This is a genomic window from Qipengyuania gaetbuli (assembly GCF_020524765.1).
Taxonomy (GTDB): domain Bacteria; phylum Pseudomonadota; class Alphaproteobacteria; order Sphingomonadales; family Sphingomonadaceae; genus Qipengyuania; species Qipengyuania gaetbuli_A.
In genome coordinates this window covers 443,187-497,798 of record NZ_JAIVLR010000002.1, presented here as the reverse complement: position 1 = coordinate 497,798, position 54,612 = coordinate 443,187, and the positions used below count along the sequence as shown (strand labels likewise).

The following is a 54,612-nucleotide window of genomic DNA, read 5'->3' as shown; positions in this document are numbered from 1 at the left end:
CTTCGTCAGTATCGGCGTCGTGATCATGCTGGTTGCCATGGCGGCCATCGGCGATGCCATCTGGTCGAGCAATGACGGCCCCTCGCCCGTCTCGGCGGCGCTTGTTGCCGGCACGGCCTGGATGCTGGCCGAATTCTTCACCGCCAAGCGCCGCATGGCGCTGCCCAGCATCATCCTGCTGCTGGCATTCGTGATGGGTACATTCCTCACCTTCGTCGGCCTGATCATCGCTACGCTGAACGATGTGGCGCCAAACGACACGCTCGGCATGCTGCTGCTCGCCGGTTCCGGCCTGCTCACGGCCGGTGCGGCCTGGCTGCACTGGAAACGGTTCATGGTGCCGATCACCATTGCTGCAGGCACCGCCGCACTGGCAGGTACGGCCATCGCGCTGATCGTCGCGGCGATCGGTCCGGACACGGCGAATATCGAGAACATCATCCTCGGTCTCGTGTTCGCGGTCGGGCTCGTCATCTTCGGCTTCGCCATGCGCTGGGACATGAGCGATCCCACCCGCGAGACGCGCCGCAGCGACGTCGCCTTCTGGCTGCACTTGCTTGCCGCGCCGATGATAGCCCACCCGATCTTCGCCATGATCGGCGTGACCGAGGGCGAAAATATCGGCGCCCTTGCCGCCGTGCTGGTGCTGATGGTCTATATCGGCTTCGGCCTCGTCGCCCTTGCCGTCGATCGCCGTGCGCTGCTCGTCTCGGCTCTCGCCTACGTGCTGATCGCCCTGACCTTCCTGTTCAGGGAATTCGGCGCGGTGGAGCTGAACTTCGCGCTAACGGCCCTTGTCATCGGGTCGGCGCTGCTGACTCTCTCGGCACTGTGGACCCCGATCCGCCGCGCCGTGGTGAAAGGCCTTCCGGCCGACCTCAAGACGAGGCTGCCTGCCACGGCCTGACCGGCCCGGTACTGGAAACACAAGGCCCGCGTTTCGACGCGGGCCTTTTTCCAATAGTGGAGGGCGAGCGAATGCATATCCTGTCGGCCGCAAGGGAAGGACCACTCCGCCTGCTCCAGAGCCTTGTGATCCTCGTGCTCGCCGGTCTGCTGATTTTCTATCACACGACGATGCTGGTCGATTTCAGCAACTCGCACGATCCGGCCAGCGGCCCGCTCTACAATGGCATACAAGGCGTGTTGCGGGCCGCGATCATCGTCAGCCTGTCCCTCGTCCTGCTCGGGAAGCGTTTCGCTCTCTGGATGATGTGGCTGAGCATCGGATGTCTGATCGCAACGCACTACTGGGCACATTTCGGCCCCGTCACCGCCGATTTCACCGTCGGGCGTCACCCGCTTTCCTATCTCAAGGGCCTGATCTTCCCTTCGATCATCACCACAGCGTTTCTCTATCGCAGGTGACGGTCCGCGCGCGGCGCCCCTAGTCGTCGACCGCTTTCAAAAGCCGCCGCTCGACCGGTGCCATGACCCCGGCCAACTCGTGGCCGCGCTTCAGGATCTGTCCGTGCTCGCCATAGAGCGTCCACATGCCCTGCTTGGCGCGCAGGGCAGGCCGTTTCTCGATCCGCGCCTGCGGGCGTTCGGCGGTCCTGCGAAAGGCTGCGAAACTCGCCATGTCGCGATTGAAATCCATCGCATAATCGCGCCACTGCCCGGCTGCGACCATGCGGCCATAGAGGTCGAGGATGCGGGTCAGTTCCTCGCGGGTGAACCCCACTTGCAGCGGCTTGCGGCCGGGAAAGGCGACGATCTTGTCACCGAGGAAATTCATCAATCGTCCGTCCCGCTCCGCTGTGCAGGTTCACGCTCGGCACGCAGGGCTGCGACTTCCTCGCGCAGGGTCTTGAGTTCGGCTTCCAGCTTCTCGAGGCAATCGCGGGCCGGACCGCTGGTTTCGGCGCATGGATCGTCGCAGGGCGTGCCGTAGGGGATGAATTCCTTCAGCCAGTCTTCTGCCGGAACCAGCGTACTGCGGGCCTTGAGGCCGATCATCGTGGCACCTTCGGGCACGTCGTCCGTGACCACGGCGTTCGCGCCGATGCGTGCACGCCGGCCTACGGTAATCGGGCCGATGACCTGCGCGCCAGAGCCGATGATGACGCCATCGGAAATGGTCGGGTGGCGCTTGCCACCCTTGCCGTTGGCCGGATTGGTACCGCCCAGCGTGACGCACTGATAAATCGTCACATCGTCGCCGATATGGGCCGTCTCGCCGATAACAGAGAAACCGTGATCGATGAAGAAATTGCGGCCGATCTTGGCGCCAGGATGGATATCGATCCCCGTCACCATCCGGCTGAAATGGTTCACCAGTCGCGCCAGGAAGAAAAGCTCTGCCTCGAACAGCCAGTGCGCAACGCGGTGATAGGCCAGCGCCCAGACTCCGGGATACAGCAGGACTTCCCACCGGCTCCGCGGTGCGGGATCGCGTGCTTTCACGCTGTCGAGATAGGCTATCAGCCGTTCCAGCATCGGGGTAATTCTCCCACCAAGGGCGGTTTAAAGCAAGCGGCCCTGCTCGGGGCCCTGCACGGCTTCCAGCGCATCGCGCCATATCGACATGGTAGCGGGCGCCATCCGTTCAAGGCTCAAACGGTCGATCTCGGCCACGATCCGCTCGATTGCCGCGTAAGACCGCTCCATGCGCGGGACGAGATAGGCGGGCGCGCCCTCGCCCAGCGAAAGGCCGCGCTGGGCGGCCTGGCTGAGGATGAGTTCGGCGGCCATTTCATCGTCCGGCGGGCCGATCTCGAGCTGCAGGGCTGCGCCCATGCGGCTGCGCAGGTCCGGCAAGGCAATGTTCCAACCGCCCTCGCCCACTGTCAGCAGCAGGGGATAGCCGTCCTCTTGCGCACGGTTCCAGGCATGAAATATCTCGGTCTCGTCGCGGCCCTGCGCATCGTCGATCGCCCCGCCGCCAGTGTGCGAGGCGAACCAACGGGCGAAAAGCGACTTGCCCGACCGGGGCGGCCCGGCAAGCACGGCGGTGCGGAAAGGCCAGTCCTCCGCCCTTGCAAGCGCCTCGGCAACCGAACGATTGCCGGCACCGATCACTATGCGTTCGGGCTCACCGGAACGGGGATGCAGGAGCGGAAGGGCGATTTGCGACTGGGCCATGCGAAAACCCGGTCCATCAACGGCTGATAAGCAGCGCGTTGCTCCCCTGTCGGACCGTGAAACCGCGGTCGCGAAGGGCCTGCGCCAGCTGGCCGATCGATCCGGCGTAGCTGACAGTGAGGACAGTGGTGCCGCCGATAGCGGTGCTGCGCACGCCGATAGCGCGAACGCCGTTGCCGCCGCGAATGCCCGCCATGGCATCGTCGAACGAAGGCGCATCGGGCGTGACCACCTGCACGGTATAGAGCGCGACCGAGCCTTCCGGCGGGGGCGTGTTGATAGGCGCGGCGGTGATGGTTCCGTCGCTTTCTTCCGTCGGAACCTCGCTTCGCTGTTCGGCTACGGCATCCTGCGCCTTCAGGCGCCGGCCGAGTTCGACGAGACGCGCGATGCGCGGATCGAGGTCGCCCATGCCGATATTGAGCGTCGGGTCGGGCTTCAGCGTGCCGTCGGCCAGGGCGCGGGCAAAGATTGCATCGAAGCGAGTAACCGCCTGCGCAAGCATCTGGGGCAGCTGTTCGGGACTGTCCGCGCGCAGCTCGAACGAAGCGAGGAATTCGCTGTCCGGGCCGTGCCGCGCCGTGAAGCGCCCTTCCACCGGCCCGCCGGGGAAGGTGTAATGAAGGTCCGCGATCGGAATCAGCACGTCGGCCGCCCCGAAATCGTCGAGGATGTCGCGCCACCACACGCGGCTGCGGCGGCCGGTCTGGCCATAGGTCAGCAGCAGCGAATCCCCGCCTGCGCCGGCGGGACGGACGTAGTTTATCCGGCTCGCCCCGGCCTGGTACTCGGCCCAGGCGCGCTGCCACGGATTGCGCTGTTCGTAGACCATGGCCGTACCGCCGGACATGGTGACCGGCAGCAGCAGCATCGGCGCACTGCGCTGGGCCTGCCCCTCTGTACCGAGGTAACGCGAAGCCCGGGCACGGTCGAAGACCACGCCTAGCGTCGCGATGTAGCGCTTGGGGCCGAGGCGTTCACGCTGGACCACGATGGCGGAGACGAGGCTTGCGATTTCCGAATCCGGCAGCTTGGGCCCGTCGATCTTTTCCCAGGCCTTCACCTGCGCCTCTACCCACGCCTTGTCGCGCGCTTCGAGGCCCGTATCGGCCTTCACATCGACCTCGATGCCAAGAACCTCTATGTCGCTGGAAGCAGCGATCGGCGCGATACCGCGCTCGCCGCCCACTTGGGCGAGCGCAAGCCAGCCGGCACCGCCAGCCATGGCCAGTCCGGATGCAACGAGCGCGAGGCGCTTGGGTCGGGAAAGGGAAAAAAGGTGCCGCATGGGGAAAACAGCGCGCCTTTTGCCCAATCGCTTCTGGAAATCCAAGCGCGAATGCGCAAGGGGGCAAACATGAGCAGCGACAACCAGTCCTATACCTACGAACAAGCCGGCGTTTCGATCGATGCGGGCAATGCGCTCGTCAAGGCGATCGGCCCGCTGGTCAAGGCGACCATGCGCCCCGGCACGGACGGCGAAATCGGCGGTTTCGGGGGCTTTTTCGACCCCAACGCGGCCGGATACAAGGACCCCTTGCTGGTCGCCGGCAATGACGGTGTGGGCACCAAGCTGAAGCTGGCGATCGACACGAACCGGCATGACACGGTCGGCATCGATCTCGTCGCAATGTGCGTGAACGATCTGATCGTTCAGGGCGCAGAGCCGCTGTTTTTCCTCGACTACTTCGCCACCGGCAAGCTGGAGAACGGCATCGCCGAACGCGTCATCGCGGGCATCGCCGAAGGCTGCAAGCAGGCCGGATGCGCGCTGATCGGCGGGGAAACTGCCGAAATGCCGGGTATGTATGCGGCAGGCGATTACGACCTTGCCGGTTTCTGTGTCGGTGCGGTGGAACGCGGCGAACAACTGACCGGTGAGCGCGTGGCGCCCGGCCACATCTTGCTCGGGCTTGCCAGTTCGGGTGTCCATTCGAACGGCTTCTCGCTGGTCCGCCGCCTTGCGGTCGACAAAGGCTGGAAGCTCGACCGACCTGCCCTGTTCGACCAGGACCGCCTTCTGGCCGAGACATTGCTCGAGCCGACCCGCATCTATGTGAAGACTCTGCTACCGATCGTGCGCGACGGGCTAGTCGACGCGATGGCGCACATCACCGGTGGCGGCCTGCTGGAAAATATCCCGCGCGTCCTGCCAGCAGGCGCTCATGCCGAAGTCGATGCCGATGGCTGGGAGCAGCCTGGGCTGATGGCGTTCCTGCAGGCACAGGGGAATATCGAGCCGGCCGAAATGGCGCGCACTTTCAACTGCGGTGTCGGCATGGTCCTGGCAGTCGATCCGGCCAATGTCGAAATCGTCCGTTCGCGCCTCGAAGAGGCCGGCGAAACCGTGCTCGCGGTTGGCCGCATCGTCGAAGGCCAGAAGGGCTGCACCGTGCGCGGGTCACAGGGCACCTGGTCCGGCAAGTCCGACTGGGAGGCCGTGCACCTTGGCTGACAAGGCGAAGGTCGCGATTTTCATCTCAGGGCGCGGCAGCAACATGGCCGCGTTGCTCTATGCGAGCCTTTTGCCGGACAGTGCTTACGAGGTCTGCCTCGTCGCAGCCAACGATCCCGATGCGGAAGGGCTTATGCTTGCCTCGGCCGAGGGCGTGCCGACCTTTGCCCTTTCCCACCGCGGCATGACGCGCGCGGACCACGATGCCGTCATGGAGAAAGCCGCGAAGGAGGCGGGCGCGCAATATATCGTTCTCGCCGGATACATGCGCATCCTCAGCCCTGAATTCGTGTGCCGCTGGCAGGGCCGGATGCTGAACATCCACCCTTCGCTGCTCCCGAAATATCCCGGTCTCGACACCCATGCGCGCGCAATCGAGGCCGGTGACAGCCATGGCGGCGTGTCGGTCCATCTGGTGACTGAGGAACTCGACGCAGGCGAGGTTCTGGGCAGCCTGTCCGTCGCGATCCGTGCTGGCGAGACTGCGGACAGCCTCGCGGAACGGGTCCGCTTCGCCGAGCACCAGCTCTACCCGCGCGTCTTGTCCGATTACGTCTCGCGCGGAAGCGATCCGCACTATCTGCTGGGAAAGGTCCGCGCCCTCGCTCTCTCCCTGCCCGAGGCACACGAGCGCGAAAGCCACGGATCACCCGGCTGGCGTGCGGGCAGCGAGAAGTCGGGCAAGTATTTCGCCTATTTCAACGACCAGCACCACGGTTCGGAACACATCGCGCTGCTGGTGAAAACGGGGAGCATGGACGAACTGCTCGATCTCGTCGAAGCCCAGCCCCATGCCTATTTCAAACCGGCTTACTACGGTGCCAGCGGCTGGATCGGCGTGATCCTCAACCGGCCGGGCATCGACTGGGACCACGTCGCCGAATGGCTCGAGCGCAGCTGGCGCAGCGTCGCCCCTGCGAGGCTGGCCAAGCTGATCAACGCGGCAGAGGATTTCTGATGCAGCGCATCACCCCTTATCTCTTCTTCATCCTCGCAGCGGCCGCACTGGTGATGATCGCGGTCAAGGGCGATGCAGGTTTCGAGGAAGAAGTGGACCCGCTGCAGGCAGTGCTGGTCGTCGCGGGCGCGTTCGCCGGCGCGCATGCGCTGAGGTTCCTGGTCGGGCGCTGGCTGGCCAAGCGCAGCGGGAACGACGTGAGCGAGTAATCAATAAGCCCGCGCGTGTTCGGGCGCCAGCATTCGCGCCAGCCTTCGCGCCTCGCCGTCGCAAAAGCTCTGCCATTCGCACACGAGACCTTCCCTGATCTTCGCTCGCCACAGGCGGTCCTTTGCCACGAGGGGATCCGTAGCTTTCGTAGTACCGCGCATCAGCACCTCGTCCTCCACGACCGAGGAAGACTCCAAGAGAATTTCGAACTCCGGCTCCATCTGCATGAATTGCAAGGTTGCGTTGCGGATCGCGTCATGCCCCTCAATGCAGCCGCCGGCACTGTCGATGAAGCGGCAATCAGGTGTGACAGAAGCGACCACGGCGGACGCGTCGTGCCGGTTGAAGGCATCGACCAGAGCCCTTGCGCTGCGCTTCTTGCGAATGGTCCCTAACACCTTTGCCCCCCGGCCGTTGTAATCTCAGGCGAAGCTGGTCGCCCGCTCTTCCCTCTTCCTGAACACTGATGCGAAACGCGGCAGGCTGATACCGTCGGCATTCCGCGTGATCTCGATCTGCGAGATCGAAGTCCCCTCGAAACTGACGCGCCACATGATGGTGCCGTTGACGCGGTGATCCCCGCCTTCGACATGGCCACGGACCAGGACCTCGTCCCGATTGGGCTCGACCGAATCCAGAATGATGGTCGGATACCCCGCCGCTTTCAGAAACGAATCCTGCATGGCGAGGTACCGCTCCCGCCCCTCGATCCGGTGTCCCGACTGGTCGCACACCACGATCCCCGGCGCCACATGGCTGCGCACGGCATCCATGTCTCGCCGGTTGAGGGCATCCCGAAAGCTTTGCACGGCGCGCACGTGACGCCTGCGCTCCCGGGTAGAGGGGAGAATCGCGGGAATCATAACGGGCGCAATCCTACCAGAGGATGCGCCCGTTACCTAACTCGTCAGAGTCCCCGGGGATGATCTCCCCGAAAGCCAACAAATGTTAGCCGACGATTTCGTCTTCGTTGAAGAAGAAGTCGATTTCGATCTTGGCGTTTTCGTCGCTGTCCGAACCGTGGACCGAGTTCGCTTCGATCGATTCGGCGTAGGTCTTGCGGATGGTGCCTTCGTCGGCATCGGCCGGGTTGGTGGCGCCCATCACGTCGCGGTTGCGCTTCACGGCGTCTTCGCCTTCGAGGACCTGCACGACGACCGGACCAGAGATCATGAAGTCGACCAGTTCACCGAAGAAGGGGCGTTCCTTGTGGACCGCGTAGAAGCCTTCGGCCTGTTCGCGGGTCATGTGGATGCGCTTGGAAGCAACGACGCGCAGGCCGGCGTCTTCCAGCATCTTGGTGACCGCGCCGGTCAGGTTGCGGCGGGTGGCATCGGGCTTGATGATCGAAAAGGTGCGGGTAACCGCCATGATGTGTGTTCCTTGCGAAGTGTCTTTTATGGGGGAGAGAGTTCTCGCGCGCGCCCCTAGCGCCGGGAGGGCGCGCGGGCAAGCTTGTTAGCCGATGCCCTGCCCGACGGTGATCTGCGCATCGGTCCCCGAATCCTGCGGCTTGGCCTGGAGCGTAAACGTCATGGCGCCTGCCGTTTTGCGGCCGGCGAGGATTGCGCCTGACTCGCCGGGAAGGTCGGACGTGAGATCGAAACCACTCGACTTCGCGAGTTTACGGTAGAAGTCCGTCAGTTCCGCCGCTTCCATGTCGCTGGTGAATTCGACGGTGACCAGCCTGCCCTCGCCCTGCTCGACGCGGGTTGCGCGAATGACCGTCGCACCGCGCGGCAGTGCGAAGGGTGCGGGAAGCCCCGGATCGACCCTTTCGCCTGCGGCAAGGGTCGTGGTCACACCCTGGGCATCGGTGTGCGTGGCGCGGACCTCGCCCGTCTCGCGGTCGACCGTGTAGCTGCCGCTGGCATCTGCCACAGCGGAAGGGTCTTCCTCTGTACGTGTCGCACCGTCTTCGCTCTCGCAAGCGGAGATCAGCATGGCAGCCATTGCCGCAGGTATCAGGAATCGCCCCATACACCTGATGACGGGCGTGGGGCGCTTGTGTTCCTGCGCGCCTCAGCGCCCCTCGCGCCAGCCGCCTTCGGGGGTCTGCTTGAAGATCCGGTTGTCGATATCCTCGCGCGGGGCAAGCTCGCGCCAAAGATTGCGCGCCGCTTCTGTCGCGGCCTCGTCGAACAGCAGCATGACGCGCGCGAAGGCACTCGCCTCTTCCCGCCAGACACCATCGGCAAGGATCGCCATGGAGGCTTCGTTCGGCGCAGCGCAGCCGTCGGACACGAGGATCGGCTGGCGCGCGGCATGGGGCGCATCGGCCGGGCCATTGGCGAAGAAAGTGCCGCCGCCCTTTGCCCACAAGGCGTTACCCAGCCTTTCGCGTAGCGCGGGATCCGCGGCGACTACCAGCAGCCGCTCGCCGGCCTGCATGACCTTGCCCGCCAGCTTGACCACGGTCACGTCGACGGGGTCACGGCTGAGCTGATAGAAATCCACCCGGGTCATGCGCTGGCCTTGCCCTTGCTGCGCCGGCACCGTTCCGAACAGTACCGGACATTGTCCCAGTCCCGTTCCCATTTCTTGCGCCAGGCGAAAGGGAGCCCGCAGGCCTCGCAGACCTTGGTCGGCAGGTCTCCCTTTCGGCGCATCTTGGGAATGAGATCGCCCTTTCGATCAGCCTTCGACGGTTTCAGACACCAGCCGGTCGATCAGGCGCACGCCGTAACCCGTTGCGCCCTTGCCCCAGGTCCGGCCCGGCTTGTCCGACCACGCCTTGCCGGCGATGTCGATGTGTGCCCAGGGCGTGTCGTCGGCGATGAAGCGCTGCAGGAACTGCGCTGCCGTGATCGAGCCTGCACCCTTGCCGCCGATGTTCTTCATGTCGGCGATCGGGCTGTCGATCAGCTTGTCGTAGGCCTTGCCAAGCGGCATCCGCCACATGGTGTCGCCGGTCGCCTCGCCCGCCTCGATGAGATCCTTGGCAAGGCTGTCATCGTTGGAGAACAGGCCGGCATATTCATTGCCGAGCGAGATGATGATCGCGCCGGTCAGCGTGGCGAAATCGACGATGCGGGTCGGCTCGAATTCCTGCTGCGTCCAGTGCAGCGCGTCGGCCAGCACCAGGCGGCCTTCGGCGTCGGTATTCAGCACTTCGATGGTCTGTCCGCTCATCGAAGTGACGACGTCGCCCGGGCGCTGCGCATTGCCGTCGGGCATGTTCTCGACGAGACCCATGACCCCCACGACATTGGCCTTGGCCTTGCGCTTGACGAGCGCGAGCATGCCGCCCGCAACCGCGCCGGCACCACCCATGTCCCACTTCATGTCTTCCATGCCCGGCCCCGGCTTGATCGAGATACCGCCGGTATCGAAGGTCACGCCCTTGCCGACGAAGGCCACCGGACGCTCGCCCGGCTCGCCGCCGTTCCAGCGGATGGCGAGGATGCGCGATTCGCGCACCGAGCCCTGGCCGACGCCGAGCAGCGAACCCATGCCGAGCTCTTCCATCTGCTTTTCGTCGAGCACGATCAGTTCCGCGCCCGTGCCCTCGAAGCGCTGCTTGCAACGTTCGACGAAGGTTTCGGGGTAGATGATGTTGGCCGGTTCGGTCACCAGCTCGCGCGTGAACTCGACACCTTCGGCAAGCGCCGTCAGCTCGTTCCATGCCGTGTCGGCATCGTCGGGTGCGCCGACGACGGTGACCTTCTTGAGAGTGACCTTCTGGTCGTCCTTCATCTTCGTGCGATAGATGTCGTAGCGCCAGTTGCGCAGGCGCAGGCCCAGCAGGACATGGCCGACTTCTTCGGCGGACAGGCGGTTCTCGGTCACGTCGAGGACCAGTTCCTCGTCGCCGCTGCACTGATACTTTGCCGCGAGCGCTGCGCCCGCCTTCTCGAGATTGGCGAGACGCGCATCGTCCGACGCCTCGCCCGAGCCGGCCAGCGCCAGCCGTGCAGCGCCATCTGCGGTTTCGATGAAACCATCGAAGGTCTGGCCGGTATTGCCCTTGAACCGCGCGGCGTCCGCGCCGGCTCGCATTGCAGCGGGAAGCGACGAGGGAAGCTTGCCCTTGTCGACGACATGCGCAATGAGGCGCGCCGCTTGCGGTAGGGTCTGGCTGAACTGGATGTGCATGGAAACTCCCGGAAATCTGTCTGAAGCGGCCCTTTCGCTCGCTGCCGGGCCGCCAAGGATGGCGATTGCGATTAGGCGTGGGCGGTGCGATAGGCAAGCCATGCGCCAGCACCCCCGGACTTCGCGCCCTGCCCTGTTGCACGCCCTGGGGACAGGTGCGGGCCTTGTTGCGCTCATGGCGGCAACGCCGCTGGCTGCGCAGGACGGAGCGGCGACCGGGACCGGCACGGTCGAGGAGCCGCAGGGCGACGCGCCGAGCGACCTGCCGCCCCCGCTCGATCGCGAGGTAGATCTGCTCGATCCGGCCAGCGAGCTCGACCCGCCGCCCGGCCCCGAATTCAACGAGGCAGGCGAACGGCAGATCGCCTTTGCTTCCGATATCCTGAGCTATGATGCCGACGCGGAAATCGTCACGGCCCAAGGCAATGTGGTGCTTCGCTCTGGCGAACGGTCGGTGCGCGCCGACAGCGTCAGCTGGAGCAGGCGCACCGGCGTCATCGTCGCCACCGGCAACGTCCGCTTCGTCGACGACAACGGCAACCAGCTCTTCGCCGACCAGGTCGAATTGACCGACGAATTCGAGGCCGGCGCGCTGGAGAACCTGCTCCTGGCCCTGCGCCAGGGCGGACGGCTTGCCGCCAATCGCGGGATTCGCGAGACCGACGGCACCATCTCGCTGGAACAGGCCGCCTATAGCGCCTGCGCAGTGGTATCGCCGGACGGCTGCCCGAAGGAGCCCAGCTGGCGCATCACCGCCGAGCGGGTGATCTACGACCCAGCCGATTCGCGCGTGCGTTTCCGGGGCGCCTACCTCGAACTGTTCGGTGCCCGGCTGCTGCCGCTTCCGGGCCTTGCCATCCGGACCGATGGCGGTGCGGTCAGCGGATTCCTGGTGCCCGACCTGCGGATTTCGGAAAGCAACGGCGTCGAGGTTTCGGGTAGCTATTACATCCGCTTCGACGACAGCAAGGACCTGACGGTTTCGGGCTATGTCTTCACCGAAGCGCCGCCCATGGTTTCCGCGCAATGGCGCCACCTGACCGACAAGGGCGCCTACCAGATCACCGGCTATGCCACGCACAGCCGCCGCCTGACCGCTGCCGGAAGCAATGAGTCCTTCGACAGCGAGGCGCGTGGTTACGTCTTTGCCAACGGCACATTCCAGTTCACCCCGGAATGGAGCCTGACGAGTTCGATCCGGCTCGCCAGCGACCGGACTTTCCTGCGCCGTTACGACATCAGCCGGGACGACCGCTTGCGGTCCATGGTCGAACTGGAACGGATCGACCGCAATTCCTATTTCTCGCTTGCCGGCTGGGCGACGCAGACGCTGCGGCTGAACCAGGACCAGGGGCAGGTGCCCATCGCCCTGCCCGTGCTCGATTACCGGCTCAAGCTCGACGATCCGGTGCTGGGCGGCAATGTCCTGCTGCAGGCCAATACGCTCGCCATCACGCGCGACATCGGACAGGACACGCAGCGCGCCTTTGCCAAGGCGCAATGGGACCTCAGGCGCGTAACCGGCATGGGACAGGTGGTGACGGTCACCGGCATGCTGCGCGGCGATGTCTACCATTCCGACCACAACGACCTGACCCAGACCGTCTCCTATCGCGGTGATACCGGCTGGCAGGCACGCGGAGTGGCGCTGGGCGCGATCGACGTGCAATGGCCTTTCGTCGGCGAACTTTTCGGCGGAACGCAGGTATTCACCCCGCGCGTCCAGCTGGTCGCCACGCCGCCGATCCGGAACCTTGCCATTCCGAACGAGGATGCGCGCGCGATCGACCTGGAAGATTCGAACCTCTTCGCGCTCAACCGCTTCCCCGGGTACGACCGGGTCGAGGACGGCGCGCGCGTGACCTATGGCTTCGACTGGGAGCTGCGCCGCCCTGGCTGGGAGATCAAGACGACCCTCGGCCAGTCCTATCGTCTCGATGCCGACCGCGAGATATTCCCCGACGGCACGGGCCTGTCCGAACGTGTCAGCGACATTGTGGGCCGCACGGAACTGCGCTTCCGCGACTTCGTGAAATTCACCCACCGGTTCCGGCTCGACAAGGACAACCTCGCCGTCCGCCGCAACGAACTCGATGCCACGTTCGGGTCGAGCAAGACCTACATGGAAGTCGGCTATCTGCGCCTCAACCGCGACATCACGACGGTGGAAGATCTCCAGGACCGCGAGGAATTGCGCGCGGCTGCCCGCGTCTCGATCGCCAATTACTGGTCGGTCTTCGGATCGGGCGTGTTCAACCTCACCAATCGCGAAGAGGACCCGACCCTATCGAGCGACGGTTTCCAGCCGATCCGCACGCGCCTCGGCGTCGCCTACCAGGACGATTGCCTCGAAATGGGCCTGACTTGGCGGCGCGATTACGTGTCCGCCGGCGACGCGGAACGCGGCGATACCTTCCAGCTCTATTTCAGCCTCAAGAACCTCGGCTTCAGATAGGCGGTGATCGCTGGGCCGGGCGTGGTTGGCAGCGCGGAGCAAACGCGCTATCCGCGCCCACCAATCAGCTACGGTTAAGCCGCTGTGCGGCAAAGGCCGGAACTACCCGGGCGCGCTGGCCGCGCCGCAACTGGATTTGAGACGCGTGAACGCAAAACTGCTTGCCAAATATTGCGGCGCTGCCGCACCGGTCGCCGCCGCACTTGCCTTCGCTGCCAGCCCGGCAGGACTGCTTGCGCAAGCCAGCGTGACCGCGAACACGCTCGACCTGCCGCAGCAGGTCACCATGCTGACCAATCCCGACCCCAACGTCCGCAAGGCGACCGCGGTGGTGAACGGCCACGTCATCACCGGTACCGATCTCGACCAGCGCGTGGCGCTGCTCGTCGATGCGAGCCGGGGCGAGATGTCGCCCGAGGAAATGCAGCGCGTGCGCGCTCAGGTCCTGCGCAATCTCATCGATGAAACTCTGCAGATCCAGGCTGCCGAAGCCGAGGACATCAAGATCGAGCAGGCCGAAATCGACCAGACCTACGCGCGTCTCGCCGCGCAGAACGAACGCCCGCTCGCGGAAATGGACAGCTACCTGCGCTCCATCGGCTCCGCGCCGGCCTCGCTCAAGCGCCAGATCCACGGCGAACTCGCCTGGCAGCGCCTGCTGCGCCAGAAGGTCGCTTTCTTCGTGAACGTGTCGGCCGAAGAAGTGAACGAGCTGATGCAGCGCCTCGAAGCCTCGAAGGGCACCGAGGAATACCGCCTTGGCGAAATCTACCTCTCGGCAACGCCTGAAAACCAGGCCGCAGTCGAAGCCAACGCGATGAAGATCGTGGAACAGCTTCGCCAGGGCGGCAGCTTCGTCGCCTATGCGCGCCAGTTCTCCGAAGCGTCCACCGCTGCCGTTGGCGGCGACCTTGGCTGGATCCGCCTGCCGCAGCTCAAGAACGCACAGCTCGAAGCCGTCGCGCGGGAAATGCAGCCCGGCCAGCTGGTCGGCCCGATCGCCATTCCGGGCGGCTATTCGATCCTCTACCTGATCGAGAAGCGCCAGGTGCTTACCGCCGATCCGCGCGATGCGATGCTGAGCCTGAAGCAGATCCAGATCCAGTTCGACCCGAACGCGACCCAGGCGCAGAACGAAGCCAAGCTGCAGGGCTTCCTGCAGGGCCTCGAAACCATGCGCGGTTGCGGCAGCGCGAACGAGATCGCGGATTCAATCGGTGCCAGCGTGGTCGACAACGACCAGCTGCGTGCCCGCGCGCTTCCCGAGCAGCTCCAGCAGCTGATCCTCAACCTCAACATCGGCGAAATGACCCCGCCCTTCGGCGATGCGAAGGATGGCGTGCGCGTGCTCATGTTGTGCGGCCGGGACGATCCCGAAGTGCAGGCCGGTCCGGACTTCGACACGCTGATGCAGCAGATCGAGGACGAGCGTATCAACCGCGCCGCGCAGCGTTACCTGCGCGACCTGCGCAACGACGCCTATATCGAATATAATTGACGCCCGCCCCGCTCCCCCTCGCCGTATCCTTGGGCGACCCTGCGGGGATCGGGCCGGAAATCATCGCCGCAGCCTGGTCTAACCGCCGGGCAGAAGGACTTGCGCCCTTCTTCGTTACGGGCGGCGCAGGCGTGCTTGGTGCCGCAGCGCATTCACGCGGCCTTTCGGTGCCGGTCGAGCGGATCGCGAGGCCGGAATATGCAGCACAGGTCTTCGACCGCGCGCTGCCTGTGCTCGGGCTGGAGGATGCGCCTTTTCGCGCAGGCCAGCCTGAAGAAGGCGGCGCGCGCCTTGCCCTGCATTCGCTGGAGCAGGCGACCGGGCTGGCTCTGCGCGGCGCGGCAGGCGCAGTCGTCACCGCGCCGATCGCCAAGGGTGAACTGGCGCGCGTGGGCTTCGACCATCCGGGCCAGACGGAATATCTTGCCGCCGCCTGCGGGCTCGACCAGCGCGATGCGGTGATGATGCTTGCGGGGCCGAGCCTGCGCGCCGTACCGCTGACCGTCCATTGCGCGCTGTCCGAAGTGCCGGGGAAGCTGAGCGAGGACCTCATCAGCCACCGCGCGCGCATCGTCCACGCTGCTCTCGAACGCGATTTCGGCATCGAAAACCCGAGGCTGGCGGTCTGCGGTCTCAACCCTCATGCGGGCGAGGACGGACGGTTCGGCGACGAGGAACAGCGGATCATTGTGCCTGCCGTCGCTCGCTTGCGCGCCGAAGGGCTCGAAGTGACCGGCCCACACCCCGGTGATGCGCTGTTCACGCCCCGCGCGCGCAAGTCCTATGACGCGGCGCTTGCCATGTATCACGACCAGGCGCTCATCCCGCTCAAGGCGCTCGATTTCGACGAGGGCGTCAATGTGACGCTCGGCCTGCCGATCGTGCGCACGAGCCCCGACCATGGCACCGCCTTCGACATCGCGGGCAAAGGCCTGGCCGATCCGGGTGCGATGATCGCGGCGCTGCGCATGGCGGGCGACATGGCACGCAGGCGCGCGGCGCATGGCTGACCTGCCCCCCTTGCGCGAAGTCATCGCGCGTCACGGCCTGTCCGCGTCGAAGGCGCTCGGCCAGAACTTCCTGTTCGACGAGCAATTGCTCGACCGGATCGCGGCTATCCCCGGCGACCTGTCCGGCAAGCAGGTCCTCGAAGTCGGCCCCGGTCCCGGAGGCCTGACCCGCGCCCTGCTGAGAGCCGGTGCGCGCGTCACTGCCATCGAGATGGACCGCCGGTGCCTTCCCGCGCTGGCCGAACTCGGTGAGGCGTTCCCCGGCCAGCTCCGCGTCATCGAAGGCGACGCGCTGAAAATCGACCATGCGGAGCTGATGGGCGGCGAGCCCTTCGCGGTCCTATCGAACCTGCCCTACAACGTCGGCACCGCGCTGTTCGTGCGCTGGCTCGGCGGCGAGGAATGGCCGCCGCTCTGGACCAGCCTGACGCTGATGTTCCAGCAGGAAGTGGCCCAGCGTATCGTCGGGCAGGCCGGCGGTTCGGCCTACGGCCGCCTTGCCGTGCTCGCGCAGTGGCGCGCGGAGGCGAAGATGGCGATGAAAGTGCACCGCAGCGCCTTTACCCCGCCGCCCAAGGTGATGAGCGCGATCGTCCATGTGGTGCCCGGCACCATGCCCGAGGGCGTCTCCGCTCGCGTGCTCGAACGGCTGACGGAAGCCGCCTTTGGCCAGCGCCGCAAGATGCTGCGCCAGAGCCTCAAGGGCGTGCCAGGCGCGGTGGAGGCGCTCGAGACGATCGGCATCGATCCCCAGCGCCGTGCGGAAACACTGTCGGTCGCGGAATTCGTCGAACTGGCGCGCGCCCTTACGAACTAATCCGCGTCGCGCACGGTGCGGCGGTAGAGGTGCCAGGTCGCGTGTCCGAAAACGGGCAGCAGGACCAACAGGCCCAGGAATGCCGGGATCATCGCAGCCATCAGCGCAATGGCGATGATCGCCGCCCAGATAACCAGCATCGGCCGGTTCGACCGGAACGCGGCAAGGCTGGTGATGATTGCCGTCAGGAAATCGACTTCCCGGTCGACCAGCATCGGCAGGCTCATCACCGTCACCGCGTAGAATGCCAGCGCCAGTATCGCGCCGACCAGCGTGCCGACCGCCAGCATCGCCATGCCGGCAGGCGTCGTGAACGCCTCCAGCGATTCCCCCACGCCCGATTCCGCCATGAAAATCGCGAAGATGCCGTGGGCGATGATCATCCAGAAGCTGAAGGCCACGAAGACGATGCCGCCCATCATGATGAGCTGTTCATCGCCCTTGCCCCGGATCGCGCCGAGGACAGCTCCCCATTTCACCGGTTCGCCCGCCTCGCGCCTGCGGCTGACCTCGTAGAGGCCGACCGCGGTGAATGGCGCCACCAGCGGAAATCCGGCAAAGGCGGGAATGAGCCACAGGGGCTCCCCCCATTGGAACAGGGCCACGGCGAGGAACAGGCCGGCGCCGACATAGATGGAGGCGAAAAAGAGCCCGTATTGCGGACAGGCGATGAAGTCCGCGAACCCGGCTTTCAGTGCCGCCACGAGATCCGAAAACCTCAGGTTCCTGGCCACCCTGACCGGCGCAATCGGCGCGTCCGTTGCTGCTTCCATGAAGCTCTCTCCCCGCGAACCCCGTTATGCAGGTAGTCTGCTACAGCTTCCCGCCAGCATCAAGTATCGCGCTGTTCGCGCAGCAGGTCCGCCCTTTTCACCATCAGGCGGAGCACTTTTGAATACTCTGCCAGCGCTTCGATAGTGGTGCTGTAGACCTGTATCTCGATGCCTTCGACACCTTCCATCCGCAAGCCGTAGTCGCCCTTGCCGAGCGTCCACGGGGCCGGTTCGACCGTCATTTTCGCAAACGGCAGGAACAGGTCGCGGCAGCCGTATTTGAAGGGCGGCATCACCGACAGCGAGAGACCCTCGGCATAGAGGTCGAAGGTCACAGGCGGGTAGACGCGCGACTTCAGATCGCCCGACAGGTGGCCGAAGCGGAACCCCGGCTGCGCGATACGGATCGCACCCGCCTTCTCGGTGAAGACCGGCTTGCCGGCATCACGCGCAGGATAGAGCGCCTCGAACTCCCGCCAGCGCGAGGTGGTCGCCCGCATTATGAGATAGAGAATGAAGAACATGCCGACGAGGCTGACCGTGCTCACCACGGTCATGTAGATGCTTTCGAGCATGTCCCCCACGGCGCCCCTCCTCTCAGGCGCCTGTTATCGCGCCTTTTTCTCCCGTCGCCAAGCATGGAGGAGCGGCTCGGTATAGCCGCTCGGCTGTTCGACACCCTTGAAGATGAGGTCCTTGGCCGCGCTGAAGGCCGGACCGTCCTCGTTCTGCAGCAGCGGCTCGTAGAACGGATCGCCTGCGTTCTGTTCGTCAACCTTGGCGGCCATGTGGCGCAGACTGTCCATCACCTGCGCTTCTGAGATGACTCCGTGAAGCAGCCAGTTGGCGATGTGCTGGCTGGAAATGCGCAGCGTTGCGCGGTCTTCCATCAGGCCAACGTCGTTGATGTCGGGCACCTTCGAACAGCCCACGCCCTGGTCGATCCAGCGCACCACGTAGCCGAGCAGGCCCTGGCAATTGTTGTCCAGTTCCTCGCGGATTTCAGCCTCGGACCAATTGCTACCCTCTGCCAGCGGAATGGTGAGCAAATCGTCGAGACCGGGCACATCGCCCAGCCCCTTCTGGATCGTGAACACGTCCTCTCGGTGGTAATGGATCGCGTGGAGCGTCGCCGCAGTCGGGCTCGGCACCCAGGCGGTGTTGGCACCGGCGCGCAGATGGCCGATCTTCTCGATCATCATCTGCCCCATGAGGTCGGGCGCGGCCCACATGCCCTTGCCGATCTGCGCGCGGCCCGACAGGCCGTGACGCAGGCCGATACCGACATTGCGCGCTTCATATGCCTTGAGCCAGGCGGAGGACTTCATCTCGCCCTTGCGCATCATAGGTCCGGCACGCATCGAGGTGTGGATCTCGTCGCCGGTGCGATCGAGGAAGCCGGTGTTGATGAATACGATGCGGTCTTTCACCGCATGGATGCAGGCGGCGAGGTTCGCCGAAGTGCGGCGTTCCTCGTCCATCACCCCGACCTTGATCGTGTGGCGCGGCAGGCCGAGCAGGTCCTCGACCGCGTCGAACAGGTCGTTGGTGAAACCGCATTCCTCCGGCCCGTGCATCTTGGGCTTCACGATGTAGATCGAGCCGCAGCGGCTGTTGCCATACTTGCCCAGCCCTTCGACATCGTGCGCGCCGATCGCGCTGGTGACGACGGCATCCATGATGCCTTCGGGGATTTCCATGCCGTCCCAGCGCATGGCGGGATTGGTCATCAAATGGCCCACGTTGCGCACGAACATGAGGCTGCGACCGGGCAGCTTGCGTTCCTCGCCATCCGGCCCGGTGTAGGTCTTGTCGCCAGCCAGCATGCGCGTGAGCGTCCGACCGCCCTTCTCGAAGCTTTCCGACAGGTCGCCGCGAATGATGCCGAGCCAGTTGGTATAGGCGATGAGCTTGTCCTCGGCATCGACCGCCGCGACCGAATCCTCGCAGTCCGCGATGGTGGTCAGCGCAGCTTCCAGGACAATGTCGGAAATGCCTGCCTTGTCGGTCCTGCCGACCGGGTGATCGCGGTCGAACTGGACCTCGATGTGGAGGCCGTTGCTGCGGAACAGCAGGCCCTTCCCGGTATGCCCGACCCACTGGGTCTCCTCCTTGAGCTTGCCGTCGTGCTCGTTGGCGAGGTCGACCCAGCTCTGGTCCACCAGCGGCAACGCCTCGTCGAGGAAGCTGCGTCCGGCAGCGATCACCGCCGCGCCGCGCTGCTCGTCATAGCCGCCGGGTTTGGCAGGCGGCGCGTCGAGCACATCGGTGCCGTAAAAGGCATCGTAGAGGCTGCCCCAGCGTGCATTGGCGGCGTTGAGCAGGAAGCGGGCGTTGAGGATCGGCACGACCAGCTGCGGCCCCGCCATGGTGGCGATTTCGGGATCGACGTTCTGCGTACCGATGGTGAACTCGCCCTGTTCGGGGACGAGGTAGCCGATCTCGCGCAGGAAGGCCTGGTATTCGCCCTGGTCGACCTTCTGGCCGGCACGGTCCGCGTGCCATGCATCGATCTTCGCCTGCAAATCGTCGCGCTTTGCCAGCAGCGCGCGGTTGCGCGGCGCGAATTCGCCGAGCAGCGCGGCAAAACCCTGCCAGAAAGCGCCTGCATCCCGCCCGAGCGGAGCAAGGACATCGGTTTCGATGAAGGTGGCCAGCGCCGGGTCGATTTCGATACCGGCGCGCGTCACGTATTCTGTCATGGAACTCCCTTGGGTATGCATAGCGGCAATGTGGACCCGGGGAGGAGCGAGCTGACCTATGCCGCCAGCGGTTGACGAATGCAAGCCACGGGGTGGACACTGGAAATAGCCCGACTAAGGACGTTGCCGATGAAACCGGATTTTGCCCCGCAAGCCCTTCTGGACGCCGTCGATGGCGACACCATGCTGCGCGAGGTGCAGGACTGGGCTGCGATCAATACCGGCACTGCCAATATCGCAGGTCTCGACCGGATGGCAGGCGTGCTCGCCGACGCTTTCAGCGTGCTGCCCGGAGAGGTGGAGCTGGTCGATCCGGCCCCGGTCACGGCGATCAGTGCCGAGGGGCGCGAATTCGAAAAACCGCATGGCCGCCACATGGTGCTGCGCGTACGGCCCGAGGCGGAGCGCCGTTTCGTGCTGACCGGCCACATGGACACTGTGTTTCCGGTCGACCATTCGTTCCAGGAAGTCCGCTGGCTCGACGACGATACGATCAACGGCCCCGGTACCGCCGACATGAAGGGCGGGCTCAACGTGATTCTCCACGCGCTGAAGCTCTTCGAGACGACCGAGGGGGCCGCACGCGTCGGCTACGACGTCATGATCAACTCGGACGAGGAAACCGGCAGCCTCGCCAGCCGCGGACTGATAGAGGAGCTGGCGCGGGGCAAATATGCCGCGCTGACCTACGAACCCTCCGCCCTGCCCGACGGCACTTTGGCCCATGCGCGCGGCGGCACGGGCAATTACTCGATTACCATTACCGGCCGCTCCGCCCACGCCGGGCGCAACCCGCACGAAGGACGCAATGCCATCGTCGCCGCGTCGGATCTCGTGCTGCGGATCAAGACGCTCGAGGCCGAGGACATCACCGTCAATCCGGCCAAGATCGAAGGTGGCAGCGCGAACAATGTCGTACCCGACCTTGCAGTCCTGCGCTTCAATATCCGGCCAAAGTCGACCGAAGCCATGAACCGCTTCGACGGCGAGCTGGGCGTGATCCTGCGCACGATCGAGGCCGATCACGAGGTCGGCGTGCATCGCCATGGCGGCGTCACCCGCCCGCCCAAGCCGGTCGACGCGAAGGCGCAAGCCCTGTTCGATCTAGTCAAGGAATGCGGGGCACAGCTCGGCCAGCAGATCGGCTGGCAGCCGAGCGGCGGCGTATGCGACGGAAACAATATCGCCGCCACCGGCGTGCCCGTGGTCGACACCATGGGCGTGCGCGGCGGCGCCATCCATTCACCGGACGAATACATGATCGTCCCCTCGCTGAGGGAGCGCGCGGCACTATCCGCCCTCGTTCTGGCGAAGCTTTCCACCGGAGACCATTTGTGACCTATCGCCTGCGCGCCGCGAAACCCGGCGACCTGGAGCATCTCTACGAGATGGCAAAGCTGACCGGTGGCGGTTTCACCAACCTGCCCGCCGATCGCTCGGCCCTGACACGCAAGCTGGAGCGGGCGCAGAAGGCTTTCGATCGCAAGGATGATGCGATCGGCGACGACCAGTTCGTGCTGATCCTCGAAAACACCGAGACCGGCGAAGTGCGCGGCACCTGCCAGTTGATGAGCATGGTCGGCCAGCAATGGCCGTTCTATTCCTATCGCTTGAACACGCTGACCCAGCACAGCCAGGAACTCGACCGGACGGTGCGGGCCGAACTCCTCAGCCTTGTGACCGACCTCGAAGGGTCTTCGGAAGTCGGCGGCCTGTTCCTCCACCCGGCAGCGCGCGCAGGCGGCCTCGGCCTGCTGCTGGCACGCAGCCGCTACCTTTTCGTCGCCATGCACCGCAAGCGCTTTGCCGACCGCATCCTTGCCGAACTGCGCGGCGTGATCGACGATCGCGGCGGCTCGCCCTTCTGGGACGGCGTCGCGGGCCGGTTCTTCGGGATGAACTTTCAGGAAGCGGACTATTTCAACGCGATCAACGGCAACCAGTTCATCGCGGACCTGATGCCCAAGCATCCGGTTTACGTCGCCATGCTCAACAGCGAGGCGCGCAAGGTCATCGGCGTGCCGCATCCCACCGGCCGCGCGGCCATGCGGATGCTGGAGAACGAAGGCTTCGCCGCGGAAGGCTACGTCGACATTTTCGACGGCGGCCCGACCATGACTGCCCGCACCGACCAGGTGAAGAGCATTCGCGAGGCCAAGGCTGCCAAGATCGCCGCAACCACGCTCGAAAAGGGCGAGAAGGCGCTCATTGCAACGGGCCGTCTCGACGCGTTCCGCTGCTGCTACGGCCTGCGCGAGTTCGGCGAGGACGGGAGCATCTCGATCGATGCAAACGCCGCCGAAACGCTCGGCGTCGGAAGCGGCGACGAAGTATGGAGCGTGGCGCGATGAGCCTGGTCGAGATCAATTTCGACGGCATCGTCGGCCCCTCGCACAATTACGCCGGCCTCAGCCTCGGCAATATCGCCAGCGCCAGCCATGGCGGGGACGTGTCCTATCCGCGCGCCGCGGCGCTGCAGGGTGTCGCCAAGATGCGCGGCAATATGGAGCGCGACCTTGCGCAGGGCTTCCTCCTGCCTCTGCCTCGCCCCAACTTCGGCCTCATCCGCGATCTCGCGATCGACGCATCGGCACCGCGCCAGTTGCTTGCTGCGGCCTGGTCGGCATCGAGCATGTGGACGGCCAATGCGGCGACTGTCAGCCCCGCACCCGACACGGCCGACGGACGCTGCCACCTGACGCCTGCCAATCTCGTGACCATGGCCCACCGCGCGCAAGAATGGCGCGACACCAAGGCCCAACTCGACATCGCCTTCGGCAACCGCGAGCATTTCGCGGTCCATGACGCGGTCCTGCCGACCTTCGGCGACGAGGGCGCGGCCAACCACATGCGCTTCTGCGAAGGGCACGGCAGCGAGGGCGTGGAGGTCTTCGTCTATGGCCGGCAGGGCGGCAAATTCCCGGCCCGCCAGCACGAACAAGCCAGCCGCGCGGTCGCACGCATCCACGGACTCGACCCGGCAAAATGTGTCTTCATCGAGCAGAACCCGGAAGCGATCGAAGCCGGTGCGTTCCATAATGACGTGGTCTCGGTCGCGAACGAGCGCGTGCTGTTCACGCACGAGCGCGCCTTTGCCGACCGCCAGGGCGCCTATGACGCCATCGCAGCCGCTTTCCCTGCGCTGCAGGTGGTGGAGGTGCCCGAAAGCGCCGTCAGCCTCGACGAAGCGATCCGCAGCTACCTCTTCAACGCCCAGCTTCTCACGCTGCCGACGGGCGAGATGGCGCTGGTCGTCCCGACCGAGTGCCGGGACAGCGCCAGCGTCTGGGACTGGTGCGAGCAGATGCTCGCTTCCAATGGCCCGATCCGCCAGGTCATTCCAGTCGATGTGAAACAGTCGATGGCAAACGGCGGCGGCCCGGCCTGCCTGCGCCTGCGCGTCGTGGCCGATCCGGCCACGGTCGATCCGCGCTTCATGCTCGACGAGATGAAGGCCGACAGGATCGAGGCGGTCATCGCCGAAACCTGGCCCGAACAGATCGATCCCGCCGATATCGGCACCGATGCGCTGGCGAAAACGGTTGTCGAGGCGCGTGAGGCATTGCTGACTGTCCTATCCTTGGACACTCTCGCATAAGCAGCCGCTACAGAGTTAACGCGCTGGACTCGCTTTGTCGGGCGGGCTTACACTCCTCGTTGCATTAACCATTGCATCCCGCAGGCCTGCGTCGCTGGCACAGGTTTTGCTGATCGAAAGGTTAAGCAAGAGGAGTAGACCGGCCCCATGTGGACCAAGTTCAAACGGCTGTTCGTGATCAAGACGCGCTTCGAAGCGTATCTGATCATCTATGGCCTTGCGCTTGGTGCCATGACGCGCGGTGCGCACTACACGCAGGAATATCCTGGCGTTGGCGGCTATCTCCTGTTCGCAGCAACCGCCGGTGCCGTCTTCCTTGGCGGGGCGAAGATCCTCGACGCTATCCGCTACGAAACGGAAGCGCGTGAGGCTGCGGAAGCTGCCGAAGACAGCGAATAATCCGATACATTTGAGCGAAGGTGGGGGTTTCTGTTGCTAGCTACCCCCGGAGCCCCGGAATCCGCTTCTGTTGCCCGGTGGGTCCAACCGCGCTTTAGCTTTGTAAGATCAGGCCGTTAGGCCGTCAGATTACGCTGCGAGAGCGAGTGCTTCGTTGTCGTTGGCACTTATGTGTTGTGAACAGTTTTACGGGTTACTCAGCCCGGGCAAAAACACCGTCTTTCAGCACACGTCGATCCTGGTTCGGCCCCGTCAGAAACCGCGTGTTTTCCGCGGGTTGTGGTGGAGCCGCCGGGTACTGCCCCCGGGTCCGTTGTACCTATTGCACGGCGCAGTTTATCGCCATAGCCGGCCGAAACCGGCAGGCCCTATATAGCGACGCGAGGCTTAATGTGAAGTGAGCGGCGGGACGAAATCGCTTCGCCCCGCCCCATTGCGTCAGCTGCGCTTCTTCAGTTCATCCCGGATTTCGGTGAGCAGTTCGATCTCGGTCGGGCCGGCAGGCGCTTCGTCCTGCTTTTCCTCGAATTCGGCCATCACCTTCTTGGCATAGCGCACCAGCAGGAAGATGATGAAAGACAGGATCAGGAAGTTGATGATCGCGGTAATGAAGCTGCCGTAACCGATCATGGCTGCACCCGCTTCCTTGAGGGCGGCATAGTCGGTCATCGAGCCTTCGTAGCCTTCCGGCGTGCTCAGCAGGATGAAGTAGTTCGAGAAGTCGGCTCCGCCGAAAATCGCGCCCACGAACGGCATGATGATGTCGTCGGTCAGCGAGGCGACGATCGTGCCGAAGGCCCCTGCGATAATGACCGCGACGGCCAAGTCGATCACATTGCCCTTGGCAATGAAGTCCTTGAAGTCCTTGAGCATGATTTACAGTCCCTCCCACGCTTAACCGCTGAAAACCGCAGTTTTCTGCCAGTTGCGCAGCCATGCGACAAGCCCCCGCAATCCTTGAATGCACAGCGCGGCGTGCTATCTATGTAAAACAGTCTTCAGAAGGGGATTCTTCGATGAAACGTCTTGCCGCTTTCCGTGTCGCCCTGGTGGCGGCCTTCGCGATGGCCGTGTCCGCTTGCGGGATCAATTCGGTGCCCACGGCGGAAGAAAACGCCAAGGCGCGCTGGGCCGACGTGCAGAGCGCCTACCAGCGCCGCGCCGACCTCGTCCCGAACCTGGTGTCGACCGTTCGCGCCGCAGCCAATTCGGAAGAGGAAATCCTCACCCAGGTGATCGAGGCCCGCGCGCAGGCCACCTCGACCACGATCAATGCCAACGAGCTCGGCGATGCGCAGAAGTTCCGCGCATTCGAACAGGCGCAGGGCAATCTCGGCAGCGCGCTGTCGCGCCTGATGGTCGTCGTCGAACGCTACCCCGAACTGCAGAGCCAGCAGCGTTTCGCCGACCTGATGGTCGCGCTGGAAGGCACGGAAAACCGGATCGACAACGCCCGCACCCGCTACAACGAAGCGGTGCAGGGGTATAACACGACGATCCGCACCTTCCCCGACATCATCGGTGCGAAGATCATCCACGGCGCCGAACCGATGGAAACCTTCCAGGCCGATGCTGCGGCGCAGAGCGCTCCCACGGTCGACTTCGGCGACATGGACCCGGCGAACAGCGAAAACTGATCGCTGCGGAGCCAAGCGTCATGCAACGCGTGATCCTCTTGCTTGCTCTGGTGCTGGCGGCGCTCGCGTCGCCTGCGCTGGCGCAGGATTTCCCGGCGAGGCCCGATGGCCCTGTTTACGATGCGGCCGACCTCCTGCCTGCAGCCGAGGAAGAGGCGCTGGCGGCACGGCTGACCGAATACAATCTCGCCACGGGCAATGCCGTGGTCGTCGCGACGGAACCGACGACCGGCGGGCGCGATATCGACCTCTATTCGCGCGATCTCGCCGAATACTGGGACATCGGCGGTGCGGAGACGGAAAAAGGCGTTCTCGTCTACATCGCGCGTGACGACCGCCAGATGGCGATCAAGACCGCGCGCGGTGTTCAAGGCGTGCTGACCGACATATCCGCGGGCCGGATCATCCGCGACACCATGCGCCCGGCTTTCCGCGAAGGCGATTTTCCTGGCGGGATCAACGGTGCGGTGGACCAGATCATCGAGCGCCTGGCCATCGACCCGGTCGACGCAGCCGCGATAGCGGAAGCGGAAGCCGCATCCGAAGCCCAGCGCGAAACCGAAGGCAGCTTCCCGCTGGGCGGGTTCATCTGGCTGGCCTTCATATTCTTCTTCTTCATCCTCCCCATGCTGCGGGGCGGTCGCAAGGCGCGCCGTTATAGCCGGGGCCCGTGGGGCGATACCGCCCGCGACATCATCCTGTGGGAAGTCGGCAAGGCCGTCGTGCGCGGGCTTGAAGATGGCGGGCGCGGCGGTGGCTGGGGAGGCGGCGGTGGCGGCTTCGGTGGTTTCGGCGGCGGAGGCGGCGGTTTCAATGGCGGCGGCGCCTCGGGGGGCTGGTGATGCGATATCTCGACGAAGCTCAGCACCGGATCGTGACCGAGGCGGTTCGAACCGCCGAACTCTCGACTTGCGGGGAAATCGTGCCGGTCCTTGCCGACAGGTCAGACGGCTATACCGACGTGGCGCTATGGTGGGCAGCCACTATGGCATTCACCGCCATGAGCGTTTTCGCACTTTTTCCCGACGTTTTCCTCGACCTGCGTATCGCCTTCGCCGGGGCCTGGGCTGCCGAGCCGACGCTCGGCGAATCCTTTGCCCTCCTCACCGGTTTCGGCCTGATCGTATTCCTCGCGGTGATTTCCGTGCATTTGATCCAGGCGGTCAAGTTCGCTCTCATCCCCTCGCCCGTTAAGCGCCAGCGCGTCCGCGATGCCGCGATAAAGCATTTCAAGGTCGGGGCGGAACGGCGGACGCATGGCCGCACGGGCGTCCTCCTCTACCTCTCGATGCGCGAACACCGCGCGGAGATCGTCGCCGACGAAGCGATCGCCGCGATCGTCCCCGCCGAGGTTTGGGGCGAAGCCATGGCCGACATGCTCGCCGAAATTAAGCAAGGTCGCATCGCGGAAGGCCTTGCGGCAGGCGTGCGCGATGTCGGCGTCGTGCTGGCCGAACACTTCCCACGCGGCGATGAAGACCTGAACGAATTGCCCGACCGCCTCATCGAGGTATAGGGACGGCCCATGGCCGAAAACATCGAAGTGCCGGGCCGCGACGCGGACGCCGACAAGCCTGAAGAAATCATGTGGCAGGGGCGGTTCGTTACCACGAAGCGCCGCGGACGCTGGGAATATGCCAGCCGGTCCCGCGGCATCCGTGCGGCTGCCATCATCGCGATCGACGACGAGGATCATGTCATCCTCGTATCGCAATACCGCGTGCCGCTCGGGCGTATCTGCCTGGAAATTCCCGCCGGCCTTATTGGTGACGACGAAGGCAAGAGCGGCGAAAGCCCGGAGGCTGCCGCAGGCCGCGAGCTGGAAGAGGAAACCGGCTACCGCGCCGCGCGGATGGAAAATTTGGGCGAATTCTATTCCTCGCCCGGCATGGTCAGCGAAAGCTTCACCCTGCTGCGCGCGCAAGGCCTGGAAAAAGTCGGCGACGGCGGCGGAACCGATAGCGAGGATATTGTCGTGCACCGCGTTCCGCGCACGGGACTTGCGGAATTCGTTGCCCGCTGGCGCGCGATGGGTCACGGTGTCGACGTAAGGATCGCCATGCTGATGGCATCCGCCGGATTACTCACGGGAGAATAGGAACATGGCAGGACGGTGTGCGGGCAAGCTGGCCCTGGTGACGGGGGCGGCGCAGGGTCTTGGACGGGCCCATGCCAAGCGGCTGGCGGAAGAAGGCGCGCGGGTCCTGTGCACCGATATCAATGGCGACGGGGCGCAAGCTACCGCTGCCGAAATCGTCGAGGAAATGGGTGCCGGCCATGCCTACGGCATCCAGCACGACGTGACCAATCCCGATGATTGGGAGCGCGCGGTCGAAACGGCCGATGCGGAACTCGGCGGCCTCAACGTGCTCGTCAACAATGCCGGGATCGGCGTAGCGGGCAATATCGAGACCTGCGATTTCGAGGACTGGAAGCGCTGCTTCTCGGTCAATGTGGATTCGATCTTCCACGGCTGCCAGAAAGCCCTGCCCCTGATGCGCGAACACGCGCCAGGGTCGATCATCAACATCTCGTCAATTGCGGGCCTGATCGCCAGCGACACCATGCCGGCCTACAATGCGTCGAAGGCCGCGGTGTGGATGCTGTCGAAATCGATCGCGCTCCACTGCGCCAAGAAGCAGATGCAGATCCGCTGCAATTCGATCCACCCCACCTTCGTCGACACGCCGATCCTCGACGGGACGGCGCGGCATTCGGGGCTGGACAAGGATGTGCTGCTGGAAAAACTCGCCCGGCAGATCCCGCTCAAATTCGTTGGCGAGCCGAACGATATCGCCAACGCGGTCGTTTACCTCGCCAGTGACGAGAGCCGTTTCATGACCGGGGCCGAACTCAAGCTGGACGGCGGCATTTCGGCCATGTGACCCGCACGGCGGGCAGGTGGTTGAGGACGCGGAATTGCCCCCGCGTCCTCTGTCAGTCTGCAATCAGCGCGATGCCGAGGTAGACGAGGATGAAGCTGCCGAAGCCGAGCAGCGTACCCAGGACGAAGCCCACGCGAACCAGCGTGGTGTCGATCCCGAAGTAGCGGCCGATGCCGGCGCACACACCCATCAGCTTGCCGTTCTGGCGATCCAGGCGGAAGCTGCGGCTTTCGCGGATGGGCTGGTCTTTGCGGAACTTGAGGTCGTTCATGCCAGGGCTCCGGTCGGCGTTGCGTTGACGATGGCAGTGGCGAAAAAGGCCGCCGAGATCATCAGCGATGCGGCAGCGGCGAAAAGGCGGCCACCGAAGTTTTCACTGTCGAACATTTCTATCGATCCTTGCATTGGAGTTGGGTTGATCAGGCGACGAGGCCAGCGGGCGTTGCGGGGATGATGGCGAAGGCCATGCTCAGAGCCGAAAGGCCGAGGGCGAAGACTGCTGCGAAGGCCTTGCTGCTGTCGAAATCGAAGACGGACATTGTATAATTCCCTTTTATTCGTGTCGTTTCCCGGACCATCCGGGGGACATGACAAGCATTGCAACGGGCGTGCCAAAATCGAAAAATGGCAGAAATCCGCCATTCTTGACTTAACGGCAAGCTGACCGGCCGTTCATCAATCCGAAAGGTTGGGAAATTTCACCAACTGTTGGAATTGGCATTTTTCTGGCGGTCGCGAGATGCGCACGCTAACCCTCGCGCAGTCCATGCTCGAGCGCATTTCCCTCACCCATTTCCGCAACCACACGGCCTCGGAGCTGCGCGATACCGCGCGCTTCAACCTGCTCGTGGGGGAAAACGGCGCGGGCAAGACGAACGTGCTCGAAGCCCTGTCGCTCCTCGCCCCGGGTCGCGGCCTGCGCCGCGCCGCGCTGGCGGAGATGGTGGAGCATTCCGCCATGACCGGCTTCGGCGTCGGGGCGGACCTGATGCAGGACGGCGAGGCAGTCCGGCTCGGCACCTATACCGAAAGCGATGCGCCCGGCAGGCGCAAGGTGCGTATCAACGGCTCTGAGAGCACGGCGACCGCGCTCGGCGAATGGCTGGCGCTTACCTGGCTGACACCGGCGATGGACGGCCTGTTCACCGGCCCTGCCGCGGATCGTCGGCGCTTCATGGACCGCATGGCCCTCGCGCTCGATCCCGCCCATGCGAGCCACGCGGCACGCTACGAGGCGGCCTTGCGCGAGCGGAACCGGCTCCTGTCGGACGATCGCACGCCCGATGGCGCGTGGCTCGATGCGATCGAGGCGCAGATGGTCGAGCACGGCGGGCGGCTTATCCAGGGCCGCCGCCTGCTGGTCGATACACTCATGGCTCGCATCGCGCATATGCCTGCCGAACCCTTTGCGCGCCCTGCCCTGACCTATGCGCCGGGCGGTGCCGACAGCAGCGAAAGCCTTTCGCAGGCGCTATTCGAGAACCGCAGCCGCGATCGCGCAGCCCAGCGCACCCTGTCGGGCCCGCACCGTGACGAGTTGGAAGTCGTCCATGCGGCCAAGCGCGTGCCTGCGGCGCAAAGCTCGACCGGAGAACAGAAGGCGATGCTGGTCGCCATAACTCTTGCCCATGCCGCCATTGCCGCGCAGGGGCGCGCAGGCGTGCTGTTGCTGGACGAGGTTGCTGCGCACCTCGACCCGGTGCGCCGTGCCGCGCTGTTCGACCAATTGTCGGCCAGCGGCGCGCAGGTCTGGATGACGGGGACAGAGCTTGCCCCCTTCGACGTCATCGCGGGCGAGGCCGCTGTCTGGCGCGTCGACGCAGGCGAAATCCGGCGCGCCTAGTCGGCAGGAGGGATAGCCGCCTCGACCTCTTCGACGGTCGCAGCAACCAGCTTGTCGATACCCTCGTTCGTCGGGTGGATCCGGTCGTCCTGAAACAGCGAGGGATCCTGGTAGATCGTCTCCAGCCAGAAGGGGATCAGCGTCGCGCCATACTGCCTGGCGAGGTCGGGGTAGAGCGCATCGAAGGCCTGCTGGTATTCCGGGCCGTAGTTCGGCGGCGAACGCATGCCCATCAGCACAACCGGGATGTTTCGCCCCTTCAGTTCGGCCAGCATGCTTTCGAAATTGGCGCGCGTTTCGGCAGGCGAAAGGCCGCGCAGCATATCGTTGCCACCCAGTTCCAGCAGGACGAGGTCGGGCTTCACCGGCTGGTTGTCGAGCGCAAAGGCGAGGCGCTTGGCACCGGCAGCGCTGGTCTCTCCCGACACGGCAGCATTGGTCACGCGGGCATTGATGCCCCGTTCGCGCAAAGCCCTTTCGAGATCGGCCGGATAGCTATTTTCAAGGCCGATGCCGTAGCCTGCGAAAAGGCTGTCGCCGAACGCGAAGATGTGGCGTTCTGGCCCCGCGACCTCGATCGGTGCCGCGACTTCGGCGCTCGCCGCGGTTTCGGGCGCGCGCTCGGCCGTATCGGCGTCGCTCCCGCAGGCAACGAGGGCAAGAGCGGCGGCGAGCATCGACGAACTACGCAGGACCATCGGCGGACTTCCTTGTGACTTGTGGTGCCTTCTGCCATCGCAGCCGCGTGACGACTTCTCAAGACGCGATTTGCGCCCGTGACCTGCGCCTCACTCTCGGCTCTGCCGAAGCGCCGGTGGAAATCCTCAAGGGGCTCGACCTCACCATCGCCCGCGGCGAGACGGTGGCCCTGCTCGGCCCGTCCGGTTCGGGCAAGAGTTCGCTCATGGCGGTACTCTCCGGCCTGGAACGCGCGACCAGTGGCACGCTGAGCGTTGCAGGGCAGGATTTCGCTGCCCTAGATGAGGATGCGCTGGCCCGCGCCCGGCGTGGCCGCATCGGCATCGTCCTCCAGGCCTTCCACCTGCTGCCCACCATGACCGCTCTCGAAAACGTGGCGACGCCGATGGAACTGGCAGGAGACACCGACGCACAGGCCCGCGCCCGTGCGGAACTGGAGGCAGTGGGCCTCGGCCACAGGCTCGACCATTACCCGCAGCAGCTTTCGGGCGGCGAACAGCAGCGCGTGGCCATCGCCCGAGCCATCGCGCCGCGCCCCGACCTGATTTTCGCCGACGAGCCGACCGGCAACCTCGATGCGGCGACCGGCCACGAGATCGTGGAGTTGCTGTTCGCCCGGCGCGCCGAAACGGGCGCGACCCTGCTCGTGATCACGCACGATCCGGAACTCGCCGATCACTGCGACCGCGTCCTCACGCTCGGTGACGGGCGCATCGCCAGCGACACCGCCGGGAAGACCGCGCGCGCATGAGTTGGGGCACGGCATGGCGGATTGCCCGGCGCGACCTCAACGCGCGCTTCAAGGGTTTGCGCCTGCTGCTGGTGTGCATCTTCTTGGGTACGGCGGCGCTGGCCGCGATCGGCACGCTGACCGCCGCGATCGAGCGCGAACTGGCCGCAAACGGCCAGCAATTCCTCGGCGGCGACCTCCAGATCGAGTTGTGGCAGCGCTCGCTCAATGACGAGGAGCGCGCCGCGCTGGAGGAGCTGGGCACGGTATCCGCCGGCACCCGTCTGCAGGCCATGGCCCGCAAGGACGACATTGCCGCCCCTATCGAGCTGAAGGCAGTCGACGCCAGCTATCCGCTCTACGGATCGCTGGTGCTGGACGGGGGCAGGACTGCCGGCGCGCCAAAGGGGAACGAGGCCTACCTTGCCCCCGGAGCCGCCGACCGGCTCGGCGTCGCGGCAGGCGATACCATCCTTATCGGTACCGAGACGCTGCAGGTCGCCGGTATCATCGAGGACGAGCCCGACCGTCTGGGCGAAGGCTTCCAGCTCGGCCCGACAATCATCGTCGCCGAAGACCTGCCCACGCGCGCAGGACTGCTTGCGCCCGGCTCCATGTACCAGAGCAAGACACGCGTCGCCTTCGACGCCCAGCGCGACCTCGAAGCTGCCGAGGAAGCGCTAAAGGCGCGTTTCCCCGAAGCCGGTTTCGACATCGACACGGCCGATCGCGCAGCGCCCGGGACAGACCGGTTCGTCAGCCGCATGAGCGAGTTCCTCACCCTCGTCGGGCTGGCCGCGTTGGTCATCGCCGGGATCGGCATCGGCGGGGGCGTTTCCTCCTATCTCGATGCGCGCCGCCAGTCGGTCGCCACGCTCAAGATCCTCGGCGCGACCAGCAGCGACATCGCGCGCATCTACGCCTTGCAGATACTGGCCGCCGCCGCGGTGGGAAGCCTTGCGGGCCTCGCGGTCGGCGTTGCTGCCGTGCCGCTCCTGGCGACCGCGCTGGAGGGCTTGCTCCCGGTCGACACGGGTTTCGTGTTTGATGCCGGCGCTTTGCTGCTGGCGGCCAGTTACGGCCTGCTTGTAGCGCTGGTATTCGCCGCGCCGCCGCTGATGCGGGCGCGGCATTTTCCTGCGATGGCCCTCATGCGGGCCCGCGTGGCTCCGCTAGCCCGTGACAAGTCCGCACTGCTGGTAGTGCTGGCAGGACTTGCGGCGATCGTGGGCCTGGCGCTCGTCACCGCGCAGCAACCGATGCTATCGGGCGGCTTCCTTGCCGGTGCGGCCGTCGTCCTTGGCCTGCTTGCGGCACTCGGCTGGACCATCCGCGCCGTTGCTGCGGCCCTGCCCCGCCCGGCGAGCCCGGTTGCCCGCGCGGCGCTTGCCAATATCCATCGTCCGGGCTCCAGCACCGGCGCGCTGGTCACCGCCCTCGGCTTCGGACTGGCAGCCTTTGTGCTCCTGGCGGCGGTGCAGAGCGCCATCGACGGCAATATCGAGAAGCGCGTTCCGGCGCAGGCGCCCGACTATTTCGTGCTCGACATCCCGCGCGAGAGCGAGGCGCAGTTCCACGCCCTGGTCCACGAGACGGACCCGGAAGCGAAGATCCGCACCGTCCCCGCCCTGCGCGGAGCCGTCCTCGCCTTCGGGGCGAAGGACAACATGACCCGCACGGCCACGCTGGAAGAAATTCCCGACGGGGCCTGGGCGCTGCGCGGCGAACGCGGACTGACCTATTCGGAAACGGTGCCGGACGGCAATTCGGTGACCGACGGCGAATGGTGGGGCCAGATGTACGACGGCGAGCCGCTGGTATCCATCGACGAAGAATTTGCCCGGGCGGCCGGCCTCGAAATCGGCGACTATCTGACCTTCGGCGTGCTCGGCGTCGAAGTTAATGCACGGATCGCCAATACCCGCCGGATCGACTGGGAGAGCATGGGTTTCAACTACGTCTTCGTGCTCAGCCCCAATGCCCTGCGCGACACGCCGCACAATCTCGCCGCGACTGTCGAACTGCGCGAAGGCACGCCGACCGGCCCGTTGCTGCAGACGCTGGTACGCGAATTCCCGTCGAGTTCGGTCATCGAGGTGGGCGGCGTGTTGCAGCAGGCGCGCACGATCCTCGAACAGGTCGGCCTGGCCACCCTGGCAGCGGCGAGCGTCGCGGTCCTTGCCGGGCTTGCCGTGCTGCTAGGCGCCATCGCTGCGGCACGGGCATCGCGCACCTACGACACGGTCGTGCTGCGTGTCCTTGGCGCCGACCGGCGGCAGGTACTGACCATGCAGCTGATCGAATACGGCCTGCTGGCAGGAGCGCTGGCGCTGGTAGCACTCGGCCTCGGCAGCCTGACCGCATGGCTGGTCATCACCCAGCTGTTCGAATTCGACTGGCTGCCCGACTGGGGCGAAATCCTTGCCGTTCTCGGCCTCGGCCTAGCGGTCGTGATCGCCTTTGCGGTCGGTGCCTCGCTGCCGCTGCTCCGCGCCAAGCCGGCGCAGGCGCTGCGCGCGCTCTAGCGGTACCGCACGCCCTTCCCGGCGCGATACTCCTCGCGCAGGCCATAACGATGGTCGAGGCCCAGCCCGTGGGGATTGTCGCCCCACTGGTTGTCGCTCCGATCGCTCGGCAGCACGGTGATCACGAAAATCCCGATCGATGCCAGCCAGCCAACGAACGGGACAAGCGAGAGCAGCGCGAGGACGAGATACAGCCAGCCCGACAATCCGACATCGTGGAAACGCCGGATCGTCAATGCGAGCATGGGGATCAGCGAAACCAGCAGGAACAGGCCGAAGACCAGCAGGCCAAGTCCGGCAGATTCGAGGTCCGGTTCCACATAGGCCTGGTCAAACAGGAAGGAATCGAAAGCACCGCCCGCAATCAGGATCACCAGCATGACCACGCAGAAGAATAGCGTGAACATCCAGTATTCCATCCGGGTTGATCTGCCGCTGAATTCGAAGAACCGGGCGTAAGGAAGAAGCATGTATTCCATTGTATTCCCCTCCAGAATTCGGTGGAAATACAAATTCACGAGTAAAAAAATCGTTTTTCATTTGGGCAAAAAGAAAGGGGGGCGAGAACGCCCCCTTTCAATTGTGTATCCGAATGGATTGTATTTAGAACTTGTACTTCACCGCAGCGCCGTAGGTGCGCGGCTGGTTCGGATAGCCCGAGATCGACCGCGACTGGGCGACCGAGTCGAAGATCGTCGTGATGTAACGGTCGTCGAGCAGGTTGCGGCCCCAGATGCTGAGTTCGAGACCCATGTCGAAGGCATAGGTCAGGCTGGCCGACAGCTCGTCCACTTCACGGCGGAACGGACGGGCGGCTGCGAAGGCAGCTTCCTGGCCGCCGCTGACGAAGCCCGGCAGGCCGTCAGCGACCTGGACGGGCGCTTCGTAGTAGTAGTTGGTCGCGAAGATGATGCGATCGCCCGCATCGTTCACTTCCTTGTCGTAGAGCATGCCGAAGCTCGCGGAGAGCTGCGAGATGCCTGCAACCATACGGCCCGAAAGATCGCCGATCGAGCTATCGGTGAAGCTCACGTATTCGGGGTCGAGGTAGGTAAAGGCGACGGTGAAGGTCAGGTCGTCGGTCGGACGGACGTTACCGTCGAATTCCACACCGAAGGTTTCCTGCAGACCGGCGTTCGCCAGCGCGAAGCCCGTGCCGGTGAAGATGTTCGACTGGAAGCCATCGATCTTCTGGTTGAAGAACGTGAGGTTGGCCGAGGCGTAGTCCCAGTTACCCTTGAAACCGAGCTCGATGACCTCGGTTTCTTCCGGACCCGCGAAACGCGAACCGGTCGACAGGTTCACCGGGTTGATACCGGCTGCGATGATGGCCGGCAGGTCGCTCTGCAGCGGACGGCTGTCGCGCGACAGGTTGAACGAGCTCGCCTTGAAGCCGGTCGCATAGCTCACATACATGTTGAGCGAGGGCGACACGTCGTAAGCCAGGCGTGCGGTCCAGCTCCAGTCGTCGTCGCCGGTCGTGCCGTCTTCCACCGCGTTCGGAACGTTGAGGAAGGGCGGCAGGAACTGCAGCGGCTGGAGAGCCAGCAGCGGGTTCACCGCCGGGTTGGTGTCGTTCGCATCGGCAAAAGCCTGCACGCCTGCCGAAACCTGCGCGAAGGCAGCCGGGTTGCCGGCGGCAAATGCACCGATTTCCGCCTGCGTTGCGGGGCGGCCAAGCATCAGCAGCGAGCCGACCTGCGTAGCAAGGCCCTGTGCGAAGATGGCGGTGTTGCCCACGCCGACCAGGTCGAGGCCCGAGAAGACGTCGTTGGAGATCACGTTGGTGGTGATTTCCTTGTCGTCCTTCGTCCAGTTGGCGCCCAGCGTCAGGGTCAGGCCGTCGGTGATTTCGAAGTCGAGCTGGCCGAACAGCGACAGCGCTTCGTTGTCGAGAGTGTAGGCTTCGGTCAGGCCGGTGCCCGGAGCGAAGAACTGGCCGATGAGGTTGCGGCCGGTCAGCGCGCCGATGGTCGCTTCAAGGTCGAGGATCGCGAAGTCGTTCGGGCCAAGTGCTGCCAGCTGCGGAGCGATCAGGAGGTTCGCGTATTCACGGAAGTCCTGGCCGTAGAACAGCTGGTTGGTCTGCTCGATGCTTTCGTTGAAATAGAACGCGCCGAGCAGGAAGCCGAGACGGTCGCCGATTTCACCCGAAACGCGCAGTTCCTGCGTGAAGGTTTCGAGGCCGGTGTCGGCGAAGTTGCGACCGATCAGGTCGGTGGTGGTGAAGTCCGAATCCTGGTCGGTGGCGAGGTCGCTTTCGCGATAGGCCGTGATCGAGGTCAGGGTAACGGCACCAAGATCGTAATCGATCTGGCCCGAAATGCCCTTGTTCTCGATGTCGTTGCTGGAATCGAAGTTCACAGAGACGATGTCGGCGAAGGGATCGTTCGCATCGCTAACTTGGCCGCCCAGCGCGAAGATCGCCTGCGTTGCGGCGCTCTGCTGAAGGTTGATGACGCCGCAGCAGTTCTCGTCGATCTTGTCGTAATCGGCAATGATGCGGACCTTGAGGGCATCGGCGTTATCGAACAGCAGCTGGCCGCGGCCGAACCAACGGTCGCGGTTGTTGACGTCGTTGCCGGTGCCGATGTCGGTCAGGTAACCGTCGCGCTTGTTGATGCCGCCAGCAAGGCTGAAGGCGAAGTTTTCGGACAGCGGGCCGGTGACATAGCCCTTGCCCACGATCGCGTTGTAATTGCCGTAGCTCAGCTCGACCGCGCCGCCGAAGTCGAATTGCGGTTCCTTGGTAACGATCGAGATGACGCCGGCGCTGGCGTTCTTGCCGAACAGGGTCGACTGGGGACCACGCAGGACTTCGATACGCTGCACGTCGGGCAGGTCGGTGATCTGCGAGGCGGTACGGCTGCGATAGACGCCGTCCACGAAGACGCCGACCGACGGTTCGATACCGGCATTGTTCGCGCCGTTGCCGAAGCCGCGGATGAGGAAGTTGGTGTTGGCCGAGCTCTGCAGCTGGTTCACGCGAAGCGAGGGAACCTGGGTCTGCAGGTCGCCGAGGTCGCGGATCTGCGCGCGCTCGATCGTTTCGGCAGTAGTGACGCTGACGGCGACAGGGATTTCCTGCAGCGTCTGTTCGCGCTTGGTGGCGGTAACGATGATGACATTGCTGTCGGCTTCTTCTTCGGCTGCGACGTCTTCGTCAGCATCGGCGTCCTGCGCGAAGGCGGCGCCGGGCAGCGCGAGTGCTGCGGCACCTGCCAGCAGGGCGGTACGAACGGCCGTCTTGCGGCCGGTACGAATGAAATTCATCGAGTATATCCTCTCTCAAGAACGTGTTCTGGTCTGCCGCGCAGTCCCCAAAATCACGCAGGCTGGCGCCGAATTATTGTCCAGCCCGTTTTGCGACAAGCATTTAGGCAGGTCTATTCGCAGCGCGATGCTCTGTGTGCCATTCACGCAACAGTTCGCGATGCTTGCCGCAATGCACCATCTCGGCTAGGGGCGCGCACGAATTGGCGCAGGCCGAATCCGTGCCGCCGCAACGACACCCATAAGAAAGCACATCAATGTCCCGCGACCTCCGCAACGTGGCGATCATCGCCCACGTCGACCACGGCAAGACCACGCTCGTCGACCAGCTCTTCCGCCAGTCCGGCACTTTCCGCGAAAACCAGCGGATCGAAGAGCGTGCGATGGACTCGAACGACCTGGAAAAGGAACGCGGGATCACGATTCTCGCCAAGTGCACCAGCGTCGAATGGAACGGCACGCGCATCAACATCGTCGATACGCCCGGTCACGCCGACTTCGGCGCCGAGGTCGAGCGTATCCTCAGCATGGTCGACGGCGTCATCCTGCTGGTCGATAGCGCCGAAGGCCCGATGCCGCAGACCAAGTTCGTCACCGGCAAAGCGCTGGGCCTCGGCCTGCGCCCGATCGTGGTCGTCAACAAAATCGACCGCGGCGACGCGCGCCCGCAGGAAGTGCTGGACGAAGTGTTCGACCTCTTCGCCTCGCTCGACGCGAATGACGAGCAGCTCGACTTCCCGAGCCTGTGGGCCTCGGGCCGCGACGGCTATGCCAGCGACGACGAAACCGCGCGTTCGGGCGATCTCGAGCCGTTGTTCAAGCTGATCGTCGACCACGTTCCGGCTCCCGGCCTCGATGTCGATGCACCGTTCAGCTTCCTCGCCACCCTGCTCGACCGCGACAACTTCATGGGCCGCGTGCTCACGGGCCGCGTCCAGTCGGGCACGATCAAGCTCAACGACCCGATCCACGCGCTCGATGCGCAGGGCAACGTCCTTGAAGTCGGCCGCGCCACCAAGCTGCTGTCGTTCGACGGCCTCGACCGCGTGCCGGTCGACAGCGCGCAGGCGGGCGACATCATCGCCCTCGCCGGCCTTGAGAAGGCGACCGTTGCCAACACCATCGCCGATCCCAGCGTGAAGACGCCCATCGAAGCGCAGCCGATCGACCCGCCGACGCTGGCCATGCGCTTTGCTGTCAATGACAGCCCGCTCGCAGGCCGCGAAGGCAGCAAGGTGACGAGCCGCATGATCCGCGACCGTCTCTACCGCGAGGCGGAAACGAATGTTGCCATCCGCATCACCGAGAGCGCGGATAAGGACAGCTTCGAAGTCGCCGGTCGCGGCGAACTGCAGCTGGGCGTGCTCATCGAAACGATGCGCCGCGAAGGCTTCGAACTCGGCATCAGCCGCCCGCGCGTGCTGTTCCGTGAAGAAAACGGCCAGCGCATGGAGCCGTTCGAGACGGTCGTCATCGACGTCGACGACGAACACTCCGGCACGGTCGTGGAAAAGATGCAGCGCCGCAAGGCAGAGCTGACCGAGATGCGCCCCTCGGGTTCGGGCAAGACCCGTATCACCTTCTCCGCCCCCTCGCGCGGCCTCATCGGCTATCACGGCGAATTCCTGTCCGACACGCGCGGCACGGGCATCATGAACCGCCTGTTCGAGAAGTACGACACCTATCGTGGCCCCATCGAAGGCCGCCAGAACGGCGTCCTCATCTCGATGGTCCCGGGTGAAGCCGTTCCCTACGCGCTCAACGCGCTGGAAGAACGCGGCGAGCTGTTCATCCGTGGCGGCGCGAAGATCTACGAAGGCATGATCATCGGCGAAAACGCCAAGCCGGACGATCTCGAAGTGAACCCGATGAAGTCGAAGCAGCTGACGAACTTCCGTTCGACCGGCAAGGACGATGCTATCCGCCTCACTCCGCCGCGCGTCATGACGCTCGAACAGGCGATCGCCTATATCGACGACGACGAAATGGTCGAAGTGACGCCGGAAAGCATCCGCCTGCGCAAAGCGATCCTCGACCCGCACGAGCGCAAGCGCGCCAAGCGCGCCGCGCAGGGCTAAGTCTGGCGCAGGTCAGCCGAAGAAATTCGGCTGACCGTTCGACGCCGTGATCCCGCCGTCGACCGGCAGGTTCACGCCGTTGACGAACACGGCATCCTCGCTCGCGAGAAAGAGCACGGGCCCGGCGATCTCGTCGGGCTCGGCTGCGCGGCCGAGCGGCATGCGGTTGCGCAGCACCTTCATCGCGCCCTCGTTCTCGGTCACGCCCGTGGTCATGTCCGAGCGCGTCATGGACGGGCACACGGCATTGGCGCGCACGCCCTGGCTGCCGAATTCCAGCGCCATTGCACGGGTGAGGTTGCACACCCCGCCCTTGGAAGCGTTGTAGACGCCCAGCCCCCAGTCGCCGCCGAGGCCCGACACGCTCGAGATATTGATCACATTGCCCTTGGCCGCCAGCAGGTGGGGAAAAGCCTCGCGCGTCAGGTAGAGGATGCCCTTGAGGTTGATGTCGATGATCGTGTCGATGAACTCGTCCGATGCATCGCTCAGGCGCCCGGCACGTCCGACGCCGGCATTGTTCACCAGTACATCGATGCCGCCGAAGGCCGCCACCGTCTTCTCGACCATCTCCCTGGCGAAGGCGGAAGAAGACACGTCACCCGCAGCTACGAGCACCCGCTCACCGCCCAGCGATGCTGCGACCTTTTCGCAGTCCTCGGCCTTTCGCGAATTGAGGACGACATTGGCGCCCTCCGCATGAAAGCGCCGGGCGATAGCTTCGCCTATCCCCATCGACGAGCCGGTGACGATGACAGTCTTGCCGGTAAAGCGTGCGGGCTGGGTCATATGGCGGGTTCCTCTCTGGCTGATTGCGCATGGTGCTAGAGGCGAAGCGGCATCACGCCAAGCCTCAAGCGGTGCTGAGGGCTGCCGACACGGTTCCCTAGCCAGCACCGGTTGCATTTGTTACCTCCCGCGCCATGCAAACTGGAACACTGATTTCTCTCGCCCTCTACTTCATCCTGATGCTTGCCATCGGCCTGTGGGCCTGGCGGCGTTCGACCGACACGAGCGAGGGATATCTTCTCGCCGGACGCAACCTCCCGCCATCGGTGGCGGCGCTGTCCGCGGGCGCATCCGACATGAGCGGCTGGCTGCTGCTCGGCCTGCCCGGCGCACTTTATGCTGCAGGGCTCGTCGAGGCATGGATCGGGATCGGCCTGTTCGTGGGCGCCTATTTCAACTGGCTGATCGTCGCGCCGCGCTTGCGCAAGCAGACGCAGGACCTCGGCAATGCCCTGACCATTCCCGAATTCCTCGCCAATCGCTTCCCAGACAAGGCGGTCGCATTGCGCGTCATTTCCGCGCTGATCGTGGTGGTCTTCTTCTCCGTCTACACGGCCGCCGGCCTCGTCGGCGGCGGCAAGCTGTTCGAGACGAGCTTTGCCGGCCTGCTGCCCGATGTGGGGATGAGCGATTACATGCTCGGCATCTGGATCACCTGCCTGGTCGTGCTGGCCTATACCATGGTCGGCGGTTTCCTCGCCGTCAGCCTGACCGATTTCGTGCAGGGCCTCATAATGGTGACCGCGCTCGTCATCATGCCGCTCGTGATCATGTTCGGTCCCGGCGGCAGCGCGGGCGGATCATTGACGAAGGTGCCGGTCGAGGGCTTCCTCAGCCTGACGCAGGGCCTCACCGTCCTTGGCTTCATCAGCGCGGTGACCTGGGGTCTCGGCTATTTCGGCCAGCCGCACATCATCGTGCGCTTCATGGCCGTCCGCTCGGTGGAAGAGGTCAAAACCGCGCGCAATATCGGCATGACCTGGATGGGCGTCGCGCTGATCGGGGCGATCGGCATCGGCATCGCGGGCCGCGCCTATGTCGAGCGTAACGGGCTGGTGATCGACGATCCGGAAACGATCTTCATCGTCCTTGCAAACCTGCTGTTCCACCCGCTGGTCACCGGCTTCCTGTTGGCAGCGCTGCTGGCCGCGATCATGTCGACGATCAGCTCGCAATTGCTGGTCGCCTCCTCGTCGCTGACGGAGGATTTCTACAAGCTGTTCTTCCGCAAGGAGGCGGGCGAGCGCGAGAGCGTCAATGTCGGCCGCATCTGCGTAGCGCTGGTAGCACTGGCGGCAATCTGGATCGCGCGCGACCCCGAAAGCCAGGTGCTGGGCCTCGTGTCCAATGCCTGGGCAGGCTTCGGCGCGGCCTTCGGTCCGCTCATCATCCTGTCGCTGACCTGGGACCGCATGACGGGCTCAGGCGCCGTGGCGGGTCTCGTCACCGGCGCGGCGGTGGTCACGGCGTGGATTGCGCTGGGCTGGAATGCGCAGCTTCCCGGTTTCGACGGCGGCCTGTATGAAATCGTGCCGGGCTTCATTGCGGCATGGCTCGCCATCTGGCTGGTCAGCAAGGCGACGGCGCCGGAAGGCGAGCAGGCGGCGGCCTGACGAAGGAGACGGATATGGCGAAGATTACCGGCCTTGGCGGCGTGTTCTACGTGGTCGATGACCCCGAGGCGACACGCGCCTGGTATCGCGACACGCTGGGTATCGACGGCGACTATGGCCCCATGCTCCGCTGGAGCGAGGAAACCGGCGAGCAGCCCTATTCGCTCATCAGCCACTTCAAGGACGACAGCTACCTGAAGCCGGGCACGGCCAGCTTCATGATCAACCTTCGCGTGGACGATCTCGACGGCTTCGTGGCCCAGCTTCGCGCCAAGGGTGTCGACGTGCTCGACGAGGTGGACGAAGGTTACGGCAAGTTCGCCTGGCTGCTCGACCCGAACGGGGTGAAGATCGAACTCTGGCAACAGCTCGCCGCACCCGAATAATCAGTCGCTTGCCCGCGATTCGGGCAAGATGTATCCTCTGGTGCGATGAGGATCGGGTCTCTTGCCGCAATCGCCGTGTCGTTGCTTGCCGCGTCCTGCGGCATGGTGCCCGATGGCCGCAGCGAGGCGCCGGTCAAGGCCGGCCCTGTTTCGACTGCCCCGATCCTGCAGTCCGCGGAAGGGCGGCAATGCTTGGCCGACCTGGGCAAGTCGGGTGCGCGTTTCTCGCCCCTGCCCGACAAGTTGCAGGCGGGCGGCTGTTCCACTTCGAACACGGTCAGCCTCGACGGACTGGCAGGCGACGGCGGAAGCTTCGGCGTGACCAATTTGCCGTCCATCGCCTGTCCGGTCGCCAACGATTTTGCCGCATGGGCGCGTTTCGGCGTCGACCGCGCGGCACGCCAGATCCTCGGCAGCGGGCTCGCCCGGATCGAGACTTTCGGCAGCTACGCCTGCCGCAATGTTGCGGGAACGAACCGCCTGTCCGCCCACTCGCGCGCCCACGCCGTCGACGTATCAGGCTTCGTCCTTGCCGACGGGCGGCGCATCACGGTCAAGGAAGGGTGGAGCGCATCGCGCGAGGAACGCGAATTCCTGCGCACCGTCCATGCCAGCGCCTGCAAGCGCTTCGGGACCGTGCTCGGCCCGGATTACAACGAGGCACACCGCGATCACCTGCACCTGGAATTCGGTAGCGGCAGCTTCTGCCGCTGAGCCGCCCTGGGTGCGACCTGCGGGCTATCTCGTTATGCCTAGGCGAAACTCGCCCGCACGCTGTCGAGGTGAGCCTCTATCCTCAGCCTGACGGCCTCGGCCGCATGATGTGCACCCAGCTTGCTCATCATGTTGGCGCGGTGGATTTCGACCGTGCGCGGACTGATTTCGAGCTCCCGCGCGATCATCTTGTTGCTTCGCCCTTCCGCCAGCCAGTCGAGCACTTCCCGCTCGCGCGGTGACAGTGTGGCCAGGCGGTTGCGCGCATCGATCACCTTGCGACGCGCAATGCCGTAGGCTTCCGCTTCCTCTGCAATCCGCACAACCGTTTCGGCGAGGCGTTCGACCTGCAGCGGGAGGCGAAGGTAATCGAGTGCGCCAGCCTTTATCGCTGCCACGACCCGGCGGGGCCGCGGGTCCGTCGAGGTGGCGACCACCGGCAGCCACATTCCGGCGTACGCCAACCGCCTCAGCACTTGGGCGACCGAGCCGCGCCCCTCTTCGTCGCAGGCGATGACCACCCCCCTGTCCGGCGCGGCGGCGATGAGTTCATCGACATCTGCATAGACTTCGCAATGGTGTCCGATGTCGAAGCCGAGATGCGCCTGCTCTGCCCGCGCCCTGCTGGATCCGTCGACGATGTGAAGGGTATGTCGCTGTTCCATAAGGAGAACTTTGCCACCCTACGGAAGAATGCGCATTCCGTAAGACTACGGATGCGGAGCGAATTCGGCCTTAACACCGGGAACTCTGGCGGAATTCCTCACCGAAAATTCCATCCGCTTCGGATGAAGTTCCCCGCGATTACTCTTCGAAGTAGAAGCTGTAATCGGGCAGCGAGTGAAACGCGTTCTTCAGCGCGTCGCCCCAGCTCGACGAAATTGCCTGGAAATAGGGGTCGTCGTGGGTGACGCGGTGCTGGTGGCTGGCCTCGTAGCTGTCGCGTTCGATGACCTGCAGGTCTAGCGGCAAACCGACGGAAAGATTGGCCTTCAGCGTGGAATCGAAACTGACCATGAGCAGCTTCACCCCGTCCTCCAGGCTCATCTGGCGGTCGTAGCCGCGAATGATGATGGGACGACCATACTTGGTCTCGCCGATCTGGAAAAATGGCGTGTCGAGGCTGGCCTCGATGAAATTGCCTTCGGGGTAGACCATGAACAGGCGCGGCTCCATGCCCTTGATCTGGCCTGCCACGATGATGGAGGCGGTGAAGCGGCCATGTCCGCGGTCGCCGTTCACGCCCTGCCGTTCGGAAATGATGTCGCGCAGCAGGCGCCCGATTTCGGTCGCCACCTGGAACATGGTCGGCGACTTTAGGATCGCGTTGTCGCGTTCGTCCGGTTCCTTGGCGCGCTCTTCAAGCTGGCTGATAACCGCCTGTGTAGTAGCGAGATTGCCCGCCGTCATCAGCGTGATGATGCGTTCGCCCGGGACCTGCCAGGTGAACATCTTGCGGAAGACCGAAATGTTGTCGACGCCCGAATTGGTGCGGGTGTCGCTCATCAGGACGAGGCCCTTTTCGAGCACCATTCCCACGCAATAGGTCATTCCCGGTCCACTCTCGCGATTATTGCTGCACTTGCTGCTGTTCGACGGCCACGTCGACTTCGAGCACCTGCGTCGTATTGCCGAAGCTGATGCCCGTCACCGGCGCGGCATCGCGGTAATCCCGCCCCGTGGCAACCCTGACATAGCGCGTATCGGGGGAGATTCCGTTGGACACGTCGAAGCCCACCCAGCCGAGCCCTTCGACATAGGCTTCGGCCCATGCATGGGTCGCGTCCTGTTCGACGCGGTCGTTCATCATAAGGTAGCCGGAGACATAGCGCGCCGGGATGTCCATGGCCCGCGCACTGCCGATGAAAATGTGCGCGTGGTCCTGGCATACGCCTGCGCGCGCGGCGAAGCTTTCCTCCGCCGAAGTGCCGGGATGAGTGGCTCCGATCGTATATTCTACCCGGTGCAGGATCGCGCGGGAAAGCTCGTGCAGCATATTCAGCCGGTCCGCGCCGGACTTGCGCATTTCGCCGATAAACTTGCGCATCCCCGGTCCCGGATGGGTCAGTTTGCTTTGGGTGAGGAAGCTCCACAGGGGCAAATGGCCGGCATGGTTCCCGATAACGCCGGCATGGTCGTGCGTATCGACCCTGCCACTGCAGGTAATCGTGACCTCGCGCGTCCCCTGATCGACCGATACCAGCGTGGTCGTGTTATGGTGCTGATCCTCGAACTGAAGCTCCTCGCGGGCGTTCTCGTATTCCATCGACCAGTCGAGGATTTCCTGTCCCTGCGTCTGCTTGGGCACAAGGCGCAACCGCTGCAATGCGTGCACCACGGGCTGGTCGAAACGGTAGCGGGTCGTATGGCGGATAGAGAGGCGCATCAGGCAAGGAACCTGTAGTCGTTGGCAATGGCATCGGCGATCGAGGCATTGTTCGCGGTAAATTCGACGAGGAATTCGTGCAGGCCCTGATCGAAGATGTCGTCGATGGTCAGTTCGGTCAGCCGCGTATCGGCATCGCGCATCAGCATGTTGCTGTGACCTTCGCTGCCGTGCAGGCGCGCAAGGGCAGCGAGGTCGTCCCGCAGGGCGCAGTAACAGAAGGCGAGGCTGCGCGGGAAACTCTCGTCGAGGATCAGGAATTCGCAAATCCCGCGTGCATCGATCTGGCCTGCGTTGAGCCAGCGATAGGCGCGGTCCCCCGAAACCGAGCGCAGCACCTGGTCCCATTGCCCCGTATCAAGGCTGGATCCGACGTAGGAGAGCGAGGGCAGCAGCAGATAATACTTGATGTCCAGAATGCGCGCGATGCTGTCGGCCCGCTCGATAAAGGTGCCCGCGCGGGCAAAGTGATAGCCTTCGTCGCGCAGCATCGATCCGGCCAGCGCGCCATGCGCCAGCGTACCGGCGCGGCGGATCGTCGCTACCGTATCGAGCACGCGGTTCTCCCCCACGGGCTTGGACAGCTGGTCCTCGATCACCAGCCAGTTCTCGTTGATCGCTTCCCACAACTCGCCGCTGATGGCGTTGCGCGCCAGCCGAGCATTCTGGCGCACGAGGCTGAACATCGACAGGACCGACGAGGGGTTGGCCTTCTCGCGCAGCATGTAATTCCACGTCTGGTTGCCGGTGTAGGTGCCGTGCTTGGCCTCGTAGCCGGCGCGCTGCCCCGCAGTCGCAATGACCGAGCGCCATTCTTCTTCCGCAGTGACGAGGTCGCGGGTCAGCGCCATGCGTAGGCCTGCATCGATCAGGCGCGCGGTATTCTCTGCCCGCTCGAGATAGCGGAACATCCAGAACAGTCCGTTGGCGGTTCTTCCCAGCATCAGTCCTTGAGCACCCAGGTATCTTTCGTGCCGCCACCCTGGCTCGAATTTACGACGAGCGAGCCCTCCTTCAGCGCCACGCGGGTCAGGCCGCCGGGTGTGATGTCGATCTTGTCGGGCGAGACCAGCACGAACGGGCGCAGGTCCACGTGGCGCGGCGCGAGGCCCTTCTTGGTGAAAATCGGGCAGGTCGAGAGCGAGAGCGTCGGCTGGGCGATGTAGTTCGAGGGGTTATCGACCAGCTTGGCGCGGAATTCCTCGATTTCCTTCTTGGTCGAGGCAGGGCCGACCAGCATGCCGTAACCGCCCGAACCGTGCACTTCTTTCACGACCAGCTCGCCGAGATTGTCGAGGACATACTTGAGGCTGTCCTCGTCGGCGCAGCGCCAAGTTTCCACGTTCGGCAACAGGGGCTTCTCGCCGGTGTAGAACTCGACGATTTCCGGCATGAAGGAATAGATCGCCTTGTCGTCGCACACCCCTGTGCCCGGCGCATTGGCAATGGTCACCCCGCCTGCGCGATAGACGTCCATGATCCCCGGCACGCCCAGCATGCTGTTGGGATTGAACGTAAGCGGATCGAGGAATTCATCGTCCACCCGGCGATAGATGACATCGACCGCCTTGTAGCCGCTGGTCGTGCGCATCGCGACGCGGCCGTTGACCACGCGCAGGTCGCTGCCTTCCACCAGTTCCGCGCCCATCTGGTCGGCGAGGAAGGCGTGTTCGAAATAGGCGGAATTGTAGATCCCCGGCGTCAGGACCGCGACCACCGGCTTGTCGCCCGCGCAGTCGGGCGCGCAGGCGGCAAGGCTCTTGGCAAGGCGCCGCGGATAATCGGAAACAGCCTCGATCGGCACGCGCAGGAACAACTCGGGGAACATCGCCATCATGGTTTCGCGATTTTCCAGCATATAGCTGACGCCCGAGGGCGTGCGGGCATTGTCTTCCAGCACGAAGAACTCGTCCGGCCCCGTCCGCACGAGGTCGATGCCGACGATGTGGGTGTAGACCCCGCCCGGCGGCGTGAATCCCACCATGTTGGGCAGCCACGCCTCGTTGTCGCGCAGCAGGCTCTGCGGCAGTCGGCCGGCGCGCACGATTTCCTGCCGGTGGTAGAGATCGTGCATGAAGGCATTGAGCGCGGACACGCGCTGTTCGATGCCGCGCGTCAAGCGGCGCCATTCACCTGCCGTGATGATGCGCGGGACCATGTCGAAGGGAATGAGGCGCTCTTCCGCCTCGTCTTCGCCGTAGACGTTGAAGGTGATGCCGGTCTTGCGGAAGTTGGTTTCCGCTTCGGCGTGCTTGCGCTTCAGCAGCTTGCTGTCTTGGTCGTTGAACCAGCCGCAATAGTCGGCGTAGGCATCGCGAACCGATCCGTCGGGTTCGCGCATCTCGTTGAAGAATTCGGCCTCGCCGCTCATGAACCCCCGATTGTCTGACCCCCGCGCAGGACGCGCGAAGCTGCAGGACCCGGCGTCCTGCTTAACAGACTAAAGGCTCAGGCGCGATCCAGTTCCGAAAGAAGCGCGCCCATCGCTTCGTGCGTAAGGACGAAACCCATGTGCGAACAGCGCAGCGCCACGGCACGGTCGCGTTCGCCCGGCCGCCCGCAGGCGGAGCGCGGGTGGACGATGCCGTCGCGCGGCGACCAGAAGGCGATCGTTTCGACCGGCGGCTTTTCGCTTACGACAGTGTCGATCTCGGGCTCGTCCACGCGGTGTCCGGCAATCGCCTGATAGGCGCGCCAGCCATTGTTAGCTCGGGGCGAGCCGGAAAAGGGCGATCCCATGGTTACGACCTTGGCAACTTTGCCGGGGTGCTTCTTGGCCAATTCGCGCGCCATCACCCCGCCAAGGCTCCAGCCGACCAGAACGATCGGCTCGCCATAGCGCGAATGGAGGTCGAGCAGGCGGCGCTCCACCTTGGCGAAACGGTCAGCGGTCGCACCCAAATTATAGCCGAGGCCCCAGCGCTTGGCGGTATGGCCTGCCTTTTCCAGCTTGCGCGCCATCCAGCGCATGCGGATCGGATGGGCCCCGAAGCCGGGCAGCAGCATGACGTGGCGCGGATTGCGCGCTTTCTCGACAGTGAAATCCTCGAACCGGCGCCGGATCGGCTCGACCGGCCAGAGGAACTCCTTGGCCAGCAGCAGGGCTCGCGGCCCGCGAGCGTCGTCGGGGCACGGTTCGGCCGCCAGCGCCAGCCGGCGGCTCATTTCCTGGCGTGATTCGTAGAACGGTAACGTTGCCATCGTTCCGTAATAATCCACCACGCCGGATTTCGGTTCCTTGAACCGCCCCGCGTCACATCACGGACGCAAGTGCCGTATGGCGCAGGTCAGATGCAGTCGCCGGTCCGCGTCATGGAGACTTTCATCGTGACCTTCTTCTCGCCCTGTTCGGACGGTTCGATGGCGGTCATGGTCATTTCGGACGCCGTACCGGTCGAGGTGCTGGCGAGCGAGACCTTGGCATCGCCGCCTGCCGCCTTGCAGGTCATGGCCGCCTGCATGCCGTCGGCATTGGAGGTCAGGCTGTCGACATTGCAGTCGCCGTTCTGGAGCTGCTCGGCCACGCCGACCATGCCCTTCTTGGCGTCCTCTTCATTGAGGCAGCGCGGTGGAGCCATGCCGCCCATTGCGCCCATGAATTCCTTCGCCTGCGCGATTTCCTGCTCGCTCATGGTCGGATCGACCAGTTCGACCAGTTCCATGTTCATCTTGTACTGGCCTGCCTCCAGCGGCTTCACCTTGGCGGTGGCGGCCTTGATCTCTTCGGCCGAGACGCTGCCGTCGCCGTCGGTATCCGCATCGTCGGAGCTCCCGCAGGATGCGAGGGCGAGACTGGCGATGGCAAGCGTAATGGGAAGGCGCATGGAAAGCTCCGTAGTGATTTGTCCGCGACGCTAGCAGCCGCTGGGCGCGACGCAAGCGGCGTTGCACCACGCCATAACGTTCCCCATATGTGCGCGCATGGCAGAGCTAGTTATCCGACGCGGACTCGAAGAACCCGACACCACCGGCGAGTTCGTGCCGCACAAGCCTGCACGTCCGGAAAAGTCGATGGGCGGGCGGCCGTTCAAGCTCGTGTCCGACTACACCCCCTCGGGCGACCAACCGACCGCGATCGCGGAACTGACCAGCGCGGCGAAGGACGGTGAGCAGACGCAAGTGCTGCTCGGCGTGACCGGTTCGGGCAAGACCTTCACCATGGCCAAGGTGATCGAGGAACTGCAGCGCCCTGCCCTGATCCTGGCGCCGAACAAGATCCTCGCCGCGCAGCTTTACGGGGAGTTCAAGAGCTTCTTCCCGGAAAACGCGGTCGAGTATTTCGTCAGCTATTACGACTACTACCAGCCCGAAGCCTATGTGCCGCGGTCCGACACCTACATCGAGAAGGAAAGCTCGGTGAACGAGGCGATCGACCGGATGCGTCACTCGGCCACCCGCGCCCTGCTGGAGCGTGACGACGTGATCATCGTCGCCTCGGTGTCGTGCCTCTATGGTATTGGCTCGGTCGAGACCTATTCGGCGATGATCTTCGACATCAAGACCGGCGAAACGGTCGACCAGCGCGAACTGATCCGCAAGCTGGTGGCGCTGCAATACAAGCGCAACGATGCCGCCTTTGCGCGCGGCAATTTCCGCGTACGCGGCGACAGTCTCGAGATTTTCCCCTCGCACTACGAGGACATGGCCTGGCGGATCAGCTTCTTCGGCGACGAGATCGAGGAGATCAGCGAATTCGACCCGCTTACCGGAAAGAAGGGCGCTACGCTCGACAAGGTGCGTGTCTATGCGAATTCGCACTACGTCACCCCCGGCCCGACGATGAAACAGGCCGCCGAGGCCATCAAGTTCGAGCTGCAGGAGCGCCTCAAAGAACTGCACGAGGAAGGCCGCCTGCTCGAAGCCCAGCGGCTGGAGCAGCGCACCAATTTCGACCTCGAGATGATCGCTGCCACCGGTAGCTGCGCCGGGATCGAGAATTACAGCCGGTTCCTCACCGGCCGCCTGCCGGGCGAGCCGCCGCCGACGCTGTTCGAATACCTTCCCGACAATGCGCTGCTGTTCGTGGACGAAAGCCACCAGACGGTGCCGCAGATCGGCGCGATGGCGCGCGGGGACCACCGCCGCAAACTGACGCTCGCCGAATACGGTTTCCGCCTGCCCTCCTGCATCGACAACCGCCCGCTGCGGTTCAACGAATGGGACGCGATGCGCCCGCAGACCTTTGCCGTCTCGGCCACTCCCGGTTCGTGGGAAATGGAGCAGACCGGCGGCGTCTTTGCCGAACAGGTCATCCGCCCTACCGGCCTCATCGACCCGCCGGTCGAGATCAAGCCGGTGGAAGACCAGGTCCAGGACTGCATCGAGGAATGCAAGAAGACCGCCAAGCTGGGCTACCGCACGCTTGTCACCACGCTGACCAAGCGGATGGCGGAAGACCTCACCGAATTCATGCACGAGGCGGGCGTGCGCGTGCGCTACATGCACTCCGACGTGGAGACGCTGGAGCGTATCGAGCTGATCCGCGACCTTCGCCTTGGCGTCTACGACGTGCTGGTGGGCATCAACCTGTTGCGCGAGGGCCTCGACATCCCCGAATGTGGCCTCGTCTGCATTCTCGATGCCGACAAGGAAGGCTTCCTGCGTTCGGAAACCTCGCTGATCCAGACCATCGGCCGCGCCGCGCGCAACGTCGATGGCCGCGTGATTCTTTATGCCGACCGCGTGACCGGCAGCATGGAGCGCGCCATGGCGGAGACCGAACGCCGCCGCGAAAAGCAGCGCGCCTACAACGAGGAACACGGCATCACGCCGCAGACCATCAAGCGCCAGATCGCCGACATCGTCGCGCATACCGCCGCGCAGGACGGCGTGACCGTCGATACGGGCGATGACGAGCGCAACAACCTCGTCGGCCATAACCTGCGCGCCTATATCGAAGACCTTGAAAAGCGCATGCGGGCGGCTGCTGCCGATCTCGAATTCGAGGAAGCCGGGCGCCTGCGCGACGAGATTCGCCGCCTCGAGAACGACGAACTCGGCCTCGGCGACGAAGAAAAGAAGGCTCCGCGCGTCGGGCGCAGCGATGCAGGCCGCCCCGGCACCCGCAAGACCCGCTACGGCAAGACGCGCTACAAGCGGATGGGCGGCAAGCCCTAGATTGACGCTCGCCCTATGGCTTTGCATACCGCAGGCCAATGATGAGAGGGCAATCGATGACATTCCGCACCCTTGCCGCCGGCCTCGCCGCCGCGAGCGCTTTCGCCATGATCCCGCAAGCCGCCACTGCGCAGGACAAGGCCGAAAAGGCCGAGAAATCCGCCAGGGAAATCACGCCGCAGGTCCAGAGCCGCGAGTTGTCCGGCACATTCGGCGGGCAGCGCATCGCCTACAAGGCGACCGTGGGCGAGACGATCCTCACCGGCGACGATGGCAAGCAGGAAGCGGTGATCGTCACCACCAGCTATGTGAAGAGCCCGCGCGATACATCGCGGCCCGTGTTCTTCATCTACAATGGTGGCCCCGGTTCGGGTTCGGTGTGGCTGCAGATGGGCGCATGGGGGCCGAAACGGGTCGCCATCCCCTCCGACGCGCGCGACGACGGGGCGCCGCCCTACCCGCTGCTCGACAATCCCGACAGCCTGATCGACGTCGCCGACCTCGTCTTCATCGATCCCCCGGGCACGGGCTTCAGCTACCTCACCGACGGAACCGATCCGAAGAAATACTACGGCCTCAGGCAGGACGCGAAGGCCGTGGCGCAGGTCATCCGGCGCTGGATCAACGACAACGGCCGCTGGAACAGCCCCAAGTACCTCGGCGGGGAAAGCTACGGCACCACGCGCACCGCGATGGTGGTGGACGATCTGGAAGGCGGCACCTTCAACGATGTCGGCCTGAACGGGCTGATCCTCGTCTCGACGATCCTCGATTTCGCCGGGCGCGAACCGACGCCGGGCAACGAGATGGCCTATATCGTCACCCTGCCGAACATGGCGGCGGCCGCATTCTACCACGGCAAGGTGCAAGCACCGTCGGTCGAAGCGATCGCGGAAGAAGCGCGCCAATTCGCCATCGGTCCCTATGCGACCGCGCTGCTGAAGGGACAGGATCTTCCGGCAGCCGAACGCGCCGCCGTGCGGGCGGAACTGTCGCGCCTGACGGGCCTTTCCGAAGCCTATCTCGACCAGGCGGAACTGCGCGTGACGTCGGAGCGGTTCTACAAGGAGCTGTTGCGCGACCGCGGCCTCACCATCGGCCGCCTCGACGCTCGCTATACCGGCCGCGACTACGACAATGCGGGCGAGACGCCGGACAATGATCCCAGCTTCTACGGCATCGATGCAGGCTATACCGCCGCGATCAACAGCTGGCTGCGCGACGGCCTTGGTTTCGAGACGAACCGCGAATACCAGTCGATCGGGCGCGAGCCGGGTCAGCACTGGGACTGGTCGCTGGGCAGCGGATGGGGTCGCAATGCCTACCTCAACGTCGCGCCCTTTGTCGGAAAAGCCATGCGCGAAAACGCAGGGCTTCGCCTGTTCAACGCGCAGGGCTGGTATGATTTCGCGACGCCCTTCTTCGGCGCGGAATATTCGCTCAACCGGGTGGGAATCCCGCAGGATCGGCTGACCTACCGTTACTACGATGCGGGGCACATGATGTATGTGCGCGACGAAGACCGGGCAAAACTCAGCGCCGATCTCAGGGCATTCATCCGGGCGCGTTGACGCCCGTGGCGCGCACGGGGTAGCTGGCACCCATGGTCCGCCTGCCCGCGCTTTGCGCCCTTCTCCTGCTGTCCGCCTGCAAGCCGCCCGCCTCGGACGAATACGTCACGCGCGAGCGGATCGCGGGCGAACGCAGCGCGCCGCGCACGCCGATAGCCTCGCCCGATCCCGACGGGGCGGTCTGGGCGCGCAGCACCGACGGCGAACGGTTGCTCTACGGCAAGCCCGGCGCTGCACCCTATTTCGCGCTGGCCTGTGAAGAGGGGCGCATCCGTTACACTCGCTTCGCGGAAGCCGATCCCGATGCGAAGGCGGTCCTTGCGCTCATCGGCAACGGTCATGTCGAACGTCTGTGGATCGATGCGGAAGAAGCGGAGGAAGCATGGGTCTGGCGCGGCCGCATTGCCGCCGACGATCCGCGCCTCGAAGTGCTGACCGGCCCGCGGAGCGTGGAGGCGACCGTGCCGGGGGCAGGATCGCTCAAGCTCAATCCCAGCCGCCTGCCGGGCGAATTTATTGCCGAGTGCGCTCCGCCTCCGGCCGAGCAAGCTGAGGAAGCAGATCCGGCGTAAGCACCTGCGGCAATTGCTGCGCGTCGCCGCCGGCCGGATACCACAGGTAAAGCGGGACGCCTGCCGCCCCCTGGCTGGCGAGGAAGCTGGCGATTTCCTCGTCCTTGCGCGTCCAGTCGCCGCGTAGCGATATCACCCCTGCCCGTTCGAAGGCAGCGCGCGTTTCCTCGCGCTCGATGGCGACGCTTTCATTGACCTTGCAGGTGACGCACCAGTCGGCGGTGAACCAGACGAAGACCGGCTTCCCGCTCGCCCGCGCTTCGGCCAGCGCGTCTTGCGAGAAAGGACGCGGATCGAGCAGGCTCTCGCCCGCTTCCGCGACAGGCGGGTCGAAAGTTTCGGCCATTGCGAGGCCCGATATCGCTGCCATTGCGAGGCCGACCGCGGCCAGCCGCGCGTCGCGCTTTTCTCTGGCGCGCGGGGGCAGGAAAGCGCCAAGCGCCAGCAATATGCCTGCCGCGACGCCGGTTCCGGCAAGGAGGAACAGCGGCCCGCCCACGCGCCAGAGCAACCATGCGAGAGCGAGCGCGGTGAGGCCCATCGGCAGCGCCATCCACCGGCGGAAACGCTCCATCCATGGCCCCGGTGCGGGCAGGCGTTTGCGGATCGCCGGCACGAAGCCGACCAACAGGAAAGGCAGCGCAAGACCCACGCCGAGCGCAGTGAAGATAGCCAGCCCCTCTACCGGGCGCAGCACCAGCGCGGCTCCTAGCGCCAACGCCATGAAAGGACCGGTGCAC

General features: G+C 64.6%; 59 protein-coding genes and 1 other RNA gene (2 of these 60 running past the window's edge). 29 read left to right on the top strand and 31 right to left on the bottom strand.

Translation table 11 applies throughout. The features are described 5' to 3' along the window. Together LC083_RS10895 and LC083_RS10890 are read left to right on the top strand one after the other, a co-directional pair. Positions 1-907, top strand: the 3' portion of a protein-coding gene (locus LC083_RS10895) for a hypothetical protein (protein ID WP_226700406.1). The gene continues 152 nt to the left of window position 1, outside the view; the window shows 907 of its 1,059 coding nt (coding positions 153-1,059); its start codon lies beyond the left edge, outside the window; its stop codon occupies positions 905-907. Positions 908-978: 71 nt separating this feature from the next. Then, positions 979-1,368 carry a hypothetical protein gene (locus LC083_RS10890; RefSeq protein ID WP_226700405.1) on the top strand — a complete coding sequence of 130 codons (390 nt, stop codon included), beginning with the start codon at positions 979-981 and terminating at the stop codon, positions 1,366-1,368. Positions 1,369-1,387: 19 nt separating this feature from the next. Here LC083_RS10890 and LC083_RS10885 read toward each other — a convergent pair whose 3' ends face one another. From LC083_RS10885 to LC083_RS10870, 4 genes are read right to left on the bottom strand one after another with little or no spacing between them, the layout of a single operon-like run. Next, entirely contained in the window at positions 1,388-1,738 is a 351-nt protein-coding gene (locus LC083_RS10885) for a DUF2794 domain-containing protein (protein WP_226700404.1), read from the bottom strand. Then, positions 1,738-2,439 (bottom strand): serine O-acetyltransferase EpsC, encoded by a 702-nt coding sequence (gene epsC / locus LC083_RS10880; protein ID WP_160606344.1) that lies wholly within the window; start codon positions 2,437-2,439, stop codon positions 1,738-1,740. Before epsC ends, LC083_RS10885 begins: the two co-directional genes overlap by 1 nt. A gap of 27 nt (positions 2,440-2,466) precedes the next feature. Beyond that, positions 2,467-3,084: an ATPase gene (locus tag LC083_RS10875; protein ID WP_226700403.1), complete on the bottom strand. Its 618-nt coding sequence runs from the start codon at positions 3,082-3,084 to the stop codon at positions 2,467-2,469. 16 nt (positions 3,085-3,100) lie between these two features. After that, on the bottom strand, positions 3,101-4,309 hold the full coding sequence (locus LC083_RS10870) for a heavy-metal-associated domain-containing protein (RefSeq protein WP_226700402.1): 1,209 nt from the start codon (positions 4,307-4,309) through the stop codon (positions 3,101-3,103). Positions 4,310-4,441: 132 nt separating this feature from the next. On the opposite strand from LC083_RS10870, the gene purM reads away from it, so the two are divergent. Genes purM through LC083_RS10855 form a run of 3 tightly spaced genes read left to right on the top strand, consistent with a single transcriptional unit; the run spans position 4,442 to position 6,706 of the window. Next, entirely contained in the window at positions 4,442-5,539 is a 1,098-nt protein-coding gene (gene purM, locus LC083_RS10865) for a phosphoribosylformylglycinamidine cyclo-ligase (protein ID WP_226700401.1), read from the top strand. Continuing rightward, positions 5,532-6,497, top strand: coding sequence for a phosphoribosylglycinamide formyltransferase (purN, locus tag LC083_RS10860; protein WP_226700400.1), 966 nt, complete (start codon positions 5,532-5,534; stop codon positions 6,495-6,497). The genes purM and purN overlap by 8 nt, the downstream gene beginning before the upstream one ends. Continuing rightward, complete coding sequence (locus LC083_RS10855; protein ID WP_226700399.1) at positions 6,497-6,706, top strand: hypothetical protein; 210 nt, start codon at positions 6,497-6,499, stop codon at positions 6,704-6,706. Before purN ends, LC083_RS10855 begins: the two co-directional genes overlap by 1 nt. On the opposite strand, the gene LC083_RS10850 is transcribed toward LC083_RS10855, so the two are convergent. From LC083_RS10850 to LC083_RS10820, 7 genes are all read right to left on the bottom strand, one after another. Continuing rightward, positions 6,707-7,105: a nuclear transport factor 2 family protein gene (locus LC083_RS10850; RefSeq protein WP_226700398.1), complete on the bottom strand. Its 399-nt coding sequence runs from the start codon at positions 7,103-7,105 to the stop codon at positions 6,707-6,709. It lies immediately after the preceding gene. A gap of 24 nt (positions 7,106-7,129) precedes the next feature. Continuing rightward, on the bottom strand, positions 7,130-7,570 hold the full coding sequence (locus LC083_RS10845; RefSeq protein WP_226700397.1) for a nuclear transport factor 2 family protein: 441 nt from the start codon (positions 7,568-7,570) through the stop codon (positions 7,130-7,132). Between the two features lie 85 nt (positions 7,571-7,655). Next, positions 7,656-8,078, bottom strand: a complete 423-nt coding sequence (gene ndk / locus LC083_RS10840; protein ID WP_160606337.1) for a nucleoside-diphosphate kinase — start codon at positions 8,076-8,078, stop codon at positions 7,656-7,658. Between the two features lie 87 nt (positions 8,079-8,165). Further along, the gene (locus LC083_RS10835) at positions 8,166-8,660 is read right to left on the bottom strand and encodes a hypothetical protein (protein ID WP_226700396.1); all 495 of its coding nucleotides are present in this window, start codon (positions 8,658-8,660) and stop codon (positions 8,166-8,168) included. Between the two features lie 69 nt (positions 8,661-8,729). Next, complete coding sequence (locus tag LC083_RS10830) at positions 8,730-9,173, bottom strand: DNA polymerase III subunit chi (RefSeq protein WP_226700395.1); 444 nt, start codon at positions 9,171-9,173, stop codon at positions 8,730-8,732. After that, positions 9,170-9,316, bottom strand: a complete 147-nt coding sequence (locus LC083_RS10825) for a DUF2256 domain-containing protein (RefSeq protein WP_261388682.1) — start codon at positions 9,314-9,316, stop codon at positions 9,170-9,172. The genes LC083_RS10830 and LC083_RS10825 overlap by 4 nt, the downstream gene beginning before the upstream one ends. 25 nt (positions 9,317-9,341) lie before the next feature. Next, the gene (locus LC083_RS10820) at positions 9,342-10,802 is read right to left on the bottom strand and encodes a leucyl aminopeptidase (protein ID WP_226700394.1); all 1,461 of its coding nucleotides are present in this window, start codon (positions 10,800-10,802) and stop codon (positions 9,342-9,344) included. A 100-nt stretch (positions 10,803-10,902) separates the two neighbouring features. On the opposite strand from LC083_RS10820, the gene LC083_RS10815 reads away from it, so the two are divergent. From LC083_RS10815 to rsmA, 4 genes are all read left to right on the top strand, one after another. Then, on the top strand, positions 10,903-13,257 hold the full coding sequence (locus tag LC083_RS10815; protein WP_226700393.1) for an LPS-assembly protein LptD: 2,355 nt from the start codon (positions 10,903-10,905) through the stop codon (positions 13,255-13,257). A gap of 145 nt (positions 13,258-13,402) precedes the next feature. Then, positions 13,403-14,755: a peptidylprolyl isomerase gene (locus LC083_RS10810; protein ID WP_224832200.1), complete on the top strand. Its 1,353-nt coding sequence runs from the start codon at positions 13,403-13,405 to the stop codon at positions 14,753-14,755. Positions 14,756-14,784: 29 nt separating this feature from the next. Continuing rightward, on the top strand, positions 14,785-15,765 hold the full coding sequence (gene pdxA / locus LC083_RS10805; RefSeq protein WP_413469455.1) for a 4-hydroxythreonine-4-phosphate dehydrogenase PdxA: 981 nt from the start codon (positions 14,785-14,787) through the stop codon (positions 15,763-15,765). Continuing rightward, positions 15,758-16,582: a 16S rRNA (adenine(1518)-N(6)/adenine(1519)-N(6))-dimethyltransferase RsmA gene (gene rsmA / locus LC083_RS10800; protein ID WP_226700391.1), complete on the top strand. Its 825-nt coding sequence runs from the start codon at positions 15,758-15,760 to the stop codon at positions 16,580-16,582. Before pdxA ends, rsmA begins: the two co-directional genes overlap by 8 nt. On the opposite strand, the gene LC083_RS10795 is transcribed toward rsmA, so the two are convergent. Genes LC083_RS10795 through LC083_RS10785 form a run of 3 tightly spaced genes read right to left on the bottom strand, consistent with a single transcriptional unit; the run spans position 16,579 to position 20,057 of the window. Continuing rightward, positions 16,579-17,355: a DUF2189 domain-containing protein gene (locus tag LC083_RS10795; RefSeq protein WP_226700390.1), complete on the bottom strand. Its 777-nt coding sequence runs from the start codon at positions 17,353-17,355 to the stop codon at positions 16,579-16,581. The two genes, rsmA and LC083_RS10795, sit on opposite strands and share 4 nt — an antisense overlap. Before the next feature lie 59 nt (positions 17,356-17,414). Continuing rightward, positions 17,415-17,939, bottom strand: coding sequence for a hypothetical protein (locus LC083_RS10790; RefSeq protein ID WP_226700389.1), 525 nt, complete (start codon positions 17,937-17,939; stop codon positions 17,415-17,417). A 24-nt stretch (positions 17,940-17,963) separates the two neighbouring features. Continuing rightward, on the bottom strand, positions 17,964-20,057 hold the full coding sequence (locus LC083_RS10785) for a malate synthase G (protein WP_226700388.1): 2,094 nt from the start codon (positions 20,055-20,057) through the stop codon (positions 17,964-17,966). A gap of 129 nt (positions 20,058-20,186) precedes the next feature. Here LC083_RS10785 and LC083_RS10780 point away from each other — a divergent pair, with 129 nt between their 5' ends. The 4 genes from LC083_RS10780 (at position 20,187) to LC083_RS10765 (ending at position 24,054) form a co-directional block, all read left to right on the top strand. Then, entirely contained in the window at positions 20,187-21,395 is a 1,209-nt protein-coding gene (locus LC083_RS10780) for a hydrolase (protein ID WP_226700387.1), read from the top strand. Then, entirely contained in the window at positions 21,392-22,408 is a 1,017-nt protein-coding gene (locus tag LC083_RS10775; protein WP_226700386.1) for an arginine N-succinyltransferase, read from the top strand. Before LC083_RS10780 ends, LC083_RS10775 begins: the two co-directional genes overlap by 4 nt. Then, complete coding sequence (locus LC083_RS10770; protein WP_226700385.1) at positions 22,405-23,655, top strand: N-succinylarginine dihydrolase; 1,251 nt, start codon at positions 22,405-22,407, stop codon at positions 23,653-23,655. The genes LC083_RS10775 and LC083_RS10770 overlap by 4 nt, the downstream gene beginning before the upstream one ends. A gap of 147 nt (positions 23,656-23,802) precedes the next feature. Beyond that, the gene (locus LC083_RS10765) at positions 23,803-24,054 is read left to right on the top strand and encodes a hypothetical protein (protein WP_160606322.1); all 252 of its coding nucleotides are present in this window, start codon (positions 23,803-23,805) and stop codon (positions 24,052-24,054) included. Positions 24,055-24,109: 55 nt separating this feature from the next. On the opposite strand, the gene ssrA is transcribed toward LC083_RS10765, so the two are convergent. Further along, positions 24,110-24,455: a transfer-messenger RNA gene (gene ssrA, locus LC083_RS10760) on the bottom strand. Positions 24,456-24,492: 37 nt separating this feature from the next. Further along, positions 24,493-24,927: a large conductance mechanosensitive channel protein MscL gene (mscL, locus tag LC083_RS10755; protein ID WP_226700384.1), complete on the bottom strand. Its 435-nt coding sequence runs from the start codon at positions 24,925-24,927 to the stop codon at positions 24,493-24,495. Between the two features lie 143 nt (positions 24,928-25,070). Here mscL and LC083_RS10750 point away from each other — a divergent pair, with 143 nt between their 5' ends. Genes LC083_RS10750 through LC083_RS10730 form a run of 5 tightly spaced genes read left to right on the top strand, consistent with a single transcriptional unit; the run spans position 25,071 to position 28,576 of the window. Beyond that, positions 25,071-25,691 carry a LemA family protein gene (locus tag LC083_RS10750; RefSeq protein ID WP_226700383.1) on the top strand — a complete coding sequence of 207 codons (621 nt, stop codon included), beginning with the start codon at positions 25,071-25,073 and terminating at the stop codon, positions 25,689-25,691. A gap of 20 nt (positions 25,692-25,711) precedes the next feature. Next, positions 25,712-26,533: a TPM domain-containing protein gene (locus LC083_RS10745; RefSeq protein WP_226700382.1), complete on the top strand. Its 822-nt coding sequence runs from the start codon at positions 25,712-25,714 to the stop codon at positions 26,531-26,533. Next, the gene (locus LC083_RS10740; protein WP_226700381.1) at positions 26,533-27,207 is read left to right on the top strand and encodes a TPM domain-containing protein; all 675 of its coding nucleotides are present in this window, start codon (positions 26,533-26,535) and stop codon (positions 27,205-27,207) included. The genes LC083_RS10745 and LC083_RS10740 overlap by 1 nt, the downstream gene beginning before the upstream one ends. A 9-nt stretch (positions 27,208-27,216) precedes the next feature. After that, complete coding sequence (locus LC083_RS10735; protein ID WP_226700380.1) at positions 27,217-27,789, top strand: NUDIX hydrolase; 573 nt, start codon at positions 27,217-27,219, stop codon at positions 27,787-27,789. A 4-nt stretch (positions 27,790-27,793) separates the two neighbouring features. Then, positions 27,794-28,576, top strand: coding sequence for an SDR family oxidoreductase (locus LC083_RS10730; RefSeq protein WP_226700379.1), 783 nt, complete (start codon positions 27,794-27,796; stop codon positions 28,574-28,576). 52 nt (positions 28,577-28,628) lie between these two features. On the opposite strand, the gene LC083_RS10725 is transcribed toward LC083_RS10730, so the two are convergent. Genes LC083_RS10725 through LC083_RS10715 form a run of 3 tightly spaced genes read right to left on the bottom strand, consistent with a single transcriptional unit; the run spans position 28,629 to position 29,115 of the window. Next, positions 28,629-28,847, bottom strand: a complete 219-nt coding sequence (locus LC083_RS10725; RefSeq protein ID WP_226700378.1) for a PspC domain-containing protein — start codon at positions 28,845-28,847, stop codon at positions 28,629-28,631. Beyond that, on the bottom strand, positions 28,844-28,963 hold the full coding sequence (locus tag LC083_RS10720) for a recombination protein F (protein WP_160606314.1): 120 nt from the start codon (positions 28,961-28,963) through the stop codon (positions 28,844-28,846). Before LC083_RS10720 ends, LC083_RS10725 begins: the two co-directional genes overlap by 4 nt. Positions 28,964-28,995: 32 nt before the next feature. Next, positions 28,996-29,115 (bottom strand): recombination protein F, encoded by a 120-nt coding sequence (locus tag LC083_RS10715; protein ID WP_160606313.1) that lies wholly within the window; start codon positions 29,113-29,115, stop codon positions 28,996-28,998. Positions 29,116-29,342: 227 nt separating this feature from the next. Between LC083_RS10715 and recF the strand changes: the two genes are divergently transcribed. After that, on the top strand, positions 29,343-30,419 hold the full coding sequence (recF, locus tag LC083_RS10710) for a DNA replication/repair protein RecF (protein ID WP_226700797.1): 1,077 nt from the start codon (positions 29,343-29,345) through the stop codon (positions 30,417-30,419). On the opposite strand, the gene LC083_RS10705 is transcribed toward recF, so the two are convergent. Next, complete coding sequence (locus LC083_RS10705) at positions 30,416-31,117, bottom strand: arylesterase (protein WP_226700377.1); 702 nt, start codon at positions 31,115-31,117, stop codon at positions 30,416-30,418. The two genes, recF and LC083_RS10705, sit on opposite strands and share 4 nt — an antisense overlap. A gap of 47 nt (positions 31,118-31,164) precedes the next feature. On the opposite strand from LC083_RS10705, the gene LC083_RS10700 reads away from it, so the two are divergent. Continuing rightward, the gene (locus LC083_RS10700; protein ID WP_160606311.1) at positions 31,165-31,869 is read left to right on the top strand and encodes an ABC transporter ATP-binding protein; all 705 of its coding nucleotides are present in this window, start codon (positions 31,165-31,167) and stop codon (positions 31,867-31,869) included. Beyond that, a complete protein-coding gene (locus LC083_RS10695; protein WP_226700376.1) occupies positions 31,866-34,373 on the top strand; it encodes an ABC transporter permease in 2,508 nt (835 codons plus the stop codon). The genes LC083_RS10700 and LC083_RS10695 overlap by 4 nt, the downstream gene beginning before the upstream one ends. On the opposite strand, the gene LC083_RS10690 is transcribed toward LC083_RS10695, so the two are convergent. Both LC083_RS10690 and LC083_RS10685 read right to left on the bottom strand, forming a co-directional pair. Further along, on the bottom strand, positions 34,370-34,852 hold the full coding sequence (locus tag LC083_RS10690; RefSeq protein WP_226700375.1) for a DUF805 domain-containing protein: 483 nt from the start codon (positions 34,850-34,852) through the stop codon (positions 34,370-34,372). The two genes, LC083_RS10695 and LC083_RS10690, sit on opposite strands and share 4 nt — an antisense overlap. A gap of 124 nt (positions 34,853-34,976) precedes the next feature. Then, on the bottom strand, positions 34,977-37,646 hold the full coding sequence (locus LC083_RS10685) for a TonB-dependent receptor (protein ID WP_226700374.1): 2,670 nt from the start codon (positions 37,644-37,646) through the stop codon (positions 34,977-34,979). Between LC083_RS10685 and LC083_RS10680 the strand changes: the two genes are divergently transcribed. Beyond that, the gene (locus LC083_RS10680; RefSeq protein WP_226700373.1) at positions 37,636-37,836 is read left to right on the top strand and encodes a hypothetical protein; all 201 of its coding nucleotides are present in this window, start codon (positions 37,636-37,638) and stop codon (positions 37,834-37,836) included. The two genes, LC083_RS10685 and LC083_RS10680, sit on opposite strands and share 11 nt — an antisense overlap. 67 nt (positions 37,837-37,903) lie before the next feature. After that, complete coding sequence (typA, locus tag LC083_RS10675; RefSeq protein WP_226700372.1) at positions 37,904-39,724, top strand: translational GTPase TypA; 1,821 nt, start codon at positions 37,904-37,906, stop codon at positions 39,722-39,724. Between the two features lie 12 nt (positions 39,725-39,736). Here the strand turns inward: typA and LC083_RS10670 are convergent, their stop codons facing one another. Continuing rightward, positions 39,737-40,513 (bottom strand): SDR family NAD(P)-dependent oxidoreductase, encoded by a 777-nt coding sequence (locus LC083_RS10670; RefSeq protein WP_226700371.1) that lies wholly within the window; start codon positions 40,511-40,513, stop codon positions 39,737-39,739. A 134-nt stretch (positions 40,514-40,647) separates the two neighbouring features. Between LC083_RS10670 and putP the strand changes: the two genes are divergently transcribed. From putP to LC083_RS10655, 3 genes are read left to right on the top strand one after another with little or no spacing between them, the layout of a single operon-like run. Then, positions 40,648-42,126: a sodium/proline symporter PutP gene (putP, locus tag LC083_RS10665; protein WP_226700370.1), complete on the top strand. Its 1,479-nt coding sequence runs from the start codon at positions 40,648-40,650 to the stop codon at positions 42,124-42,126. A gap of 14 nt (positions 42,127-42,140) precedes the next feature. Continuing rightward, entirely contained in the window at positions 42,141-42,512 is a 372-nt protein-coding gene (locus LC083_RS10660; protein ID WP_226700369.1) for a VOC family protein, read from the top strand. Positions 42,513-42,557: 45 nt separating this feature from the next. Then, positions 42,558-43,226 carry an extensin family protein gene (locus LC083_RS10655; protein WP_226700368.1) on the top strand — a complete coding sequence of 223 codons (669 nt, stop codon included), beginning with the start codon at positions 42,558-42,560 and terminating at the stop codon, positions 43,224-43,226. Positions 43,227-43,264: 38 nt separating this feature from the next. Here LC083_RS10655 and LC083_RS10650 read toward each other — a convergent pair whose 3' ends face one another. The 7 genes from LC083_RS10650 to LC083_RS10620 form a co-directional block, all read right to left on the bottom strand. Next, positions 43,265-43,891: a response regulator transcription factor gene (locus tag LC083_RS10650; protein WP_226700367.1), complete on the bottom strand. Its 627-nt coding sequence runs from the start codon at positions 43,889-43,891 to the stop codon at positions 43,265-43,267. Between the two features lie 139 nt (positions 43,892-44,030). Beyond that, positions 44,031-44,777, bottom strand: a complete 747-nt coding sequence (locus LC083_RS10645) for a proteasome-type protease (protein ID WP_224832173.1) — start codon at positions 44,775-44,777, stop codon at positions 44,031-44,033. Between the two features lie 19 nt (positions 44,778-44,796). Beyond that, entirely contained in the window at positions 44,797-45,612 is an 816-nt protein-coding gene (locus LC083_RS10640; RefSeq protein ID WP_226700366.1) for a transglutaminase family protein, read from the bottom strand. Next, positions 45,612-46,556: an alpha-E domain-containing protein gene (locus LC083_RS10635; protein ID WP_226700365.1), complete on the bottom strand. Its 945-nt coding sequence runs from the start codon at positions 46,554-46,556 to the stop codon at positions 45,612-45,614. The genes LC083_RS10640 and LC083_RS10635 overlap by 1 nt, the downstream gene beginning before the upstream one ends. Beyond that, positions 46,556-47,983, bottom strand: coding sequence for a circularly permuted type 2 ATP-grasp protein (locus tag LC083_RS10630; RefSeq protein WP_226700364.1), 1,428 nt, complete (start codon positions 47,981-47,983; stop codon positions 46,556-46,558). The genes LC083_RS10635 and LC083_RS10630 overlap by 1 nt, the downstream gene beginning before the upstream one ends. A gap of 77 nt (positions 47,984-48,060) precedes the next feature. Then, a complete protein-coding gene (locus LC083_RS10625) occupies positions 48,061-48,777 on the bottom strand; it encodes an esterase/lipase family protein (protein WP_226700363.1) in 717 nt (238 codons plus the stop codon). A 122-nt stretch (positions 48,778-48,899) separates the two neighbouring features. After that, the gene (locus LC083_RS10620; RefSeq protein WP_226700362.1) at positions 48,900-49,436 is read right to left on the bottom strand and encodes a DUF3617 family protein; all 537 of its coding nucleotides are present in this window, start codon (positions 49,434-49,436) and stop codon (positions 48,900-48,902) included. Between the two features lie 97 nt (positions 49,437-49,533). Between LC083_RS10620 and uvrB the strand changes: the two genes are divergently transcribed. Genes uvrB through LC083_RS10605 form a run of 3 tightly spaced genes read left to right on the top strand, consistent with a single transcriptional unit; the run spans position 49,534 to position 53,872 of the window. Next, positions 49,534-51,729 carry an excinuclease ABC subunit UvrB gene (gene uvrB, locus LC083_RS10615; RefSeq protein WP_222554370.1) on the top strand — a complete coding sequence of 732 codons (2,196 nt, stop codon included), beginning with the start codon at positions 49,534-49,536 and terminating at the stop codon, positions 51,727-51,729. 56 nt (positions 51,730-51,785) lie between these two features. Next, entirely contained in the window at positions 51,786-53,300 is a 1,515-nt protein-coding gene (locus tag LC083_RS10610; RefSeq protein ID WP_226700361.1) for a S10 family peptidase, read from the top strand. 32 nt (positions 53,301-53,332) lie between these two features. Then, positions 53,333-53,872, top strand: coding sequence for a hypothetical protein (locus tag LC083_RS10605; RefSeq protein ID WP_226700360.1), 540 nt, complete (start codon positions 53,333-53,335; stop codon positions 53,870-53,872). Here LC083_RS10605 and LC083_RS10600 read toward each other — a convergent pair. Continuing rightward, on the bottom strand, positions 53,814-54,612 hold the 3' portion of the coding sequence (locus tag LC083_RS10600) for a protein-disulfide reductase DsbD family protein (protein WP_226700359.1). 1,250 nt of this gene lie beyond the right edge of the window; 799 of the gene's 2,049 nt are visible here — the last part of the coding sequence; its start codon lies beyond the right edge, outside the window — the gene reads right to left on this strand; its stop codon occupies positions 53,814-53,816. The genes LC083_RS10605 and LC083_RS10600 overlap by 59 nt on opposite strands.

Bases quoted from the DNA above. Each gene is read 5' to 3' on its own strand.
- LC083_RS10745 (WP_226700382.1), top strand. From the start codon at position 25,712: ATGCAACGCGTGATCCTCTTGCTTGCTCTGGTGCTGGCGGCGCTCGCG.
- LC083_RS10735 (WP_226700380.1), top strand. From the start codon at position 27,217: ATGGCCGAAAACATCGAAGTGCCGGGCCGCGACGCGGACGCCGACAAG.
- LC083_RS10815 (WP_226700393.1), top strand. From the start codon at position 10,903: ATGCGCCAGCACCCCCGGACTTCGCGCCCTGCCCTGTTGCACGCCCTG.
- LC083_RS10635 (WP_226700365.1), bottom strand. From the start codon at position 46,556: ATGCTGGGAAGAACCGCCAACGGACTGTTCTGGATGTTCCGCTATCTC.
- LC083_RS10845 (WP_226700397.1), bottom strand. From the start codon at position 7,570: ATGATTCCCGCGATTCTCCCCTCTACCCGGGAGCGCAGGCGTCACGTG.
- LC083_RS10780 (WP_226700387.1), top strand. From the start codon at position 20,187: ATGAAACCGGATTTTGCCCCGCAAGCCCTTCTGGACGCCGTCGATGGC.
- LC083_RS10855 (WP_226700399.1), top strand. From the start codon at position 6,497: ATGCAGCGCATCACCCCTTATCTCTTCTTCATCCTCGCAGCGGCCGCA.
- LC083_RS10655 (WP_226700368.1), top strand. From the start codon at position 42,558: ATGAGGATCGGGTCTCTTGCCGCAATCGCCGTGTCGTTGCTTGCCGCG.
- LC083_RS10770 (WP_226700385.1), top strand. From the start codon at position 22,405: ATGAGCCTGGTCGAGATCAATTTCGACGGCATCGTCGGCCCCTCGCAC.
- LC083_RS10730 (WP_226700379.1), top strand. From the start codon at position 27,794: ATGGCAGGACGGTGTGCGGGCAAGCTGGCCCTGGTGACGGGGGCGGCG.
- uvrB (WP_222554370.1), top strand. From the start codon at position 49,534: ATGGCAGAGCTAGTTATCCGACGCGGACTCGAAGAACCCGACACCACC.
- LC083_RS10670 (WP_226700371.1), bottom strand. From the start codon at position 40,513: ATGACCCAGCCCGCACGCTTTACCGGCAAGACTGTCATCGTCACCGGC.
- LC083_RS10610 (WP_226700361.1), top strand. From the start codon at position 51,786: ATGACATTCCGCACCCTTGCCGCCGGCCTCGCCGCCGCGAGCGCTTTC.
- mscL (WP_226700384.1), bottom strand. From the start codon at position 24,927: ATGCTCAAGGACTTCAAGGACTTCATTGCCAAGGGCAATGTGATCGAC.
- LC083_RS10640 (WP_226700366.1), bottom strand. From the start codon at position 45,612: ATGCGCCTCTCTATCCGCCATACGACCCGCTACCGTTTCGACCAGCCC.
- LC083_RS10685 (WP_226700374.1), bottom strand. From the start codon at position 37,646: ATGAATTTCATTCGTACCGGCCGCAAGACGGCCGTTCGTACCGCCCTG.
- LC083_RS10660 (WP_226700369.1), top strand. From the start codon at position 42,141: ATGGCGAAGATTACCGGCCTTGGCGGCGTGTTCTACGTGGTCGATGAC.
- LC083_RS10785 (WP_226700388.1), bottom strand. From the start codon at position 20,057: ATGACAGAATACGTGACGCGCGCCGGTATCGAAATCGACCCGGCGCTG.
- LC083_RS10680 (WP_226700373.1), top strand. From the start codon at position 37,636: ATGAAATTCATCGAGTATATCCTCTCTCAAGAACGTGTTCTGGTCTGC.
- LC083_RS10705 (WP_226700377.1), bottom strand. From the start codon at position 31,117: ATGGTCCTGCGTAGTTCGTCGATGCTCGCCGCCGCTCTTGCCCTCGTT.
- LC083_RS10820 (WP_226700394.1), bottom strand. From the start codon at position 10,802: ATGCACATCCAGTTCAGCCAGACCCTACCGCAAGCGGCGCGCCTCATT.
- LC083_RS10740 (WP_226700381.1), top strand. From the start codon at position 26,533: ATGCGATATCTCGACGAAGCTCAGCACCGGATCGTGACCGAGGCGGTT.
- LC083_RS10625 (WP_226700363.1), bottom strand. From the start codon at position 48,777: ATGAGCCGCCGGCTGGCGCTGGCGGCCGAACCGTGCCCCGACGACGCT.
- LC083_RS10885 (WP_226700404.1), bottom strand. From the start codon at position 1,738: ATGAATTTCCTCGGTGACAAGATCGTCGCCTTTCCCGGCCGCAAGCCG.
- recF (WP_226700797.1), top strand. From the start codon at position 29,343: ATGCTCGAGCGCATTTCCCTCACCCATTTCCGCAACCACACGGCCTCG.
- LC083_RS10690 (WP_226700375.1), bottom strand. From the start codon at position 34,852: ATGGAATACATGCTTCTTCCTTACGCCCGGTTCTTCGAATTCAGCGGC.
- LC083_RS10650 (WP_226700367.1), bottom strand. From the start codon at position 43,891: ATGGAACAGCGACATACCCTTCACATCGTCGACGGATCCAGCAGGGCG.
- typA (WP_226700372.1), top strand. From the start codon at position 37,904: ATGTCCCGCGACCTCCGCAACGTGGCGATCATCGCCCACGTCGACCAC.
- LC083_RS10795 (WP_226700390.1), bottom strand. From the start codon at position 17,355: ATGGAAGCAGCAACGGACGCGCCGATTGCGCCGGTCAGGGTGGCCAGG.
- LC083_RS10645 (WP_224832173.1), bottom strand. From the start codon at position 44,777: ATGACCTATTGCGTGGGAATGGTGCTCGAAAAGGGCCTCGTCCTGATG.
- purM (WP_226700401.1), top strand. From the start codon at position 4,442: ATGAGCAGCGACAACCAGTCCTATACCTACGAACAAGCCGGCGTTTCG.
- LC083_RS10695 (WP_226700376.1), top strand. From the start codon at position 31,866: ATGAGTTGGGGCACGGCATGGCGGATTGCCCGGCGCGACCTCAACGCG.
- LC083_RS10870 (WP_226700402.1), bottom strand. From the start codon at position 4,309: ATGGCTGGCGGTGCCGGCTGGCTTGCGCTCGCCCAAGTGGGCGGCGAG.
- LC083_RS10830 (WP_226700395.1), bottom strand. From the start codon at position 9,173: ATGACCCGGGTGGATTTCTATCAGCTCAGCCGTGACCCCGTCGACGTG.
- LC083_RS10715 (WP_160606313.1), bottom strand. From the start codon at position 29,115: ATGTCCGTCTTCGATTTCGACAGCAGCAAGGCCTTCGCAGCAGTCTTC.
- putP (WP_226700370.1), top strand. From the start codon at position 40,648: ATGCAAACTGGAACACTGATTTCTCTCGCCCTCTACTTCATCCTGATG.
- LC083_RS10630 (WP_226700364.1), bottom strand. From the start codon at position 47,983: ATGAGCGGCGAGGCCGAATTCTTCAACGAGATGCGCGAACCCGACGGA.
- LC083_RS10750 (WP_226700383.1), top strand. From the start codon at position 25,071: ATGAAACGTCTTGCCGCTTTCCGTGTCGCCCTGGTGGCGGCCTTCGCG.
- LC083_RS10890 (WP_226700405.1), top strand. From the start codon at position 979: ATGCATATCCTGTCGGCCGCAAGGGAAGGACCACTCCGCCTGCTCCAG.
- LC083_RS10720 (WP_160606314.1), bottom strand. From the start codon at position 28,963: ATGTTCGACAGTGAAAACTTCGGTGGCCGCCTTTTCGCCGCTGCCGCA.
- LC083_RS10620 (WP_226700362.1), bottom strand. From the start codon at position 49,436: ATGCGCCTTCCCATTACGCTTGCCATCGCCAGTCTCGCCCTCGCATCC.
- rsmA (WP_226700391.1), top strand. From the start codon at position 15,758: ATGGCTGACCTGCCCCCCTTGCGCGAAGTCATCGCGCGTCACGGCCTG.
- LC083_RS10835 (WP_226700396.1), bottom strand. From the start codon at position 8,660: ATGGCTGCCATGCTGATCTCCGCTTGCGAGAGCGAAGACGGTGCGACA.
- epsC (WP_160606344.1), bottom strand. From the start codon at position 2,439: ATGCTGGAACGGCTGATAGCCTATCTCGACAGCGTGAAAGCACGCGAT.
- ndk (WP_160606337.1), bottom strand. From the start codon at position 8,078: ATGGCGGTTACCCGCACCTTTTCGATCATCAAGCCCGATGCCACCCGC.
- LC083_RS10725 (WP_226700378.1), bottom strand. From the start codon at position 28,847: ATGAACGACCTCAAGTTCCGCAAAGACCAGCCCATCCGCGAAAGCCGC.
- LC083_RS10765 (WP_160606322.1), top strand. From the start codon at position 23,803: ATGTGGACCAAGTTCAAACGGCTGTTCGTGATCAAGACGCGCTTCGAA.
- LC083_RS10605 (WP_226700360.1), top strand. From the start codon at position 53,333: ATGGTCCGCCTGCCCGCGCTTTGCGCCCTTCTCCTGCTGTCCGCCTGC.
- LC083_RS10875 (WP_226700403.1), bottom strand. From the start codon at position 3,084: ATGGCCCAGTCGCAAATCGCCCTTCCGCTCCTGCATCCCCGTTCCGGT.
- LC083_RS10825 (WP_261388682.1), bottom strand. From the start codon at position 9,316: ATGCGCCGAAAGGGAGACCTGCCGACCAAGGTCTGCGAGGCCTGCGGG.